Genomic DNA, 48,548 nt, shown 5'->3' with positions numbered 1-48,548 from the left:
CCCACGTGTTACTCACCCGTCCGCCGCTAACATCAGGGAGCAAGCTCCCATCTGTCCGCTCGACTTGCATGTATTAGGCACGCCGCCAGCGTTCGTCCTGAGCCAGGATCAAACTCTCCGATAAAGTAGTTTGACTGACTACGCACATCACTGTGCGATTTATTTAAAACTTTGAATTAACAGGTACGTTTTGTCTTGTTTAGTTTTCAAAGATCATTATAATGGAGCGGGTGATGAGAATCGAACTCACGACATCAGCTTGGAAGGCTGAGGTTTTACCACTAAACTACACCCGCGTTTGAATTGGCGCGCCCGAGAGGAGTCGAACCCCTAACCTTTTGATCCGTAGTCAAACGCTCTATCCAATTGAGCTACGGGCGCTTATCAGGCGACTTAACTATCATACTACCAATCAGTTATGATGTCAAGTGTTTTTTTATTTCTTTTAAAATCTTTTTCTCGACCTCATTTATTATACACGCTTTTGAGAATTTGTAAAGTCTTTTTTTAAAAGATCATTTTCTCATTTGTCGTTATCGCTTTGTTCATCAGCGACGTTTAATAATATACCATGCACTTTAAATTAGGTCAACACTTTTACGAAACTTTTTTCTCACTTATTATTCCCTTCTATATAATAAATAAAAAAGCAGGATTCCTAGGAACCCCGCATCTATCCAGATTACCCGCTCACCTTGGCTTCTGCGCTATTACGATCTGTTTTTTCATAAGCACGGAAGTTTTGTTCAAGCTGTTCGAGCGACAGACCTTTCGTTTCCGGAAGGAACCTTTTCACAAATATAACGGACGCTATCCCTAACAGGACAAAAATGAAGAAGGTTGCAGACAATCCGATGTTTGCGAGCAGGACCGGAAAAGTGAAACCAACAAGGAAGTTCACGATCCAGAGGCAGAAGACAGTGACCCCCATACCAAGTCCCCGCAATCGAAGCGGGAATATCTCCGACAGCATCAGCCAGGTCACCGGAGAGACAGCCCCCTGCTGAAACGCAAGGAAAGTGACTGTTAATGAAAGAACCACATAAGGAAGAGCAGGCGATCCTTTCAGCACGACAGACAGAACTCCGATCAAAAGCAGCACCGCAGTCGTTCCGATCAGCCCCGTCATCAGCATCGGGCGGCGGCCGACTTTGCCGAGAAGCCATATTCCTACAAAAGTCGCGAGCACCGAAATCACACCGTTAGCGATATTGCCGATTAATGCGGCTTTTGTCTCGAAACCAGCATCTTTTAAAATTTGAGTTCCATAATACATAATTGAATTCACGCCGGTGAGCTGCTGCACTACCGCAATTCCGATCCCGATAAACACAATGCGGCGCACCCACGGAACGGCAAGATCCTTAAAGGCGGCCTGCTCCATCTCAGCTTCCTTATGAAAGGCAGATTCAATTTCAGCGAGCTCAGACTTCGCTTTCTCTTCACTCCTTATTCGCCGGAGAACGTGCAGAGCATCTTCTTTTCTTCCTTTAGAAACCAGCCAGCGCGGACTTTCAGGAACTTTCAGCATACCGAAAAACAAGAATACCGCCGGAAGGGCCGCGATAACGAGCATATAGCGCCAGGCGTGAGAGGTATCACCAAGCACATTGCCGATGATAGCATTACACGTGAAGGCAAGCAGCTGGCCTGTTACAATCATCAATTCATTTTGGGTAACCATTCTCCCTCGGCTTTCCGCCGGCGACATTTCAGCCAAATACGCCGGAACGGTTACGGATGCTCCCCCGACGGCAAGCCCCAGCAGAAAACGGGAGATGATCATAACAGATACGTTAGGCGCCAGTGTACATCCAAGCGTCGCTGCAAAGAACAAAACGGCAAGGATAAGGATATTTTTACGTCTGCCGTTATAGTCCGACAATCTCCCTCCGAAAACTGCTCCGATCGCAGCCCCCAAGAGCAGGGAGCTCGCCACCATCCCTTCAGTCAAAGCGGTAAGATTAAGCTGGTCAGCTTCCGCCATAAACGGCAGCGCCCCATTAATTACACCTGTATCGTAGCCGAAAAGTAGACCCCCGAACGTCGATACTAAAATGATGGTTCTCAAGAATGAATGCTGGCTGCTATTTTTATTCATCTTCAAATCCTCCTAGTTTTTACACAGAGATAATATCGGAATATTCAGTTATCAATATTTGCACCCATAACGTCTGCATACAAGTTCTGACCGTCCAAAACAGTTATATAAGAAGAAAATAATTTGAAAGCGTTATCATTTATAGTGATTATCCACTTTCCCCTCTCGTTAAATTGTTATTTTATAGTTACTTTGTAGTGAAGTTATAATGATATTATTGGCATTTATGTTATTATCATAATTTTAAAAGCGCTTTCAGTCAATAAATATTTCAGAAAATTTTATAAATTACCTTTATATTACCTATATGTAATCAATTTATGTTTTTAATCAACTCATTTTCACTATATGATCAATAGTTAATCTCTTTTAGATAAAAATTGATTATATATTGAAAACCCCCAATCAGCAGTTGGGGGTTTTTGATTTATTCTTCGTTTATTGTAACGATCGTTCTTCCTCTCGCTTCTCCTTTTAAAAGAGCAGGAAGCGTATCCGGCAGCTCTTCAAGTGTAATTTCCTTTTGAATAAAGGCCTCCAGATCTGCAGGCTTGAAGTCATCAGCTAAACGCTGCCATGTTTTCTTTCTTGTCTCCATCGGACAGAATACGGAATCGATTCCCAAGAGACTGACGCCGCGCAATATAAACGGAAAGACTGTAGCCGGGAGTTTCGTTCCCGCTGTCAGTCCGCTCACAGCAACTGATCCGCCGTACTGAATCTGGCTGAGAACTGAAGCAAGCGGCTCACCTCCGACCGGATCGACGGCCGCTGCCCATTTTTGTTTTTGCATTGGTTTTAACGTGCCGTTATACACTTCGTCACGGTGAATGACCGTCTTTGCTCCGAGGCTCTTCAAATAGCCGCTTTCGTTTTCTTTTCCCGTACTGGCCTCGACCTCGTAACCTAAGGTTGAAAGAATGGAGACAGCAAAGCTTCCGACGCCGCCTGTCGCTCCTGTCACCAGCACCTTCCCTTTTTCAGGAGCGGCATGGTTTTCTTCAAGACGCTGGACGGACAATGCGGCAGTGAAGCCGGCGGTTCCGATCGTCATGGCTTCTTTAAGTGTCAGACCTTCAGGCAGCGGCACGATCCAATCTGCCGGAATGCGGGCCATCCCGCTATAACCGCCAAAACGGGAAACACCTATGCCGTAGCTTGTCGCAATGACTTTATCCCCCTCTTTGAAACGGGCGTCATCTGAGGAAACGACAATTCCCGCTAAATCAATTCCCGGCACGAAAGGATACGACGTTACGATCTTGCCGTCAGGAATGGCAGCCAAGCTGTCTTTATAATTCACCCCTGAGTAGCAAACCTTAATCAGCACTTCACCCTCGGGAAGGTCCTGAACCGCCAGCTCCCGTACGCTGACTGAAAACCGGTCTTCACGTTGATCGACTACTAACGCTTTAAATTGATCTGTCATCACTACGTCTCCTTAAAATGAATTAAATGGCTTTGGAAAAGCATAAAATAAGTTTGATTTGTTTTCAAATGTCCTGCCTCGTGTAGTATGATCAAAAGTAAAAACAGCGAAAGAGTGGTTACGCATCATGTCTGATAAACAAAACAAAGATAACAAAAACAACAGCAGCAGCAATCAGCCATTACCGGACATTATTCATACCGCCGTTTTCAATGCGCCGATACAAGTTGTCTGGGATACGGTCTCCACTGCGGACGGCCTGTCTCTCTGGTTTATGCCGAATGATTTCACACCTCAAGAAGACAGTGAGTTTCAGCTGGAATCTCCGTTCGGTCCGTCTCCGTGCAAGCTGCTGGATATTGAAGCGCCGTACCGCCTTTCTTTTTCGTGGGATACGGAAGGCTGGATCGTTTCTTTTGTCTTAAAGGAAACAGAAAGCGGAGATACGGAATTCACTCTCATTCACGGCGGATGGAAAGAGCCGGAATCCGTCATCAATAAAGTCAATCGGAAAAGCTCCGAGATTCACAGTACGATGGATCAAGGATGGAACGGGCTTGTCAACACGAAACTTCGCGGGGCTGTTGAGGCTTAACACAGAAGGACGGACACGCTTTCCGTCCTTTTTTTGATGCCGATACATAAAAACTGACTTTGCAAAGACACTAACAGAAGAACCGAAAACTTCTTTCAGGGGGCGCTGTTTATGTATTATTACAAAGAAGAGCTGATCAATATCATTAAACCGGACAAGCCGGACCCGGCCGCGGCCAAGGTGCTTCAGGAAATTTTAGGCGGGCACTACGGAGAAATGCGGACGATGATGCAATACTTTTTCCAAAGCTCTAATTTCAGAGGAAAAGAAAAACAGTTCCGTGACCTGCTTCGCGGTGTATTTTTAGAAGAGATCGCACACGTTGAGCTTGTCCAGCATACGATTAATGCGCTGCTCGACGAAAGCGGCGCTGAGGGCCCCGGAAATCAGGCAGCAGATCAGGCGCCGCTTGACGAAGCAGTTAAACACGCCAATCCGCACCATTTTATCATCGGAGCGCAAAGTTCTCTTCCTGTAGACGCCGGCGGCAATCCATGGAACGGGTCTTGGGTATACAACCACGGGAATCTGATTTCCGATTTATTGGACAATGTCGTGCTGGAATCAACCGGCGTGCTGCAAAAGACGCGCATTTATGAAATGAGTTCAAATCAGACGTTCAGAGAAACACTCGGTTTTCTGATCGTCCGTGACAACGCCCATCAAAATGCATTTACAAAAGCGTTGGAAACACTGGGTGTCGAATGGGGCAAATTATTTCCCGTGCCGAATTATGATATTGAAAAATACCCGGAATGCCGGAAATTCGTTGAGATGGGTTATCATAATACTCAATTTAATTTCAGACTGGATCCGACACGGATCGGAGAAATTCTGCAGGGAACGACGCCGAGCCGAAACGGCGGCGAATTAAGTGTGTCCGAGCCTCCTAAAGGTTTCCCCGTGCCGGAACTTCCTGAGCTTCCGAATGAGCACAGCCCCGGACTGAAAGATATGAACTTGTAACAAAAAAACGCCTGTTTCGGGCGTTTTTTGTTTTTCTGAATATGAGGTTTGAATGTGTTTAAAACGGGGAATATAAGCCGGGAGATCTTGCCATACGGCCGTTATTATAATGTGAGCACATTGCTGTACATACTTCGTTTCGAAAGTTGTCCTAATTTTCCAGCCGGCCGGCTGGGTATGTTTGAATGATAATGGGAATTATGTAAAGAGAACAATGTCTTTTCTAAGGAGGCAGCGAATGTCTAAGCAAGGAAACTTCCAGAAAACTATGTCACTTTTTGATCTTATTTTAATCGGCATGGGAGCCATATTCGGTTCGGCATGGCTGTTTGCCGTCAGTAACGTCGCCTCTAAAGCGGGTCCATCAGGCGTTTTTTCCTGGCTGATCGGCGGGGGAATCATCTTATTGATCGGCTTGGTTTATGCGGAACTGGGCGCCGCGCTGCCGCGGACCGGGGGAATTATCCGGTATCCCGTATATTCACACGGACACCTCGTCGGATATTTAATTTCCTTTGTCACCATTGTGGCATACACGAGCCTTATTTCTATAGAAGTCACGGCAGTCCGCCAATACGTGGCGTATTGGTTTCCCGGTTTGACCGTAAAAGGCTCTGATTCTCCGACAATTGCCGGGTGGATATTGCAATTTGCGCTGCTCTGCCTGTTCTTCCTCCTCAATTACTGGAGTGTCAAAACCTTTGCGAAAGCAAACTTCATTATTTCGATTTTTAAATATGTCGTACCGATTACGGTAATTGTGGTACTGATTTTTCATTTTCACCCGGGCAATATGACCGTTCACGGATTCGCGCCTTTTGGCTTCACCGGAATTCAGGCCGCGATTTCCACAGGCGGCGTCATGTTTGCATACCTTGGGCTGCATCCGATTGTGGCTGTCGCGAGTGAAGTGCAGAATCCGAAGCGGAACATTCCGATCGCATTGATTGTCTGTATTATCGTTTCTACTATTATTTACACCGTGCTGCAGCTCACTTTTATCGGGGCGATCCCGGCGGATACCCTGAAGCACGGATGGCCGGCTATCGGGACTGAATTCTCCCTTCCGTTCAAAGATATCGCCGTTTTGCTCGGTTTGGGGTGGCTGGCGACATTGGTCATTTTAGATGCGATTTTATCACCGGGCGGTAACGGAAATATCTTTATGAATACGACTTCACGTCTCGTCTATGCCTGGGCCAGAAACGGAACATTATTCAGCATTTTTTCTAAAGTCAATAAAGAAACCGGGACACCGCGTGCCTCCCTTTGGCTTTCGTTCGGTCTGGCTGTTTTTTGGACGCTTCCGTTCCCTTCTTGGAACGCTCTTGTCAACGTATGCTCCGTCGCATTGATTCTGTCTTATGCGATTGCGCCGATTTCTTCTGCGGCGCTGAGAGTCAACGCGAAGAATATTAACAGACCGTTTTATTTAAAAGGGATGAGCATCATCGGGCCGCTGTCGTTTATTTTTACCTCTTATATTGTATATTGGTCCGGATGGCGCACCGTATCCTGGCTTCTCGGTTCTCAAATTGTCATGTTTCTGATCTATCTCTGTTTCAGTAAATATGCTCCCAAAGATGATGTCAGCATACGGCAGCAGCTGAAATCAGCATGGTGGATCGTCGGCTTTTATGTCATGATGCTGATTTTCTCCTATCTCGGCTCGTTCGGCCACGGATTGGGCATTATCAGCAATCCGCTTGACCTGATTCTGATCGCCATCGGTTCGCTCGGTATTTATTACTGGGCAAAATATACGGGACTGCCGAAGGCTATGATCGACAGTGATAAATGACGAATGCCGGAAAGAAGTATGGTCTTCTTTCCGGTATTTTTATTTTAAGGGATGACAAAAAAGAGAACATGCGATAAAATGAATGACAGTCATTCATAAAAGGAGGAACCCCTCTATTGGCAAAACAAAGCTCGGGAAAATACGAAAAGATCCTGCAAGCCGCGATTGAAGTCATTTCTGAAAAAGGATTAGACAAAGCATCCATTTCAGAAATCGTCAAAAAAGCCGGAACGGCCCAAGGTACGTTTTATTTATATTTTTCTTCTAAAAACGCACTGATATCCGCGATTGCAGAAAACCTGCTCGACACTACGCTGGACAGAATAAAAGGGAAAACGGACGGTTCTGAAGATTTTTGGACGTTGCTGGACATTTTGGTAGATGAGACATTTCACATCACCCGGCTTCATAAAGATATTATCGTTCTCTGTTATTCCGGTCTTGCCATCGATCATTCAATGGAGAAATGGGAAGCCATTTATCAGCCTTATTATTCCTGGCTGGAAGGCGTGATCAATACGGCCATTGAACAGGGTGAGGTCCACAGCGGCATTCATGTCAGATGGACGGCCAGAACGATTATCAACGTTGTCGAGAACGCGGCTGAACGGTTTTATATCGGCTGTGAACAGGATGTCGATCTCGAAGTATATAAAAAAGAAATATTCAGCTTTCTCAAAAGAAGCTTGCAGAAATGATTGGCAGAGACCGATCATTTTTGACCGCCCTAAAAATGACTGACATTCATTCATAACTGAGGTGACTGTATCATGTATTGGCTGCTTGTATTGATAGCCGGACTGTTAGAAGTAGTTTGGGCGTCCGCCCTGAAGCATGCGGATTCGCTCTTTGATTGGATTGGTATTTTCCTTCTGATTGCCGTCAGCTTTCTGATGCTGATCCGCTCTTATAAAAAAATTCCGATGGCTGCCGCATATACCGTTTTTGTCGGAATAGGCACCGTCGGCACATATGTAACGGGCGTCATTTTAGGCGAATCGTTTTCAATCGGGCAAATATTCTTTTTGGCTTTGCTGTTGTCCGGCATTTTAGGAATGAAGGTATTTACGAAAGAAACTGAAACAAGGGGTGAACATTAATGGCATGGCTGCTGTTATTTATTGCCGGAGCGGAGGAAGTTGTAGCGGCCGTTGCCATGAAACATATTGACGGTTTTAAAAAAAAGTGGCCGCTGATTGTCATGGTAACAGGCTTTATACTTTCATTCTTTTGTCTTTCCGGAGCGATGCAGGTTCTTCCCACAGGTGTCGCGTATGCGGCTTGGACCGGCATGGGAAGCATCGGCGTTTCGGCCGTGGGCATACTTTGGTTTAAAGAAAAATTCAATCTGTCACAATTGGTGTCTCTGGGGCTTATCCTCATCGGTGTCATCGGCTTAAAACTGACAACGTAACGGCCTGAGACAGCTTTTTAAATAAAAAACAAAGGACCCTAAGCGGGCCCTTTGTTTTTTATGCTGTTTTGATCTGTTCCGCTTTTCCCGCTCCGACTCCGAAAATGAAGATCAGAACGGAGACTGCGATCAGCATGAATAACGGAACCGTCCAGCCGTGCGTGATGTCATGCAGCAAACCGAATACGAGCGGCCCGAACGCGGCAAGCAGGTATCCGAATGACTGGGCCATGCCGGAAAGCGCCGCGGCTTCATGAACATGCCGGGTCCGCAGGCTGAAGAACATCATCGCCAAGCTGAACGCACAGCCTCCCGCAATTCCGATTAAAATGACCCATAGCGGAGTGAGAGCCGGGCTTCCGAAAAGAACGCCGGCAATGCCGATAAGGAAAAATAAAGCCGTCAGTCCGGCGAGTGCGCGCTGATTTTTCATTTTAGCGGCAGCGATCGGCACGATAAAAGTAATCGGCAGGACTGAGAATTGCATTAATGAAAGCATCCATCCCGCCTTACTTGAGCTGAGTCCATTCTGCTGAAGAATTTCCGGCAGCCAAGCGATGACGGTGTAAAAAATAAGGGATTGCAGCCCCATGAACATCGTCACCTTCCAAGCAAGCGGAGACCGCAGCAGACTGCTTTTCTTCTCTCCGTTTGTCCCAGTCGTGCGGACGGGCAGTTCGCGTCCTCGCATTTGCGGAATCCACATGACAAACGCAATGAAAGAAAGGATAGCCCAGCAGCCGAGCGCGCCTTTCCAGCCTAACCCCGCTGAAGAGGCGATCGGCACGCTGATGCCGGATGCAATCGCGCCGCACAGATTCATAGAAACCGAGTAGACGCCGGTCATGATGCCTAAATTTCCGGGAAACTTATGTTTAATGAGACTCGGCAGCAGGACGTTGCATACGGCGATCGACAATCCCAACAGGATCGTTCCGAAAAAGAGAGTGCCGATTCCGGCGATGGAGCGCAGCAGAGTTCCGGCTGTCAGGACAATTAATGATGACAGTAACACAATCTCGGTCCCGAAGCGCCGGGACAATAAAGGAACAAACGGCGACAGACATGCAAAGGCCAAAAGCGGCACTGTCGTAATGGTGCCGGCAGCCGCATTGGTCATGCCGAGGCTGTCCCGAATTGAGGAAACGAGCGGCCCGACCGATGTCAGAGGCGCTCTGAGGTTGGCCCCTATCAATATGACTCCGATGACCAGCAATATCAGTTTTTTACGCTGACTTGCTTGCAGAATTTGATGTTCGTCTTTAATTTTCATGTTCATCCTCCATGCGTATTGTATCTTTAAATACTGTGATGTATTGGTTGACGGCCTCCATGGCCTGATCCGGTTTCTGTCCGATAATCGCGGCGGCAAGCTGGGTGTGGATCCGTATAGCAGGGGTGATTTCCAACAGGTTATGGACTGACGCACAAAGCGCCTCCGTCATATGCTCGTAAAGATCAGAAAGCATGTTGTTATGGGCCGCCTGTACAATGGTTTTGTGCAGTTTAATGTCAGCCTCGGCATACCGTTTTCGATCTTCATTTTGCAAGGCCGCTTCACATTCATCCAAGCATGCCTTCAGTGCTTTCAGGTCTTCGTCATTACGCCTTTCCGCCGCCAATCGCGCAGCTTCTCTTTCGAGTGCGTATCTGACTTCTAATGTTTCAAGCAAATTTGATTTTTTAATATGGCGGTAAAATGCCGCGCCGAGAACACTGGATGAGCTGACATACGTACCGCTCCCCTGCCTTGTCTGAAGCAGGCCGGCATGTACGAGCGCCCGAATGGCCTCACGCAATGTGTTTCGGCTCACATCAAATTGCTTCATTAAATCCAGCTCAGGGGGAATGCGCGTCCCGACCGGCCATTTATCCGATTGAATTAACGATTCAATTTGCGTCACCACTTGTTCTACGAGTGACAGTCTGCTTGTTTTGGATATCTCCATCAAAACACCTCTGAAATTTGTAGGATGATTCTATCATTGGGTAATATAACATAAAAAAAGCGAAGATGTAAATCAGCGGCAACAAAAAAAGAGTGAGTTTTTCTCTCACTCTTCGGCGCTTTTATGAACGTTTTATATTGACTGAGGTCACGACAAACTTGTCATGACGGTGGCGGGAAAATGAATATTCAAAGGGAGTGCCGTTGTCCAAAAAGCCTACATGCTCGACTTCAAGTATCGGGTCATCCGGCCGGCAGCCGAGATATTGCTGATCCATATCATCCGACTTGCACGCTCTGATTTTTCTGTGTGAGCCTGCGATTTTGAGCTGGAGTTCCCGCGTAATATGATCGTAGATGGAATGGTTGAGCACCTCGTCATTAATGCCGGGTATAAGGCTCGCCGGCATGTACGTTTTTTCAAGAACGTACGGTTCGCCTTCAACAATTCTGAGCCTCACTACATAATAGACGGGAGTCTTTTCATCAATGGCCAAATGTGCGGCGACATCTTGAGACGGAAACTGCACTTCAAACCGGATGACCTTGCTCTTGATATTTTTTCCTTTTAACAAATTGCTCAGGCCGAGAATTTCGTTGCTGACTACGTGAACGTGCTCATCCTGCATGGCTGATTGAATGATAAACGTGCCGTGCCCTCTTTTTCTGAAAAGCATTCCTTCAGCCGCAAGTGTATCAAGCGCCCGCTTCATCGTCATCCGGCTGCACCCGAACTCCGCAGCGAGCGTCTTTTCATCCGGGATCGGCTGATCTATGTCATATACACTGCTTTTAATCCTCTTTCTCATTTCGTTGGCGATTTTTTCGTACTTATTCATCGGTTTCCTCCGGCTGTATAATGTTTGATCTGTATAGACTCCTTACGGTTATCATAAATTTTTTTCCCTGCTTCATCAATGACGTTACAGCCGCCGATATTGAAATTGAAAGGATTTCCTCGAATTTTCTATGGAATCTCCCTCACTATTATGGTAGAATTTTTTGCAGTAACGGACACAACCGAATATTGCATACATTGTATAACCTCAATGATATGGTTTGAGGGTGTCTACCAGGAACCGTAAAATCCTGATTACAAAAATTGTCCCGTACACTTTTTGTAATCAGGATTTTTTATTTTCTAAAAAATAAAAAAAGGAGTATCTGTACATGAATTTCAAAGTATTTCTGCTTGCAGCATCTACCATCGCAGTCGGATTGGTTGAATTAATTGTGGGCGGTATTCTTCCGCAAATCGCTTCCGACTTAGATATATCCATCGTCAGCGCGGGGCAGCTGATCAGCGTGTTTGCGCTCGGTTACGCGGTATCCGGCCCGCTGCTTTTGGCGGTGACGGCAAAGGCTGAACGAAAGCGGCTTTATTTAATCGCACTGTTTATTTTCTTCCTAAGTAATCTGGTGGCTTATTTCAGTCCCAATTTCGCCGTACTTATGGTGTCACGGGTTCTCGCTTCCATGAGCACAGGGCTGATTGTCGTCCTTTCTTTAACGATTGCTCCTAAAATCGTGGCGCCTGAATACAGAGCGCGGGCGATCGGCATCATTTTCATGGGGTTCAGCTCCGCAATCGCTTTAGGCGTGCCTGTCGGCATTATCATCAGCAATGCCTTCGGATGGCGCGTTCTGTTCTTGGGAATCGGCGTATTATCTCTCGTTTCCATGCTGATTATCAGCGTCTTTTTTGAAAAAATACCTGCTGAAAAAATGATTCCGTTTCGTGAGCAGATCAAGACGATCGGGACCGCCAAAATTGCCAGCGCACATCTTGTCACCTTGTTTACATTGGCGGGGCATTACACACTCTATGCCTACTTTGCGCCTTTTTTGGAAAGAACGCTTCATTTGAGTTCCGTTTGGGTCAGTGTATGCTACTTTTTGTTCGGTCTGTCAGCGGTATGCGGCGGCCCGTTCGGAGGCTGGCTGTATGACCGTTTAGGAGCATTTAAAAGCATCATGCTTGTGACCGTTTCTTTCGCTCTGATCCTGTTTATTCTTCCGCTGACAACGGTTTCTTTAATCATTTTCCTGCCTGCGATGGTGATCTGGGGATTGCTCAGCTGGAGCCTTGCGCCGGCGCAGCAAAGCTATTTAATCAAAATTGCGCCTGAGTCTTCCGATATTCAGCAAAGCTTCAACACGTCCGCTTTGCAGATCGGCATCGCGCTCGGGTCAGCCATCGGCGGCGGCGTGATCGGACAAACCGGTTCTGTCACAGCAACAGCCTGGTGCGGCGGTTTGATTGTCATTATCGCTGTCGCGTTAGCTGTATTCTCTTTAACGAGACCCGCTTTGAAAAGAAAATCCGCATAAATGTGAGACCGCAAAAAAGCCAAAGGAGTTCCTTCGGCTTTTGCGGTCTTTTTATTTTGCGGCAGCAAGCTCGTCTTCTGTCACCCATTTATGATTGGTTACTTTTTGGCCGCCGTCAGTCGGTGTATAGTCGACCATATACACGGTTGTCTTTTTGGCTGAATCAATAACGGCTTCGGCGCCCTTCATGCCTTTCATATGGGATGCCTCGATCACGGCCTTGTCACCCGGTTTTAACGTTTTATCACCGGCGCCCTTCAGCTCTTCCTGAATGACCCATTTATGATCTTCGACGCGCTTTCCTCCCGTTTCCGGAGTGTACGACACACTGTAAACCGTTGTATCATAAGCACCTTTTACGGTTCCTTGCGCATTTTTCATGCCTTTCATATGAGAAGCTAAAATCATGACATCACTGCCGACCTTATAAGTCGGATTTTCTGCCTTCTTTAAACCTTTCGGCACCTCGGATGAACCCGAGTGATTCATGTCTTCGTGAGAGTGCGTTTCTTTGTCTTTCGCTTTTTCGCTTCCTCCTGAAGATTGGCTGTTGCATCCGGCAAGCGCCAGAACGGGGATCAGGAGAAACATGCTGAATAAAAATAGTCTCGCTTTCATTTCAAGAACTCCTTTGCCTTTTTGATTTTTCACTTTCCCTTTCGTTTCTTCAGTAAAACAAAAAGATGGCCTGTCATTTCTCCTAATTCTTCAAATCTCTCTTTATTGCCTTTCATCAGGTGAAATTGTTCACAAAATGTACACATTAATGGAGATGCAGTATAATTCAATTATCAGATAATAGGGGGAACTCATCATGAAAACGAAGGTTTTTGCGGTGGTATTGGGCGCTGTTTTAATGATTGCGGGGTTGGTTTTGGCAGAGGTTTCGCTTTATATGGAATACATCACAATGCTCGGAGCTATGATTTTTTCTTCTATATTTATGTCAGAGCCGAAAAGAAAATTTCGCGTCATCAAAAGGGTTTGACTTTTCTATTACCGCCGTCTTCGCAGGACGGCGGTTTTGTTTTGCATGTCACTCAGTCTATCCGCACAGCCGTTTCTTCTGTGCCGTCCTGATATAAAACGAAATGCGGGGCTGTTTGTGCTTTATCACCTGCAAATTCAATTTCAAGCGGCAGCGCCCTGACAAAATAACGGGTTTCCGTCATTGGGAATAATTCGAATGGAGTCTGCCCGTCTATTGTAAGATACAATCGGTTTTCTTTTACCGCCACCGATGCATGTGTGTCATCCTGAAATGAGTAATTGCCGGTAAATCTGCTGTAAATCGCAGGATCGATATCTGCTTTTTTCTGATCTGCCGGACGTTTCGGAATCACGTATGGCTGATCAAATAAGATGTTTACAGCCGCGGCAATTACAGCTTGTTCAAATTGATACGATTGTTCCATATTGCTGAGATAAATCAATGTTTTATTCTGGTCAATATATCGGATCATCAGAGTTGAATAGCCCGGCCAGCCTCCGTCGTGACTGATAACCTTCCCTTTTTGGGGGCTGTTTTGAATCATCCAGCCAAATCCGTATCCGAATTGCTCTTCTTCATTCCAATAGCCCGGTGTAAACGCTTGATCTTTAGACTCTTTGCCGATGATTTCTTCCGTATAAAGAGCTTGATCAAACAGATATAAATCTCTAATAGCGGAGTTAACGGTTCCGTCACCTTTGATTCCGTCAAGAAAGACGACATAATCAGTTTCCTCAAGTTCATCCGGCAGCACATATTCTCCGGAATGAACATCATACACATAGCCATATGCATAGTTCGGAATGTTTTCTTTACTCAGCCTTCTGTTATAAATCCGCGTATCGTGCATACGAAGCGGATGAAATACGGCTTGTTTCATAAATTCAGCAAAACTCATGCCTGTTACAATTTCTATAATAACCGCTAACACCACATACCCCGTATTACTGTAAAGCCACTCCTTGCCCGGCGGGAAATAAGCATCCGGCTTATGCTGCTTGAGCATATTGATCACATCTTGATTAACGGCAATTCTGTCCCGGTCCCAATGTGTTAAGAACAACTCCATATAGTCCGGCAATCCTGACGTATGATGGAGTAAATGCCGAATGGTAATGCCCGGATAAGGAAAATCAGGAAGCCACCGCTCTATCATATCGTCATAACGCAGCTTCCCTTGCTGCTCTAAAATGATAACGCCCAAAGCTGTAAACGGCTTCGATACTGAGGCCAATTCAAAGACCGATTGGTCATTCAGCATCCTCTTTGTTTTCAGTTCTGCAGCGCCGAATGAACCCTGGTATAAGATGCGGCCGTTTTCCGCTGCCAATACAGCGCCGTTTATTTCATGTCTTTCGTCTAAAGTGCTGAAAAGCTGTTCAAACGCTTGTTTTTTCTTTTCGTTCATTTCACGAACCTCCATATACAAGCTGATTTACCCTTTTATACGAACGGCCGCTTTAGAAGTTTCAATATTTTCCCTTTCCGGAACACCAGTCAGTATACTGCCGTTCAGGCAGCCGCGGAGGTTTGATGAATGTCTTTTATTCACACAATACTGTGCAGGCTTCGAATTCAACATGCTTCTCGTCTTTATTTGCACCGGCAATTTCCATGGTCGAAAACATCGCGCAGACGACGGCTTTGTATTCGTTCATGACGGTTTGAATTTCAATCAGGAACCGTTCAGATGAAGCCGCGTATTCCGTTACGTACTCTTTCATTTTGCCGATAATATCATCTGCCTGACGGCTGAAGCCGGCCGCCTCCAAGTCACTCTCAAACTGGTTTTTGTTGATCATATGAATATGCATTTTTTAAAGGCTCCTTTCAGCAGCATTTTGTGGTTATATCTACTGTAAAGGACAGACTTGGATAAACTTTTAATAAAATATGAACAAAATATGAATTGGCTCATCGGCCTGACCGGCGGGCTTTCGGCTGTGCTCCGTTTCATTTGGACTACATGAAATAATGACTTCTTTACTCTGTTAAAAACAGCTCATATATGATCTAATACCAGTAAAATGTTTAGGAGGCGGCCTATGTCAGCAGCAGGAAATCGGCAAAAATTTTGGGTCATGGCGATGCTTATAGCGGTCTTCACCGTGTTCGTTTTCTCTTTTTCTGAGAATCATTCACAAAAGAACTGGCACACAGCGGTTGACCAGGCGTCAGTGAATGTCTTCGGCCAGCAGATCTTTGAAAAAGACCGTCTGGCAAAAACACTCGACGCACGTGAGGCAGAATCTCTTCTGACTCTTGTGAAACTTGCAAATGCAGAACATCACATCATCTAAAAGCCATTATAAAAAGCCTGTTTCCCTTTGACAGAGGAAACAGGCTTTTTCCATGTATTATTGAGCATGTTTTTGTTCAATAAACCGGTCGATCCGGGCGAGAACATCCTTCATGTCCGTACATTCTTTAAAGCTTTCATTAATGGCTTGAATGCCTTGTTTGTATTTTCCGTTATGCAGCACTTCTTCCGCGGCAAGCTTTACCTTTTCAGCGCTCACTTCATCTTTTTGCACGGTATAGCCTGCATCCAATTCAGTCAGGCGGCGCGCAACCATCGGCTGGTCTTTATCGTGCGGGATGACGACCAGCGGCACTTGATAATGAATGCCTTCATTTACACTGTTCATTCCGCCATGCGTGACAAACACGTCGGCCTGCTCCAGCACTTCAAGCTGCGGCACGTACGGGGCGATGATAAAGTTTTCCGGCGCCTGTTTGATTTTCGACAGATCGGCTTTTTCCCCGGCGGCAATGACTACTTTTCCTTCAAAATCTGAGAACGCGTCTATGCACAGATTGAAAAACGCTTCCGTGTCCCCGAGCACCGTTCCCATTGAGATATAAATGACTTTTTCATTCTTTAATGCGTCAATCGGGAAGTCGACGCGCCCTTTTCTCTTCGGAAAACTCGGACCGATAAATAAATACTCATCTCCGAATGTCTCACTTTCGGGCTGAAAATATCTGCTTGTATAGACGACGTTCAATTCACCTGTGTTGTTCATAAATTGAACCATGCTGTCAGGGGCGACACCGTATTTGTCTTTCATCTCGGCCAACAGCTCTTCACATTCCCTGTCCGGCTGAAACGGCACGCCCGATTCCGGGTGGAGCGGCAGTATTTTCAGACGGTCTTCATTGAACAGGAAGGATGCTGAAGAAGAGATGCCGGGAATGTTGAGATAGTCCCGCACCAGCTCTCCCGCACCGAATTTATCATAATAGACGGCGTCGAATTGAATGTCCTCTGCCAGCCGCTGCACAATATGTAAAATCTCCAGTGACGTTTTGATATGAACCTTTAAAAATGCAAGTATGCCGGACGGACTGCCGGGATCAATGGGTGTCATTCTGAGCAGATCGCTGTGAAGATGAACTTTCGCCCCTACTCCTTCCAGTCTGCTTTTGTATTTTTCCGTTGAGATATAATGAACGTGATCGCCCCGTTCGCTGAAGGCCTTTGTCATACCCAATGTCGGGTTTACGTGTCCTTCTGCGGGAAAATTGATCATCAGAATATGTTTCGCCATTTTTCAATCTCCTTTGCCTTTTTTGCGTCTCTTCCATATCCATCATAAATGACGCGGAAAAAATCATGCAAGGAACATCCGTCAGGTCTTTATGACGGTTCGATGACATCGGCAAAAAAAAGACAAGGCATTTCGCCTTGTCTATCGTGATGATTCGTCTGTTTCTTCCGCTCTCAGCACGCCTTTCAGATGTTCTTCATCATGCTTGAGATGCTCCGTCATATATTGCACGGCTTTTGTTTTGTCGCCCTTTTTTATTTCTTCAAAGACTTTCCGGTGCTCATGCAGAATAACCTCCGCACGTTCATCGCCTTTAAAATTAAGAACTCTGCAAAAATGAATCAGCACATTGACATGCTCAAGCAGCATGGCCAGCCGGCTGTTGCGGCTGAAATCCACAAGGAGCCGATGAAACGACTCGTTTAAGGAAATAATCTCAGTCTCTTTGACGCCTTTATTGATGGCTTCTTCCGTCTCCCGCAGCTGTTTTTCAATGAGGTCAATTTCACTCTCAGCCGCTTCATCAATAACCAGTTCGACCGCCAGTGATTCAAGTGACATTCTGATTTTATAAATCTCTTCAACATCCTTAACGGACAAAGAATAAATGACAAAGCCGTTTCGATCGTCTGCCGTCAGAAGCCCGTCCTTTTCAAGGAGCCGCATGGCTTCTCTGACCGGCGACCGGCTGACTCCGAAATCCTTGGCCAGCTGAGTCTCATTCAGCCGTTCACCCGGTTTAAAAATCCCGTCAAATATCATTTTTTTCAATTGGGAATAAAATTGCAGATAATACGGGATTGGCTTATCTAATTTAAAATTATCCATCTTTCCTACCTCTTCATACAATTTAGGCCTTATTGTTACCAAGATCATATAACAGTTTATCTATGGAAGCAACATTCCCGGGCTTGTCAGCATATCGGAGGTGCCGTAATATGGAAGTATAGTTGGTCGAGGGTATTCCGTAAACCGAAAACAATTCATTCGGAGGTGACGGAAACATGAAAACATACAAGATTGCCAGCATACCGGGGGACGGTGTGGGGAAAGAGGCAGTTCCGCAAGCGGAGCGGGTGTTGAACGCGATCGCCGAATTACATGGAGGCATTGCCTTTGATTTCACTTCTTTTCCGCGGAGCTGCGAGTATTATTTGGAGCACGGGACTATGATACCGGATGATGGATGAGAAAGGTTACAGCACTTTGATGCTTTGTTTTTGGGAGCGGCGGGGAATCAAAAACTCGTCCCCGATCATGTTTCGCTGTGGGGGGCTGCTCATCAAGATACGCCGGGAATTTGAACAGGTGATTAATGTGCGGCCGGCAAAACTCCTGCCGGGAATCACTTCTCCCCTCGTTAACCCGAAGGATTTTGATCTGATAGTCGTCCGCGAAAACAGTGAGGGCGAGTACAGCTCTGTCGGCGGCAGAATCAATCAGGGTGAGGACGAAATCGCCATACAAAACGCGGTCTTTTCCCGACGGGGTACGGACAGAGTGATGCGGTATGCTTTCGAACTGGCGGCAAGTCGGCGGAAACACGTCACAAGCGCGACGAAATCAAACGGTATTGTTCACTCGATGCCGTTCTGGGATGACATCTTTAAAGAGGTCAGCCGTGAGTACGCCGGGATTGAGACGGATTCCCAGCACATCGATGCACTGGCGGCCTTCTTTGTCACGCAGCCGGAACGCTTCGATGTCATTGTCGCTTCAAATCTGTTCGGAGATGTGCTGACAGATATCGGCGCGGCGATTATGGGAAGCATCGGAATCGCTCCCGCAGCCAACATCAATGTAAACGGCAAATATCCTTCCATGTTTGAGCCTGTTCACGGCTCCGCCCCGGATATTGTCGGAAAAGGAATTGCCAATCCTATAGGCCAAATATGGACGGCGAAATTAATGCTCGATTCATTCCGAGAAGAGGAACTGGGCCATCTCCTCTTACAATCTATTGAAACGGTCACAAACAGCGGCATTCTGACTCCTGATGTCGGCGGAAAACATTCAACGGAAGATGTCACTTCCGCTATTATTTCTCAAATCAAGAACAGATAATACGAAAAAAACCGCGGGCAGGAAAACTGCACAGCGGTTTTTTTCGTCTCAGACGGGACGGATCGCGCAGAAACAGGCCGATTCACCTGTGAAGCCCGCAATACGGCCTGATTGATCCTTTTCTACAGAAAAAAACCGCTGTATATCACGAGGAGCATCCAGCATCTGTTTTTCCAGTAATGCGGCTTTCTCTTCAGTCAGGCCTGCCCGTTCACACCAGACGGTAAATTGAAATGGTTTCAAAAAGCAGACAGCGGATTCAATCCGGAAGCCGGCTGTCTCCAGAAAACAGAGCCATTCTGTTTTTTTCCACGCCCGAAAGTGGCTCTGATCCCGTCTCTTCTCAATGTCATTATAAAAATGGTCATATTCATCCTTTTCAGGTGCGGTATTGTCAATGAGAAGCAGTCTGCCGCCCGGTTTGACAACCCGAAACGCTTCATGAACAAAGGCTCTGACATCGGGAAAATGATGCGCCGCGATTCTGCATGTGACGATATCGAAAGCAGCATCGGAAAACGGCATCTTTTCAGCATCGCCTTTTTCGAATGACACGTTCGTCCATCCGTTTCCGGTTATAAATGCTTCAGCGGCTGCTAACATTTCTTCCGTGAGGTCATAGGCGATAACAGAGCGTACGAGAGGAGCGAGAGCGTTAGCCGTATGTCCGCCTCCCGTCGCGATATCCAGCACGTCCATATGCTTTTCGGCACCGGAAGCTGAAACGAGATACGCCAAATCCTCTCCTGCAGTGTGTCCTGGACTAGTCACATATTTCGCGGCGTTTTTGGCAAATTGCCGCTGCGCCTGCTGTTTAATTGAATCCTCCATTATACTCGGGCCCCCTTTTCTTTCTGATTGCTGCCTTAATCAAAATAAACGGGTTCGTCCGGATGTTTGAGATATGCAAACATCTTTTCAATCTGACTTTTTGTATTGCGGGCTTCAGATAGCGGCGGCAGTTCCGTTTCCGCAAAAAAGCCGGCGGCGCTTGTTTCTGTTCCCTCCCTGATCCGGCCGCCGATGATCTCGCATTTGATAAACACTTTGTAAACGTGGGCGGCGGACGGCGGATGGGAATGGCATTTCTTATCCATTACAGCTAACAGTTTAACGGGCTTTACGTCGATTCCCGACTCCTCTTTTACTTCTTTGACAGCGGTCTCGCCCGGTGAAATCCCGATATCAGCCCATCCGCCCGGCAGCGCCCATCTGCCGTCGCTTTTCTCTCTTACCATTAATATGCTCTGATCTTTAAAAACTGCCGCTCTGATATCAACTTTCGGAGTGGGATAGCCCGTGTCACCGGCGAATACGTCTTTGATGACCCTTTTGTCGGTGCCGGTATGATGCGCCATGATATCCACGCTTATTTTTCTTATTTCTTCAAATCTCTCAATATCATATATGTCTTTGGAATAAGCCAGCCCCGCTTGCGCCGCGGATTGAAGCTGTTTTGCCCATTCAAGCCATTTTGGCTCCATTTTTTCACCGCCCGTTATGTTAATTGACGAAACCCTGAGGGTCCGAGTATTGCACCTTGAGAGTACCGGTGCCCATGATCCGTTTCTGCTCCTTGTTTTCTGTGTATGACGGAGCGAATCCTGCCGGAAAAACAGAAAAAAGCCATTCATTTGCTGAATGGCTTTTTTTCATTTTCTATTTTTCTTTCATGACAAGAACGACGCCTGAAACAATAAGAGCCGCCCCGATCCAGAAGGTTCCTCCGATCGTCTCTCCCAGCAGCAGCCAGCCGAGCAAAGTCCCGGAAAGCGGCTGAAAGAAGAAAAACAGACCGCCGCTTGCCGCATTCAGTAATTGCAATCCGCGATTCCAAAGCATGAACGCGCAGGCGGTTGAGATCACACCCAGATATAAAAGTCCGCCCCATATCTCAGGCCGGGCAAGCTGAGACAAAGGAATCTCCCGAAGCGGGCCCGCTGTAAACGGGGTCAGGATGACAAATGCGACGCAAATGGAATACGTTGTGACGACAAGCGGTGAGTAATGGCCGGGAACCCGTTTCATCAGCACGGACATCAAAGCCCATGTCAGCGCCGCAGCCAGAAGCGAGAGACCGCCGAGCTGGCTCGACATATTGAGATCTCCGTTCCCCACAATGAGCAATACTCCGATCGTCGCCAGCCCTGTCGATATTCCTTTTTTCAGCGTTAACCGTTCTTTCAACATCAGCCGGGCAAATACAACCATAAATGCGGGAGTGGATGCCGTAATAATCGCACCCATCTGCGCGGTTGATAATTTCGTGCCGATTTCCTGCGTGACGATCGAAACCGTGTTGCCGATCAATCCGATCGCAGCGATCAGTAATAAATCACGTTTATGAACTTTCCAGGATTGGCGTGTAAATAAACTGAGAATCAAAAGCGAAAGAAGCGCCACCGCATATCTCAGCCATACCAGTTCAAGCGGCGGAATGACCGCTACCACAACTTTTACAACGACATACATACCGCCCCAGATACTGGCGGCCAATGCCAAATAAATCGAACCGAACAATGTATTTTTCAATTTGATGCACCCTCCGTTATCATATTAGGTCACGTCATATGCCCTAACGGAGAGAAGCGCAGTCACTTTCCTCCATTAAGGGCGGAGAAGTGCTGCCGGTACATCATGTTCAAATAAGGGCGCTAGAAACATATCGTTTTTCACCTCAATTGCAAACTGATTTTTCTCATTATACAAGGTTTGTTAAAAGACGTAAATGAACGGCGGCATCGGCTTTATCGATTGCGGACTTGCAGCTGGATTCTTGTGATCTGATTGTCAAACCCGTCCGCCACAACCTCATCAAGCATATATTCTTCATATGCATAATCGCCCATTTCCAGCCCATACTCTTCAATAAACTGCATGATGCTGCGGTAAGCCGCTTCCGCTTCATCCCCTATTTGGTACCCGACGGCATAAAGCCCTTTCGGCTTGATATGGAGGTCTCTATTCTCTATGCCTTCTTCTGTCTTCATATAAAAATGGGTGTAGTTGTAGAATTCTTTTTTCATAATCTGCTCCCGCGCAAACAGTCCGCCGACCGGATGCCCCTGATCGAGCTCATGTACCCGCATATAGCGGATCAATTCTGAAATGGCGGCAGTATATTGCCGTTCTGGCAAATGGAGTACGGGCCGTCCTATCATAAGTGTCTCTTCATCTAATCGCTGCAATGAGACGGAGGAAAAGTCTGTCTCCAAGGCTTGTTCGGTCAGCTTCACCTTTGTCCGAATCATCCTTTGCAGGTGCTCCAGCTTTTTGATTTTGCTTTCGATTTCTGAAGATTTCTCTTTTAAAAGCGTGATGATACCCTCAGGGGTTTTGTCTGTTAAGAGCGGTTTGATCTGCTTCAAGGGCACGCCGACCTCCTTAAACAGACCGATGACCTGAAACAGTTCGAATTGATGATAGGAATAGTATCTGTATCCGTTCGCTTTTTTGATTTCCGGAGAAAGCAGGCCGATCTCGTCATAATGGAACAGGGTTTGTTTTTTTACGTGGCACAGTTTTGCAAATTCACCCGTTGTGAAGTATTTTCTGACGTCTTCGCTCATAATGCCTCCTTGACTATACGGTAACCATATCCTTTATGATGATCATTGTATCCGAGAGAAGGCTGATTCACAAATGGCTTACGTAATGAAAGCTTTACCGTCTCAAAAAAAGCGGAAGAGGAGTATCAAGTATGACGATTGAAATCAGAACAGTCACGGAAGAAAACCGTGCCGATATACTGGCGCTTCATGTAAGGGAAAGCCAGACTTCATTTATTGAAACCGCGGAAGAGTGCTTACAAGATGCTGAGGATTGCCGGCATTATCAGCCGGCCGGTCTTTATGTTAACGGGGAATTGGTCGGCTTTGCCATGTACGGATGGTTTCCGGAATATGATGAGGAAAATGAAAACGGCAGAGTGTGGCTTGACCGTTTTTTTATTGATGAACGCTATCAGGGACGGGGATTGGGCAAGCTGTTGCTTGATGCCCTAATCCGTCATCTCACTCAAATATATGATTGCAGACGGATTTATTTAAGCCTGTTTGAAGATAACGTCCACGCATTGCGGCTTTATCAAAAATTCGGCTTCTTATTCAATGGAGAGCTGGACTTCAATGGTGAAAAAGTGATGGTGAAAGAGCTGTAAACCCTCTGTATAAAAGCAATTCGTCTTCTTGCCAATACCTTAAATTTGAGGTAACATAAAGATATTAGACGACGGTCGACGGACTACGGTCGATTATTAAAACCTGATACAGCGGAGCGGAACATGGTGTTCAGGCATCTAATGGAGGAGAAGATTGTGCTTATTATACTCGTTATGTTTCTTCTCGGGATTATTCTCGGGTTTATCGGCGCCGGGGGAGCCGGTTTTGTCATTGCACTTTTAACTATACTGTTTCACGTACCGATTCATACGGCTTTAGGCACCTCCCTTGCCGGAATGGCTTTCACAAGTTTATCGGGGGCATTCAGCCACTACCGTGAAGGCAATATTCAGATGAAAATCGGTCTCATCGTCGGCGTTTTTGCGGCATTCGGTTCGTTTTTCGGGGCAAGGCTTACTTCCCTTATCCCCGCAGATTTGCTGCATTACTTGACGGCGGGCATGCTGTTTTTATCTGCTCTGCTTATTTTAGTCCGGTTATTTATTGTAAAAGAAACACAAGAAGATTCCGGACAGCAAAGCAATCTGAACATATGGGTGAAAGCTGTTGTACTCGGTGTCATCGCAGGAATCCTGTCCGGAACGTTCGGGATCGGCTCTGCCCCTTTCATCCAAATCGGCTTAATGATTCTTTTGCGCTTATCCATCCGCCAGTCGGTCGGCACCACCATGCTTGTCATTATCCCGCTTGCGGTCGGCGGAGGACTCGGTTATGTGACGGAAGGATTTGTCGATTATATGCTGTTGGTCAAAGTGCTGATCGGAACGATGTGCGGCGCATATGTCGGAGCGAAATTCACCAACCTCGTGCCGAAAGTCATTCTGAAATCAGCCATCTTTTTAACACCGGCCATCGCCGGTCTCATGCTTTTATTTTAAACTGAAACGGGAGGCGGCCGCCTCCCGTTTTGTTCTGTTCTTCATCTGTTTTCGAAGAGCTTTTTCAGCTTTGCTTCCGTTTCGGTATGATCTACCGGCGTATACACACTACAACGCAGATCACTGTTGCCCTGAACCTGAAATGAAGTCAGGTTAAAGACCATTTTTCCCGCCTTCGCGTGGCGGAACTCAATTAATACTTCGGGTGCCGAGCTGACTTCGCTCTCATTCCACAGCGTATGAAATTCCGAATACGTTTTCTCCATTTCTTCTATAAACTGAGAATACCACGTATCCGCTACATACTGGCCGTAATACGTTCTGAAAATGGCGATGAATCCTTTCACAAAGTGCTCCCAGTTCACGGCTAAACTTCTTAATTCTTTTCTGGAAAACAATAGCTCTATGAGATTCCGCTTTTCAGGAGGAATTTGTTCAAAATCTAAAAACACGTGCGCCGCAGCCTGGTTCCACCCTACGATATGACACCGCCTGTCCGAGATAATGGTGGGACAATAACGGAGCTCCTGCAGGATTTTTGAAAGGGACGGGCTGATAACCGCTTCTTCCTCCGCAGCAAACGGCTGCTTCACGCCCTCCTCAATGGCAAGCGCGTATAAATAATTTCTCTCATCTTTGTTCAGCTGCAGCGCATCGGAAACGGCGTCCAATACGGCTACGGACACTTTAATGTCTCTGCCCTGCTCCAGCCACGTATACCACGTGGTGCTTACGCCGGCTAATTGCGCGACCTCTTCTCTTCGGAGTCCGGGCGTTCTTCTCCGTGTGCCCATCGGCAGCCCGGCCATCTGCGGAGAAATTTTGGCCCGCTGCGTTTTTAAAAACTCTGAGAGCGCCTGCAATCTTCCTTCTGGTATCATACCGAATCTCTCCTCTCTTACCCTGGTATTCATTATACTAGGATAATCAACAACTTGTAATAGGATAATTGCGAGTTACAATAAATACATACCGAAGGAGGAATGACCATGAAAAGAGTTGTGATCACCGGAATGGGAGTGATTTCACCTCTCGGCAATGATGTGCATACATTTTGGAAACACCTGACGGAAGGAAAATCGGGAATCTCTTTCATCGATTCGTTTGATGTCTCCGGCTCAAAGACAAAAATAGCCGGTACCGTCCGTGATTTTGACGCAGAAGAAAGATGGGGCAGAAAAGAAGCGAGACGGCTTGACCGTTTCAGCCAGTTTGCTTTAGCGGCAGCAGAACAGGCGCTTGAAAGCTCCGGGATTCAGCTCGATCAGATTGACCGTGAACGCCTCGGCGTGTACGTCGGCTCGGGAATCGGCGGCATCACGACTTTGATTGATAACGTTCATACTTTAAATGAACGGGGAGCGCGAAAAGTGAGCCCGAGCCTTGTCCCCATGATGATCTCAAACGCGGCCGCCGCTCAAATCAGCATCAGATTAGGCGCGCTCGGCCCCTCACTTTCTCCCGTCACCGCGTGTTCCATCGGCAATACGTCGATCGGGGAAGCATTCAACGCCATTCGGAATGATGACGCAGATATCATGTTTGCCGGGGGAGCGGAAGCGGCGATTACGAATTTGTCATTAGCCAGCTTCGGCAATGCCCACGCGCTGTCAGCGAGAAACGAAGACCCCGCCGCGGCAAGCCGGCCGTTTGACGCGGATCGCGATGGATTTGTCATGAGTGAAGGCGCGGGCATCTTAGTATTGGAATCATTGGATAGCGCAATCGGCAGAAATGCCCCGATCCTTTGTGAGGTGCTCGGCTACGGTGCGAGCTCTGACGCCTATCATATGGTGGCCTCCCATCCGGAAGGAACGGGCGCATACCTGGCGATGAAAAACGCTTTGAAAAAGGCGAACGTTTCAGCGGAAGACATTGATGTCGTAAGCGCTCATGCGACAAGCACAAAAGCCGGAGATCTTTCTGAAACATTGGCCATCAAGACATTATTCGGGGAGCTTGCGTATGATATTCCGGTTACGGCCAACAAATCAATGCTCGGCCACATGCTTGGCGCGGCAGGCGGCGTTGAAGCCATCGCTCTGACAGAAAGCTTGAGACACGGCATCATCCCGCCGACGATCAATCTGCAGCACCCTGATTCGGCATGTGATTTGGACTATGTAGCAGACGGGCCCCGCCATCAATCGTTAACGATCGGCCTTTCCAACTCATTCGGCTTTGGCGGGCATAATTCGGCAATCGTGCTGAAGAAATATGAATAGCGGGCATCAAAAAAAGGAGTGAATCATTTCACTCCTTTTTTGCTTTCTCCGGTTTTGTTGTTAAGGCGAAAAAAGCGATGGAACCGATAACGGATGTCGTGAACATAATTGCCCCCATCGGCACGGCCGTCGCTTCATTCATCCCCACAAGCGGCGACACGATGGAACCGAGAAGAAGCGGAAGCATGCCGAGCAGTGCGCTTGCGCTTCCCGCGCGGTGTCCCTGCTTTTCCATCGCCAATGTAAAGGTGCTTGTCAGCGTCATGCCGATCGTAATCATATAAATAAAAATTGAAATCACCAGTGCCGCCAGCGGCCCGTGAATGATCGTCATGACGAGCAGAACGGCAGTCGCTGTCATCGCTGTAATCACGCCGATTCTCAGCAGGCTTTTTTCGTGAATGATCCCGCCGAAACGCCCGATGATAAAGCTTCCGGTAATGATCGCCAGACCGTTTATGCCGAATAAAACACTGAATACCTGAGGCGATACTCCGTAAATGTCCTGATACACGAAAGGCGTTCCGGAGACATACGCAAAGCTCCCGCCGTGAATAAAACCGACCGTCAGCGCATAGCCGATAAATGACCGATCCTTCAGCAGGCTTCCCATTGTCCGCACGGAATTTCCGATGGAGCTCGGAATCCGCTTTTCCGGCGGCAGGGTTTCTGTCAGCTTGAGCGCAATGATGAGAACAAGCAAAAACCCGATAAAGGTTAAAAAGAGAAAAATCGTATGCCATGATGCAAACGGAAGCAGTAAAATCGCGCCTCCCGTCATCGGCGCCACCATCGGCGCGACGGCGGTAATGACCATCAGCAGCGAGAAAAATTTAGAAAGCTCTCTTCCCGTAAACACATCTCTGACGATTGCACGGGATAAAACGAGTCCTGCCGAAGCGGTGAATCCTTGAAGAAAACGGGCAATCACTAGTGTCACAATGTTCGGTGCAAGCGCGCAAAACAGAGAAAACAACGCAAATAAAAAAATACATAGTAATAACGGTTTTCTTCTTCCCTTCGCGTCACTTAACGGGCCGACAACAACCTGTCCGATTGTCAGTCCGATCAGACATGCGGTTAAACTGAGCTGGACAAGCGATGCGCGGGCGCTTAAATCTTCAGCGATTTCAGGGAAACTTGGCAGATACATATCTATATTGAGCGGCCCCAGTATCGCAAGCATTCCGAGAAGAAAAGCCAGCGCAAGCCGCTCCTTACCGGTCGGATTATGCAGCATATCGTTCCCACCTTTCCTTTGTCAATCTCTCAAAACATTTGTATATTGTATCATAATTTTTTCTTTATTTTTAAAAGTTTTCAAAGGGCATAAAAAAACCAAGGGCTGTAACAGCCCTTGGGTCCGGGTCACGCGATAAAAGGTTTTACGCGTGTTTTTCTTTAAATGCTTTTGCGTATTGATCAGCCGCTATAATGGCATCCGCCACGTCGTCAGCCGTCACGTCAAAAGCGGCATGAATTGTTTCTTCTTCAATCGTCGCGGCTTCTGCCACTTTCATAATGTCCTCTTTAGATGCGTCTTTCAATTTGATGTCTTCAAGTGTGACAGGCAGCCCCAAGCTAATATAAAACGCGATATACCGCTCAATTTCCTCAAGCGAACGTTTTTCCAGCGCCAATTGAACGAGCGTGCCGAATGCCACTTTTTCACCGTGGGTCAAGTGATGGATTTCTCCTTCAAGCGCGGTAAATCCGTTATGAATGGCATGCGCCGCAGCTAAGCCGCCGCTTTCAAATCCCAGTCCGCTCAGAAGTGTATTGGCTTCAACCACCGCTTCCAATGCGGGCGTAACGGCTTTCGCTTTCACAGACTCATAAGCGAGATGGCCGTATTTGAATAATACCGCTTCACATTTTTCCGCGATAGCCTCTCCGGCGATTGTCGGAATTCCGCCTGCCATCGTTTTACCGCCATTGGCGATGACACTGCGCGCCTCTATCCACGTCGCCATCGCATCGGCAATCCCTGATGCTAAAAAGCGCGGCGGAGCTTCCGCGACGATTTTCGTATCGACCAGAACCAGGTCAGGATTCTTATGATAGAAACGATAGTTTTCGAACGCGCCTTGTTCAGAATACACGACAGACAGCCCGCTTGTCGGAGCATCCGTTGAAGCGGCCGTCGGCACGATAACGGTATAGCCGTTTATTTCATCTGATACGGCTTTGGCCGTATCAAGCGTTTTACCGCCGCCGACTCCGATGACAATAGTCGCGCCTGCTTTTTCTGCGATGCCGGCAATTCTTTTCATTTCTTCCTGGGAGGCTTCGCCGTTGAAAACCGCCTCTTCAGAAGAGATATTGCTTTTCTTTAATTCAGCCGTCACCTTGTGGCCCGCGATATCCCATACGGTTTTGTCCGCGATGACGACGGCTTTTTCACCAACGCCCTCCAGATGTCCGCCGATCGTTTCAATGGCGTTTTTTCCCTGCACGTATTTGGCCGGACTGATAAAAATTCGTTCCAATGTCATCATCCCTTCTTCGTTGTCTCTCATTACATTTCTCTTATTGATAGAGCAGAAATGAAAACTCTTCTGATATAATTCCTCGTTTTAAATTGATTTAAACCTCATATACACTGCAGAAAAATCAATTTTCACGGCATTGACAAGATGTGAAGGTGTCTATATAATCTTCGATATTGAAGCTGATCATTCTTTACTGAATGAACAAACGAGATTGTGAATGATTCGTCTTAAAAATTATTTAGTTCTGCTGGATAATTTTTGAGGCGTTTTTGTTTTTTATATATTTTTGACTGCGGAGGAGGTTTGCACATGAAGAACATTTGCAAGGATATACTGATGATTATGGCCGGAGCCTTTCTTATTGCGGCGTCCGTGGAATTTTTCGTCATCCCGAATCATTTAGGGGACGGCAGCACCGTGGGAATCGCTCTCGTGTTATATTATCTTTTCCATATACCTGCAAGTATTACGACTCTGGTTGTAAATTTGATTTTTATCGGGCTGGCTTATAAATTTTTAACGAAAAAAACGATTTTATACACGATACTCGGTACGGGAATGACTTCTGTTTTTCTCAGCATCGTCAGCTTTATTCCGTTCGGCGTGCACGATATGGTGCTCGGGATTGTATTCGGCGCTCTGCTGATGGGAGCGGGGCTGGCATTGATCTTTATTGCTGACGGATCTACCGGCGGGACCACGCTTTTGGCGTATTTATTAAATTACACAAAGGGCTTTAACATCTCCAAAAGCATGTTTTATATGGATTGTGTCATCATTTTCGCATCCGTTTTAGCGATCGGCATCAATCATATGCTGTATACGTTTATATTCGTATATCTGTGCGCCAAAATCGTCGATATTGTCATTGAGGGTTTCCATAATAAAAAAGCCCTCACCATTATGTCTGACCAATACGAAGAAATCGCCAAAGCCATCACCTCCGAGTACGGCAATGCGGCGACGATTTTTTACGGATACGGGTATTACGGCAGCAAAGACAAGCGCATTATCTATGTTGTCATTAAAAAGAACGAATTGCTGAAAATCAAAAAACATGTTCAAAAAATTGATCCGAAATCATTTATCGTTATTCATGAAGTAAAAGAAGCTGTCGGAGGGCAATTCGGGTTTACAAACCTGCCCGCCGCCGCAAATGAAAAATAACCGCCTGCAGTGTATAGCTGCAGGCTTTTTTTATTCGGCTCTTCCCCGCTCAAAGGTTTTTACATTTTTCAATCGAAGTAGTAGAAAAAATCTTTTTGATGGAGGAACATAAAAAATGAATATCAAAACTGACAGGCTCGTCATTCGCACATTTGAACCGGAAGATTGGCAGGATGTCTATGCGTACGCCTCAAATCCGAATGTCATGAAATATATACCAGAGGGTGTCTTTACTGAAGAAGATGCCAGGAAATTCGTTACTGAAAACAGCGGTGAACATGCCGGGAAGTTTCCCGTTTTATTGAAGGATGAAAAAACGGTCATTGGCCACATTGCTTTTTTTCAGTATTTTGGCGATCATACGTATGAAATCGGCTGGGTGTTTCACCCGGAATACCAGGGCAAAGGATATGCTTCAGAGGCGGCGCGCGCCGTGCTGGCATTCGGGTTTAACAAGATGAAATTACACCGGATCATTGCGACATGTCAGCCGGAAAACATGGCTTCGCACCGGGTGATGGAAAAGATCGGGATGAGGCGGGAAGGCTTTTTTAAAAAATGCATCCCCCATGATAATGAATGGTGGGATGAATATTATTATGCCGTTTTAGAAGAAGAGTGGGAAGTCTCCAATCTGGAATAAAAAGGCTTATACCCTTTGCTTTTACAGATAAGTGTGTGCTACACTGTTTGTAACAAATACGAAGGGATGATGGGTGGACAATGATTAACTAATCTTATTTTGACCGTTTGAAATCAAATATTTCAAATCAGAAAAAATAGGATTAGTCTGCCCATTTTCTATACGATACGAAAGCTATGTAAAAATAGCTTATTTGATCATGCACAGGTACGGCTAATCCTTCCAAATCAATTTGGGAGGATTTTTTTTGGTCCTCCCTTTAAAGCGAGGGATTGACATATGAAAGAAATGTTAAAAATAAGCGGCATCAGTTATGAAATCAACAGCGTTCCCCTTTTTGAACAGATCAGCGCGAGCGTTCAGCAAGGTGACATCATCGGCGTTATCGGTAAAAACGGCGCCGGCAAATCGTTATTGCTGCAATTGATCTGCAATCAAAAAACGCCGTCACAAGGACAGATCCAGATGATGCAAGATGTGAACATATATATGGTGGAACAAGAAACAGAAGCTTACGATTCCGGCCATCCGGAGCCTGCGGAGGCCGCCTTGTTAGAAAAGTGGAACGTACCCGCACGCGCCTTTTCGCAATTAAGCGGCGGAGAAAAATTGAAAGCCCGTCTTGCCAAAGGTTTCTCCTCCTCAAGCAGCCTTTTGTTATTAGATGAGCCGACGAACCACCTCGATCAGCACAGTTTAGAAATACTGCTAAATCAGATCAAGAATTACAAAGGCACCATTATTTTTGTTTCGCATGATCGTGCTTTTATAGATGCAGCAGCGACAAAAATCTGGGCCATCGAAGGAAAGAAACTCATTGAACATAAAGGGAATTATTCAAGCTATATGGAGGTCCGCAAACAGAGAAGACTGACACAGCAGCGCGAATATGAGAATCAGCAGAATATGGTCAAAAGGATTGAAGCTCAAATGAACGAGCTGAGCGCCTGGTCAAAAAAAGCCCACGCCCAATCAACGAAAATAGAAGGGTTTAAAGAATACCATCGCGTAAAAGCAAAACGCACGGACGCCCAGATTAAATCAAAGCAGAAGCGTCTTGAAAAAGAGCTTGAAAAAGCGAAAGCAGAACCGGTTGAAGCGGAGTATGAAGTCCGTTTTTCCATTGAGCACCGCAAAAAAGCGGGAAAGCGTTTTTTAGAAGTAAGTGATGTCACAAAGTCATATGACAGACGAACGCTTTTCAAAAACGTGAATTTCACTGTGATGCACGGTGAAAAGATCGCGATTACAGGCCCGAACGGCAGCGGGAAAACAACATTATTGAAGGTCATCCTCGGTCAGGAAAAAGCGCAGGGCGGCAGCATATGGATTTCTCCGTCTGCAAACGTCGGATATTTAACCCAGGAAGTATTCGACCTTCCGCTTGATAAAACCCCCGAACAGCTTTTTTACAAAGAAACGTTCGAAGCAAGGGGAAATGTTCAATCCCTCATGAAGCATTTAGGATTTACCGCAGCGCAATGGACGGAACCCATCGGCAAGATGAGCATGGGAGAGCGGGTCAAATGCAAACTGATGGCGTTTATTCTGGAGGAGAAAGATGTGCTGATTCTGGATGAGCCGACAAACCACCTTGATCTGCCGTCACGCGAGCAGCTTGAAGACACTTTGGCCCGATACGACGGAACGCTCATCATCGTATCTCATGATCGTTACTTTGTCGAAAAGACGACGGACATCCGGCTTGATATCTCAAACGGCAGCGTCCGAAAACAATGGAAAGAATCTCCCTCCGTCAGGGACGATGCTGAAGAACTGCGATTGAAGCTTGAGACCGAACGGCAGGAAGTCCTCGGAAAACTCAGCTTCATGACTCCGGCTGATAAACAATATCGTGAGCTTGATCAAAAATTCAAAGAGCTGACGGAAGAGATCAAGAAATTGAAATGAATGAAAAACCCGTGATTGTCACGGGTTTTGTTTTGGAAAGCTCACGTATCATGAAGAATAATTTCAAACTGATTTGTACAACCTACGTTCAGATTAATTATGAGCATGGTTCAGGGGGGCGAAGAATGGCCAAACGCATTGGAATTACGGGAAACATTATGGCTGATCAATCCGGCCCTTTCCCGGGTTATAATCGGGCATATGTCAATAATGATTATATTCAGTCTGTTTCTGAGGCCGGCGGTGTGCCGTTTATATTGCCGGTGATTCAAGAGACGGCGCTTTTAAAGGAACAGGTCTCTCATGTTGACGGGATCATTCTGTCCGGCGGCCAGGATATAGACCCGCTGTTTTACGGCGAAGAACCTTTACAGGCTTTAAGAAAGACCTTTCCTGATCGGGACGCCTACGAGAAGGAGCTGATTCTCACGGCGGTTGCTTTAGAAAAGCCGATTCTTGCAATCTGCCGGGGGATGCATATGTTAAACGTCACTTACGGGGGAACTTTATATCAAGACCTGACACACGCTTCGTTTGCTGACATTAAGCATGATCAAGAAAAAGATCCGCCGTTAAAAACCCATCATGTTTCTTTTGAAAAAGGGACACGTCTCCATACCTTGTTTGGCGATTCAGCGCGGGTGAATTCATTCCATCACCAGATCATAAAAGAGACGGCGCCTTCGTTTAAAGCCTCGGCTTATGCGAAAGACGGGGCCATTGAAGCAATTGAACGGACGGGTGAATTATTTGTCGTCGGCGTGCAATGGCATCCCGAAATGCTGACAAAAAAACATGAAGACATGAAAAAGCTTTTTTCTCTTTTCATGGATGCGGTCAGCACATAAAAAAAGCAGATCATAACGATCTGCTTTTTCATTTTATTCTTCCGGTTTCTCCGGTGTTTTGCCTTGTGTCAGCTTATGGCCTTCGATATCCACGTTCGGAATGATTTTATCCAGCCACTTCGGCAAGTACCAGGCCGCATGTCCCATCAGCTTCATGACACTCGGAATAATGGTCATTCTTACAATGAACGCATCAAAAAGTACACCGAAAGTCATTGCCAAGCCCATGGATTTGATCGTAGCTTCTCCCGCAAAGATGAATCCCGCAAAGACGAAAATCATGATCAGTCCCGCCGCTGTTACGACAGGTCCGCTATGTTTCAATCCGGCATGAATGGCTTGTACCGGATTTTTTGTTTTGACATATTCTTCTCTCATTCTGCTGACAAGGAATACTTGATAATCCATCGCCAGCCCGAAAAGAATACCGATCGCTAAAATAGGCAGGAAGGCGAGAATCGGGCCTTTTTCCGGAATGCTGAGCAAGCCGGTGAAATTCCCATCCTGAAGGACGAATACCGATAAGCCGAGTGTAGCGGTCATCGTCAGCAAAAAGCCGACGACAGCGGCAAGCGGCACGAGAAGTGAGCGGAAAACAACGGTCAGCAATACAAACGCAAACCCGACAATGAGAATGGCGAATTCCGGAATGGCATCGTTTAATCGGTCTGAAATATCAATGTTCACCGCGGTTGACCCGGTGACGAGCAGGCGGATGCCGTTTTTGTCTGATCGTTTCCGTATATCCTGCACTAACTCTTTCGTTGCCTTATCATTCGGCCCGGTTTCAGGCATTGCCGTAATGATGGCATAGTCCCCTTTTTGATTCGGCATGGCAGGTGTGACGCTCGCCACATTGTGCAAGTCCTTCACTTCTTTCACGGCGTCTTGAAATGCTTCACTTTTGTTCCCCTTGACCCCTTTTGCATCGGCAACAATTGTCAGCTTGCCGTTAAAGCCTTCTCCGAATCCTTTAGACAACAGATCATAGGCGCGGCGATCCGGGCTGTCTTTCGCTTTCATTCCCGCATCAGGCAGCCCCAGCTCTAAATGCATGGCCGGCAGACTGATGACAGATAAAAGAATAATGCTGAAAATGCTTAACAGAATAGGCTTCTTTGTAACGAAGCGCCCCCAGGCATTCGTTTCGGCGCTTTTCTTTTCTTTTTTCCTTTTTGATTTCGGAATCATCCGTTTTCCTGCGACCGATAACACCGCAGGCACCAGCGTAACAGAAGCCAATACAGCCATCAGCACACTGAGTGCCGCAGTCAATCCCATGGCAGACATGAACGGAATGCCGACAACGGTCAATCCGCAAAGCGCGACGATCACGGTCAGTCCCGCAAAAACGACGGCGCTGCCTGCCGTTCCCGCGGCTTTCGCGATCGATTCATTTTTTTGTACACCTTCGCCCAAAAACTGACGATGCTTCGTAAAGATGAACAGCGCATAATCAATCCCGACGGCCAGGCCGATCATTCCGGATAATGAGAGACTGACCGAAGCTATCGTAAAGAACTGTGTCCCAATTAACGTCAGCGCGACGCTTACACCTAACCCAATCAAGGCCGTGACAATCGGCAGCCCCGCGATGACTAATGAACCAAACGTAATAGCCAGTACGACGAATGCCAGCACAACGCCGACAATTTCAGATACACCGCCGATTTCAACACCGGCCCCCGGCACATCGCCGCTGATCTCCGTCTGCAGACCCTTGTCTCCGGCGGCGGACAGACTGTGTTTCATATGTGAAACAGACGCATCCGTAATGTCATCCGCCGCTTTTTTGTACGTAATATCGGCATATGCCACTGATCCGTCTTTAGAAATGGTTCCTGTCTCAAAAGGACTTGCAATTGAAGCGACTGAATGATCGGTTTTGATCTTCTTTAATGTCTCTTCAACCGCTTGTTTTTCCGGTTTTGACGTCAATTTCTTCCCTTCTTCAGCTCCGAAAATAACCCGTATGCTTCCTTTATCGGGACCCTTTGAAAATTCTTTTTGAATGATATCCATCGCCTTTTCAGAAGGTGTGTCGGGAATTGACATATCCTCAGAAAAAGCAGGTTTTAACGAGATGGCGATCACAATCGAAGCGATCAGTATCACGAGCCACGCACTGATCATTTTAAATCGGTTGCGGGCAGACCATCCCCCTAATTTATATAAAAAACCAGACATCGAATACTCCTCTCCAATCATTACTTTCTGCCTAATTGTAGTTCACATTCACATAAAAAAAACGTACATAGGGGCATGTACGTTTGGGCAGTTTTTCATTATATATTCAGTTTCAGAATGCCTTTTTGCATGGCAATGGTGACGGCTTCCGTCCGCGAATCAGCGCCTAATTTGTTATAAATCGATGTTAATCTCGCTTTTACCGTCCGCTCTGAGATTCCTAAATCGAAGGCGATCGCTTTGCTTTTATGTCCTTGCGCAACGGCTTCTAGAACTATGATTTCCTTGTCCGTCAGCTGTGTTTCATTGGCATTTGCCCGTTCCATTTTCATTTCCCGGAAACGCCGCAAGATGTCCGGCTGCAGAAGCACTTCTCCCCTGACCGCCGCATCCATCGTATGAAATAAGGTTTCTGAGCTTGTGTCTTTCAGCAGATAACCGTTCGCGCCTGATTCGATGCCTTCTATCATCAGATGATCTTCATTATAGGTCGTCAAAATAATGATCGGCACATCAGAATGCTCTTTTATCTGTTTAATGGCTTCCAGCCCGCTCATTTTCGGCATGTACAGATCCATGAGAATGACATCGGGCTTTAGTTCCTCTGCGAGGCGGACGGCGGTTTTCCCGTTTTCCGCCTCTCCCGTTATGGTGTAATGGTCATTTGTTTCTATCAAAAGCTTCAGACCTTCTCTGACGACAAGATGGTCATCTGCTATTAACACTTTATACATGTTCCGCCTCTCCTTGAATTGGTATGATGATCTCAATTTGAGTTCCCGCTGATCTGGCGCTTGTTATACGGAAAGTGCCGTTCATCATATTGACGCGTTCTTGTATCCCAAGCAGCCCGTAATGTCCGCTTTTTCTCATTTCTGTTCCGGCATCAAAGCCTTTCCCGTCATCTTTGACGGTTATGCGGATCTGTCCCTCTTCTTCCTGAACGGATACCCAGACATTCTTTGCTTCTGCATGCTTGGCGGCGTTTGTCAGGCCTTCTCCGATCATGTAATGGCAATTCTCCGCCGTATGAACGTCAAGCACATGATGCACGCTGTAATCTAAAAAACAAGACAGCCCGGAGGCTTCTGTAAAATGGTTGATTTGTTCAGTGATGCTTTCTTTTAAGAACCCGATCTTTTCTGATGTGCTGCGAAGGTTGTCAATGGCCGAGCGCGCATCAGCCAATGTGCCTTTCACTCTGTCCATTGACTGGCTGATGATGTCTTTCGCTCTGTCAGTGTTACCCTTTGAAAGATGAACATGCACCGCTTCAAGCTGCATATGCAAGCTGACCAATCCTTGAGCAAGCGTATCGTGCAAGTCTCTCGCCATCCGCTGTCTTTCATTCTGAAGCGTCAGCTGTTTCACTTGCCGGTGAGCGAGCTCTAATTTTTCAAGCGTCATCTGTGTTTTTATTTTTTCATCAACTTGTGCGAAAAATGTGGCCGCATACGTGATAATCACGATCATGATGGGAGCGGCGATAACGATGAAACGCAGCAGATGATGCGGATGCTCCTGGTGCAAAGCTGTTATGGACATTAAAATGAACAGATAGAGTATGAGCAGCGTTTTTCCCTTATCCGCCATTCCGATAATCTGCCCGATTAAAAAGGCATAGAGACCGACGACAACCGCAATATAGCCGCCAGTCATCAAGTTAGCCGATGTATATATGATAAATCCCTGTATGATGAAATAAAGAAACGTTTTTTTCTTCACCCAGCGATGGGAATGCCAGTGCAGCACGGTAAAAATGACGATCAATATTGTGAATAACAGCAGCAAAAAAACCGTCCAGCTTTCATAAATGTACTGCAAAGAGACTGATGCGGCATATACCATTAAAATAAACGCCAGACCGGGCACCCGAAGCGCAAGCATATGCAATGAACGTCTGTCACGGGAGACATAGTCTTCTTGATGTTTTGTACCAAACAATCTCTGTCCACTTCCTTTTAGCTGACCGGCCTCACGAGGTTTTATTCTATTTGTCATCATACCATAAGTGCCTGCTTCTCACCTTCCCCTTCTTTCCTGCATGACTGGTGAAAGGAAAAACAGCCTGCGGGATTGTTCGCAAGCTGCTTTTTTGTTTATATCTTTTTTATGACTTTTCCCGGGTTTCAGCGGGCTCGTCTCCCGCGCGGCAAAACCGCGCGCATCAGAAAAACGTTCATGACACCAACAGCCGTTCCATGTGAACAAGAGGAAGCGATTGTGCCTCCTCTTTTTTTTTGACTCTCCGCTTTTTCTGATAAACAAAATTTGTAAGACTAGACCTCTTTTCTCAGGGGAAATTAACTACGTATTTCTACAAAGGGAGGTTTCAGACGATTATGGATAAGCGTGAATTAGCGGCTCACGAGTCGCTTGACTTACATGAAATCATTAACTTCAAGACGCTTTGTGTAGCGAAATCCAAGCTCATGCAAGGGCTTGTGTTTGATCAGGACCTGAAAACGTTAATGGAGAAAGATGTTCAGCAAGCCTCACAAGACCTGGCTGATCTGCAGACGGTTTATGAACGGGCATCTTTTCAGGCTCCTGTTCCTCAAAACCGGCCGACTTCGATCATCAATTGAAAGGAAGGTAAGCATCGTTGAATCATGACCATTTAGATCCAATCAATTCATTACACGTCCCTGAACTCGCAGATATGACATTCGCAATGGATTTTCTTTTACGGGCAAAAGAAGGCGTCAGAAATACCGCCGTCGCTTTAACAGAAACCGCTTCACCTGATGTAAGAGCTTTGCTGCGCAAACAGCTCATGCAAGGAATCGCGATGCATCAGGAAATTACAGACTTGATGGTCAGCAAAAAGTGGTTTCACCCGCATGATCTGAGCGAACAGTATAAACTGGATCAGCTCTCTGCGAAAAATACCCTCATGGTCGGAAACATGAACCTGTTTCCCGTTGAAACGAACAGAAAAGGGATGTTTGACCGCACACCTGATGAACACTAACACTGGAGGTATTACAGCATGAAGGCCGTAACGTATCAAGGAGTTAAAAACGTCGTCGTCAAAGACGTGCCTGACCCGAAGATTGAAAAACACGATGACATGATTATAAAAGTCACAAGTACGGCAATTTGCGGGTCTGATTTACATTTAATCCACGGACTCATCCCGAACTTGCAGGAAGACTACATCATCGGGCATGAACCGATGGGCATCGTGGAAGAAGTCGGCCCCGGCGTGACGAAAGTCAAAAAAGGGGACCGTGTCATTATTCCTTTTAATATCGCCTGCGGAGAATGCACTTATTGTAAAAATCACCTGGAAAGCCAATGTGATCAATCAAATGAAAACGGCGATATGGGCGCTTATTTCGGCTATTCAGGGAGTACCGGCGGCTATCCGGGCGGCCAGGCCGAATATTTACGCGTCCCTTTTGCGAACTTTACTCATTTTAAAGTTCCCGAAACATGTGAAGAACCGGATGAGAAATTGAGTGTTATTGCCGATGCGATGACAACCGGCTTTTGGAGCGTTGACAATGCCGGCGTAAAAGCAGGCGATACGGTCATCGTTCTCGGCTGCGGGCCTGTGGGTCTGTTCGCTCAAAAATTCTGCTGGTTAAAGGGAGCGAAACGCGTAATAGCCGTAGACTATGTCAACTACCGTCTCCAGCATGCGAAACGGACGAATAAAGTGGAAATCGTGAACTTCGAAGACCACGAAAATACGGGCAGCTACCTGAAGGAAATCACTAAAGGCGGCGCCGACGTGGTTATTGACGCCGTCGGCATGGACGGAAAAATGACGGACCTGGAATTCCTCGCCAGCGGATTAAAACTTCAAGGCGGAGCGATGAGCGCTTTAGTCATTGCCTCCCAAGCGGTGCGCAAAGGCGGAACGATCCAGATTACGGGTGTGTATGGCGGGAGATATAACGGTTTTCCTCTTGGCGATATCATGCAGCGAAACGTCAATATCCGATCAGGCCAAGCTCCGGTTATCCATTATATGCCGTATATGTTTGAACTGGTGTCAACCGGCAAAATTGATCCGGGCGATGTTGTAAGCCATGTCATTCCGCTTAGTGAAGCGAAGCACGGCTATGAGATGTTTGACACGAAAACAGATGATTGCATAAAAGTTGTACTCAAACCTTAAAGAACGGAGGCTACAGAAATGGCCAGCGCCTTACATGAATTACTCGAAATTCAGGAGATGGCTTCTTTTAAGTCACTTTGTCTGACGAAGTCCAAAACCATGAAAGCGCTCGTATCCGATCCGCAGCTGAAAGAAATCATGCAGCAGGATGCGGATACATCAACAAGGCAATTGCAGGAGTTTGCCTCGATTTTATCTGATGCAAAGCATGAATAGGAGATGAATAACGAATGAATCCGATTATGGAATACCTGACGGGGATGGATGCACTGACAGACCAAATTGTCGCTATGGATTTATTGAATTCGGCAAAAAGCGGTGTCAGAAACTATGCGATGGCGGCGACGGAAGCCGGAACGCCTGAAGTGAAAGCGATCCTCACCCGTCACTTAGAAGAAGCCATCGACATGCATGAGCAAATCTCACGCTATATGATGGAAAAAGGCTGGTATCATCCGTGGAACACAGATGAACAAGTCCGGTTTAATTTACAAAATATTGATACGGCGCTCCGCCTGCCCGTCCTATAAACCGTTTTGCTGCTGAGACAGCACCCCTGACTCAAGCTTCAGTATTTCAAACTGTGAGCTGCCTTTTACAGCGCCCAGGCGGCTCTCAGTTTTTTTATGCCTTCTTGTATATCGGTTTCAGAAACCCCCGCGAAACCGAGAGAAACTGTTTTTTCAGGGAGCTGTTTTTGATAGGTGAGAGACACGGGATAGATTTTGACGCCTTGTTCCTCCGCCTTTTCAATCAGCTCTTTTTCACTGAAAGGCAGCTGAATGTCAAGTAAAATCCGCAGTCCGGAATTTTCTCCGCGAATCCTGACGTATTGTCCCAACTCGCGCCGCACGGCCTCTAATAATACCGCTCTTTTTTTCCGGTACAGCTTTCTCATTCTGTTAATATGTTTGTGCCACTCTCCGCTTTTGATAAATTGAGCCAGCGTCAGCTGACTGTGGCAGGAAACGGTCTGTTTATATAAAGAAGCGATTTCCCTGCCTTTTTCGATAAGCGACAAAGGAAGAATCATATAGCTGATGCGCAGCGAAGGAAGCAGAGATTGGGAAAACGTTCCCATATAAATGACACGGTGATGCTGATCAAGCCCCTGCAATGATGGGATCGGCTGGCCGTTGTATCTGAATTCTCCGTCATAATCATCTTCTATAATGAACGATTGATGTTCCTTCGCCCATTTCAGCAGCTGAATCCTTCTGTTTACCGGCATAATCGTTCCTAACGTAAATTGATGAGAAGGTGTGACATATACAAGACGCGGCCGCTCTTCATTCAGCTTTCGGATACAGACTCCTTCATCGTCGACGGGTATCGGAATGATCTTCATGTGATTGGCTTTAAAAATCTCCCTCGCTCTCGGATAACCCGGATCTTCATATCCGATGGATAGATTTGCTTCAAATATTTTGCACAGCATTTGCAAAAGAGCAGGGTTCCCGGCGCCGACTATCACTTGTTCGGGAAGGCAATTCACCCCGCGCGACTGATATAAGTACTCCGAAATGAGCGTTCTCAATTCAAGCTCGCCCAAATCATCCCCGGGCCGATACAGCTCATGCCCGTATTGATCTAAGCTTGCAACCATACTTTTGCGCCATGCCGAAAACGGAAAATGAGCGGCATCCACAGTGCCGTAGTGAAAATCAATCCATTGGCGGTCTTCCTTCGCCTTTGTTTGAACAGGCGAAGCGCCCGGCTTTTTCACATAGACGGCGTCCGAGTCATAATCGGCAAACCATCCGCTTCTCGGCTTACTGACAATATAGCCTTCGGCGGCAAGCTGTTCATAGGCCCGCTCCACAGTCGTCTGACTGATGGAAAGCTGACTTGACAAAAGCCTTTTTGAAGGAAGCTTCAGTCCTTTAGGAAGACGGCCCTGATGCATATTTTCCTTAAAATGCCGATAAAGCTGCTGATAAAGCGGAATATCCAGATCTCTATTTAAAAATGGCGTGATATCCATTTTTGCTCCCTCCAAACTGGCATTCTTCTTTTTATAAAAACTGGCCATTTGTATAAGGCCAATTTCAGTTTATAGTCATTATAAACTTTGAAAATGGGTTTAGAAATATATATTGGAGTGATTGGAATGAATAAAGCCGCAAACGGCTGGATTAACGGATTTATCGGCGTGCTCATTTTCAGCGGCTCGCTTCCGGCGACCCGCTTGGCTGTAGCGGACTTTGACCCGGTATTTCTCACCGTATGCCGCGCCGCGATAGCCGGTATATTGGCAGGCGCTCTGCTCCTCATTTTTCAGGAGAAACGCCCTGCCAAAAGCGACATCATTTCACTAATAACAGTAGCGCTCGGCGTCGTGATCGGTTTCCCGCTGCTTACAGCCTTAGCGCTTCAGCATGTCACATCCGCTCATGCCATTGTCTACATCGGGCTTCTCCCGCTTGCGACGGCGGTCTTCGGCGTACTGCGAGGAGGCGAACGGCCCAGGCCGGTCTTTTGGATTTTCTCGGCTGCCGGCAGCATCCTCGTAGCCGGATATGCTCTGCTGCAAGGAGGAGAATCCTCTCCGCTCGGTGATACGTACATGATCGCTTCGATTATCGTGTGCGGTCTCGGTTATGCCGAAGGCGCCCGCCTCTCCCGGCGGCTTGGCAACTGGCAGGTGATCTCTTGGGCACTCGTTTTATCGCTTCCCCTTATGTTCATCCTGTCTTTCTGCTTCATGCCGGACTCATGGTCAAACATCGGCGCGCCCGCACTGCTCAGTCTTGCATATGTCTCAATATTCAGCATGCTGATCGGCTTCGTATTCTGGTATCGCGGACTCGCCCAGGGAGGCATCGCCGCGGTCGGACAGCTGCAGCTTCTGCAACCTTTCTTCGGACTGTTACTGGCCGCCATGATTCTCCATGAAAAAGCAGGATGGGAACTTGCGGCGGTGAATGCCGGCGTTATCGCTTGCGTGGCGGCCGCCCGGCAGTTCGCGAATCAATCAGAAAAGGCCGAACAATGAACTTGTTCGGCCTTTTCATTATATTCCGCCCGTAGGCAGCAGAAGTCTGTATCTCTTTCACATGATCCGGCTATTTTTCAGGCAGGCTGAACTCCCTTAAACGCACTCATCACCAGATCATGCACATAGGAATCATTCACCTCATCACCTGTAATAAGCAGACGATAGAAAATCGGTCCGTAAATGAGATCGATGCTTACGTCAATATCAAGATTCTCTCTTAATTCACCTTTTTGAATTCCCTTTTCCAGAAGGCCTTTCGCTTGGAGGCGGCGGGGCTGGAAAAATCGAGTGCGATATTCTTCCGCCAATTTTGCATCCAGCTGCCCCGCACCGATTAATTCCTTAATAACGGTTCCTTCCCGGCTCGTCAAAAATCTTGCTAAATTCGTGGCGTGGGTCAATATATCTTGCACTGTTGATCCTGTATCTGGCACAGGCAGTCTGTCCGTAGCGGTCGAAAGAAAGCTGTCCATGATAACGGCAGCCTTGTTTGACCACCATTTATAAATCGTTGCCTTACTTACTTTGGCACGCTCAGCAATTTTATCGACTGTCACCGCGTCAAAGCCATTTTCCAACAATAGATCATAGGCTGCAGAAAGAATCGCCTTATGTGTTCCTTCATCGCGCGGCCGTCCTCGTTTACTCTGCACATGAATCATTCCTTCCCGAATTATAAACGATACGTTCAGTATACTTAACCTGTATAAAAAAAGAAAACAGAAACCTATTTACAAAACTGAACGTTTAGTATATTATTTGCTTATAATAAAACTAAACGTTTAGTTTATAAAATAACTTGAGGGAAGTCTTGATGAAATGCAGACTCCCAAAGCCTCTGCGTAAGGAGATGAATCAGCAAATCATTTATCAAAGCATCATAAAAACCACTTAAAAAGGAGTTCATTCATATGGCTAAAGAAAACAAACAAACAGCAGATCAGGGAATTTCACCTGGTTTAACCCTTCTTCTCGCAACGGCATGCGGTATCATTGTCGCTAATCTTTATTATGCACAGCCCTTGGCAGGATTCATTAGTGCGGCAATCGGGCTTTCTCCAAGCAGCGCAGGATTGATTGTCACACTGACTCAAATCGGATACGTTGCCGGCTTACTGTTTCTCGTCCCTTTGGGAGACATTATCGAAAACAAAAAACTTGTCGTTGTATCGCTCCTTCTAAGCGCAGCCGCTTTGACACTGACAGCATTTGCGAAGCATGGAACACTGTTTTTAGCCGCTGCGTTTTTCATCGGACTGGGATCAATTGCAGCCCAAGTGCTAGTTCCGTTCGCATCATACCTTGCACCGGACGCCGCACGCGGCCGGGTTGTCGGCAATGTGATGAGCGGCCTGCTGCTCGGTATTATGCTTTCCCGTCCGATATCCAGTCTGGTCGCTGATATATGGGGGTGGAATGCCATATTTGCTTTATCCGCCGCGTTAAGTGTTGTCCTGGCAATCGTCTTATCAAAAGTGCTTCCTGCCAGAAAACCAACAGCAACCACAAGCTACACCATCTTACTCGGTTCAATGTGGAAGCTGCTGCGCACGACTCCGGTCTTACGCCGCCGTGCCATTTATCATGCGTTTGTATTTGGAGCTTTCAGCTTGTTCTGGACGACTGTACCTTTATTATTGTCCGGTCCTGCTTTTCATTTTTCTCAAAAGGCAATCGCGCTGTATGCATTAGCGGGCATTGCAGGTGCAGAGGCTGCACCGATAGGCGGCCGTCTGGCTGATCGCGGCCTGACCCGGCTTGCCACCGGAATCGCTCTCGGTGCTGTCATCGTTTCTTTATTACTCCCGCTCATGATTCAAAGCAGCTCCCACGTCGGCATAGCAGTTCTGGTGGCCGCAGCTATCCTGTTGGATATGGGTGTATCTGCCAATCTCGTACTCAGTCAGCGTGCCATTTTTTCGTTGGCACCTGAATTTCGCAGCCGATTAAACGGATTATTTATGGCCATCTTCTTTCTGGGCGGTGCTATAGGATCATCAATCGGAGGATGGGCATACGCCTCAGGCGGGTGGAGTATCACATTATGGATTGGAATCGCTTTTCCGGTCATCGCATTGCTTTATTTCACCACGGAGAAATAAGCCATTCACCAAAAATAAGCCGTCAGGACCAAGCTGACAGCTTTTTTTGATGTATTCTTCTTTACATCCTTCAGAACAAAAAACCCCTGTTTCATGAGTAATTTTGCTTCATACGATTCCATATTCTCACCGTTAAGATCGTAATCAATAGAAACGAAACGATTACTAACACAATACCTGTCATTGACTCACTGAAATTGATAACGACAAAGCTGGTCAATACGATGATAGGAATATTTGAAATCAATACAGTTAACATGTATGCAGAATACTTTAACCCGACTGCAGCGGATAAAAAACAAATCACATCCGTAGGAGCTGCCGGACAAAGCATCCCCACTGCCAAAAACTTATAATTGTACGCTTCCAATAACTCCTTCAAGTCAGGGTATTTATCTTCCAGTAATTGAGTCGTTTTTTCGTTGGCGAATTTTCTTGAAAACAGATAAACCAATGTTTCGCTTATAAACAGGCCGGCCATTGATAATAAAATGCTGACCATCGGATCAAAGCAGATTCCGCCCAAAAACATCAGCGTCATGCCGGGAATAAAAAAGAGAAGCCTGACGACCCACAAAGCCAAAAACAGCAGCATCGCGTATTCCGCATGCCCTGATATAAAGTCCGTTACATCATTCATATCAAATGACAGCAAGTCCAGTTCCTTCAAACAATAAACGCCTAAAAACCATATACATAATAAAATCATTTTATTTTTCAATTTCTCCACTCTCCTCGCTTCCCATCACATCATAAGCAAAGAAAATGAAGAAACAGCCGGTAAAATCCTTAAGGATTCTTAAGTTATTCTAAAAAAAGCTTACGGAACGTTTGTCCCGCAAGCTCTAGTCAATCGGGTGTTCAACAGTAAAACGAAGCCAGCCGCCGCTGTAATCCGCATGGATACGGCCGCTGTGAAGCTCAACAATTCTCTTTGAAATGGCAAGTCCGAGCCCGGTGCCCTGATGACCCGTTCTGGCCTTATCCCCTCTGAAAAACCGTTCAAACAATTGATTGATATCGTCAGCAGGGAGATGTTCGGCCTTGTTTGACACTTGCAAAATTGCTTTTTCATCTTTCAGCTCAAGGTTTATGAACAATTCAGATGGTTTGATGCTGTACTTCAGCGCATTCATAAAAAGATTATCATAAACGCGAACCATCTTTTCTATATCAATACAGACGGGAACATGCTCTTCCGTAATTGATTTTCGGACAGTTAATTGTTCCTTTTCAAACATGGGAATGTACTCTCCGGTGATTTGTTCCAATAGGGCAGACAAGTCTGTTTTGCTGCGGTTCAAAGTAACATCCGGACTCGATAAATGTGTATATTCAAACAGTTCATCTATTAAATATTTCAGCCTTTGCGATTTTGAATAAATCGTTTCAAGGTACTCCTGAAATTGGGCTTTACTGTTGTATTGTTCTTTTTTAAGCAGATCCAAATATCCGATAATTGATGTTAACGGGGTTCTTAAATCGTGCGATACATTTGAGATCAACTCACTTTTCGCTCGTTCTAATTCTCTTTCATGTTCAAATTTACTCTCTAATTCTTCGGACATATAATTGATATGTTGTGCAAGCTGTGTCAATTCATCCCTGCTTTCAGTCCTGATGGTCAAGCCTAAATTTCCATTGGCAATATGGTGAACACTCTCCGTAATGTGTTTCAAATATAATATTTTTTTCCGCACCAATAACAAAAAAACCGCAATAAAGGTCAAAATAGCTGCAGTAAATTGAATCAGTATCCTAAAATTAGCGTTTCCTTGGCTCACATCTGTTAAATAATTTATTTTGTACAGATATGAGATAGATAAAATAACAAGAATCAACACACCAAATGCAACAAGATAACTAATTGCGATCGCGATCAGAAGCCTGACAATCAGCTTATTTCCAAACTTCCTCATATTTTATATCCCGTTCCCCATACCGTTTTGATATAAATCGGATGTTTAGAATCCTCTTCTATCTTGTCTCTGATCTTTGTGATGTGGACCATCACCGTATTGTCCGACTTAAAAAAGTCTTCCTTCCATACCGCCTCATATATTTTTTCAACACTCATGACAATTCCTTTGTTTCTCGAAAGCAGCTCCAGAATATCAAACTCTTTCGGAGTGAGCCTGACTTCTTTCCCCCGCACCCACACCTGCCTTGTATCCGTATTAACGGTCAAATCACCGATTTCAATGACGTTCGCCGTGCTGATCGTATCTGTATTGTATTTTTTATACCTTCTCAGCTGCGATTTCACTCTGGCGATCAATTCCAATGGGTTAAACGGTTTCGTTAAATAATCATCTGCGCCGGAGGCCAGTCCTTGAATTTTATCCATATCCTCCGATTTGGCGGAAAGCATGATGATGGGCAGATTTCGTTCCTGTCTGATCTTCATGCATGCTTCAATCCCATCCATATTGGGCATCATAATATCCAAAATGATCAGGTCAAACTCCTTTTGCTCCAATAATTTTAATGCTTCAGCAGCATCTTCCGCCTTCTGTGTGTCTATTCCTTCATTTTCTAAATAGACAGAGATCAGGTTTCGGATATCTTTGTCATCATCTACGATTAGAATGGTTGTCCCCATATGAATCCTCCCTCTTTTTTTGCGGCAATGAACAGCTGAAAACATAAGCCGGCGGAATATTCCTGAATTCTCTCCTTACTTCTGTTTTCGGAAAGAATTGCTCAATCAATGCCTTCTTATATTGAGTATATTGGAACGTAATGAATTCTCCGTTATCTTTTAAGATTTTAGCCGTATCCGTCAAAATATCAGCAGACACTTTTTTCGGCAGGCTTGCAAAAGGAAGTCCGGAGACGACATAGTCGGCATAAGGAATTCCATGCTCCTTCATATGACTCTCAATATGTTCAGCCGATCCATGTACAATAAATAGGTTCTGTTCCTCTTTATATTTTTCTTGCAGCAAAGCATAAAATTCCTCATTTTGTTCTATCAATAAGATCATCGTCCCGGGCTGCCGTTTTTCAAGCAGCTTTTTTGTAAATACTCCCGTACCCGGCCCGTATTCAACAATGTATTCAGCTTTATGAAAATCAATTTTTCCCATCATCTTCTCAGCAAGAAAACGCGAGCTGGGCAGAACGGCGCCGACAGATCTGGGATTCATAATATATTGAAATAAAAATAACAGACGTTTCAACTTTAATCTCTCCATTTGTTTTGAATTTATAAAACACACTCTACATTCAAAACCTGAAGAAAAAGCGGTGAAAGTTCTTAAGAAATCTTAAGATATAAAAAAGACGGCGGGATTTGCCGTCTTTTTCAGCTGCCGATTCTTTCAGCAGCGGTAAAACCATGTCATAATATGTTAAGAAATAATTGCGCCATAGGCAGGTGAACACATGAAGAAGTATTTATATAAACACCTTTTGTCAGCTCTCGTTTCGTCCGTTTGCTTTTTATTGGTCTTTTATGTGGGTTTAAAAATGACACAGGAAGACACACCGCCGTTGTCTTCTTACCCGTTTTACCTTTTTATTTATCTTTACATAGCAGCCGGATATTTGACGGTCGGCCTTGTTTTAGCTTGTATGACTGATATCTTGAAGAA

Annotated in this window: 50 protein-coding genes, 2 tRNA genes, 1 rRNA gene, 1 pseudogene and 1 riboswitch (1 of these 55 running past the window's edge); of the genes and pseudogenes, 25 read left to right on the top strand and 29 right to left on the bottom strand. The window is 46.2% G+C overall.

From position 1 onward, the window contains the following. From OTK50_RS18095 to OTK50_RS18075, 5 genes are all read right to left on the bottom strand, one after another. Positions 1–124, bottom strand: a 16S ribosomal RNA gene (locus tag OTK50_RS18095); the annotation flags it as partial. A gap of 98 nt (positions 125–222) precedes the next feature. After that, positions 223–296, bottom strand: a tRNA-Gly gene (locus OTK50_RS18090). A gap of 8 nt (positions 297–304) precedes the next feature. After that, positions 305–381, bottom strand: a tRNA-Arg gene (locus tag OTK50_RS18085). A 301-nt stretch (positions 382–682) separates the two neighbouring features. Then, positions 683–2,101 (bottom strand): sugar porter family MFS transporter, encoded by a 1,419-nt coding sequence (locus OTK50_RS18080; protein ID WP_100001262.1) that lies wholly within the window; start codon positions 2,099–2,101, stop codon positions 683–685. A 427-nt stretch (positions 2,102–2,528) separates the two neighbouring features. After that, complete coding sequence (locus tag OTK50_RS18075) at positions 2,529–3,530, bottom strand: NADPH:quinone oxidoreductase family protein (protein ID WP_100001260.1); 1,002 nt, start codon at positions 3,528–3,530, stop codon at positions 2,529–2,531. Between the two features lie 127 nt (positions 3,531–3,657). Between OTK50_RS18075 and OTK50_RS18070 the strand changes: the two genes are divergently transcribed. The 6 genes from OTK50_RS18070 (at position 3,658) to OTK50_RS18045 (ending at position 8,306) form a co-directional block, all read left to right on the top strand. Beyond that, on the top strand, positions 3,658–4,125 hold the full coding sequence (locus OTK50_RS18070; protein WP_015239285.1) for an SRPBCC family protein: 468 nt from the start codon (positions 3,658–3,660) through the stop codon (positions 4,123–4,125). Positions 4,126–4,236: 111 nt separating this feature from the next. Further along, a complete protein-coding gene (locus OTK50_RS18065) occupies positions 4,237–5,091 on the top strand; it encodes a manganese catalase family protein (RefSeq protein WP_007409292.1) in 855 nt (284 codons plus the stop codon). A 238-nt stretch (positions 5,092–5,329) separates the two neighbouring features. Further along, entirely contained in the window at positions 5,330–6,892 is a 1,563-nt protein-coding gene (locus OTK50_RS18060; protein ID WP_007409293.1) for an APC family permease, read from the top strand. Between the two features lie 116 nt (positions 6,893–7,008). Beyond that, on the top strand, positions 7,009–7,590 hold the full coding sequence (locus tag OTK50_RS18055) for a TetR family transcriptional regulator (protein ID WP_007409294.1): 582 nt from the start codon (positions 7,009–7,011) through the stop codon (positions 7,588–7,590). Between the two features lie 72 nt (positions 7,591–7,662). Further along, positions 7,663–7,992, top strand: a complete 330-nt coding sequence (locus tag OTK50_RS18050; protein WP_003156023.1) for a DMT family transporter — start codon at positions 7,663–7,665, stop codon at positions 7,990–7,992. Next, positions 7,992–8,306, top strand: coding sequence for a DMT family transporter (locus OTK50_RS18045; RefSeq protein WP_032866740.1), 315 nt, complete (start codon positions 7,992–7,994; stop codon positions 8,304–8,306). The genes OTK50_RS18050 and OTK50_RS18045 overlap by 1 nt, the downstream gene beginning before the upstream one ends. Before the next feature lie 58 nt (positions 8,307–8,364). On the opposite strand, the gene OTK50_RS18040 is transcribed toward OTK50_RS18045, so the two are convergent. The 3 genes from OTK50_RS18040 to OTK50_RS18030 all read right to left on the bottom strand — a co-directional run bounded on the left by OTK50_RS18040 (position 8,365) and on the right by OTK50_RS18030 (position 11,093). After that, entirely contained in the window at positions 8,365–9,579 is a 1,215-nt protein-coding gene (locus OTK50_RS18040; protein ID WP_012116961.1) for a CynX/NimT family MFS transporter, read from the bottom strand. Further along, positions 9,569–10,255 (bottom strand): FadR/GntR family transcriptional regulator, encoded by a 687-nt coding sequence (locus tag OTK50_RS18035; RefSeq protein ID WP_100001257.1) that lies wholly within the window; start codon positions 10,253–10,255, stop codon positions 9,569–9,571. Before OTK50_RS18035 ends, OTK50_RS18040 begins: the two co-directional genes overlap by 11 nt. A gap of 121 nt (positions 10,256–10,376) precedes the next feature. Then, positions 10,377–11,093 (bottom strand): GntR family transcriptional regulator, encoded by a 717-nt coding sequence (locus OTK50_RS18030; RefSeq protein ID WP_007409298.1) that lies wholly within the window; start codon positions 11,091–11,093, stop codon positions 10,377–10,379. Positions 11,094–11,270: 177 nt separating this feature from the next. Beyond that, positions 11,271–11,370, top strand: a riboswitch (purine riboswitch). A 54-nt stretch (positions 11,371–11,424) separates the two neighbouring features. Here OTK50_RS18030 and OTK50_RS18025 point away from each other — a divergent pair. Next, positions 11,425–12,585, top strand: coding sequence for an MFS transporter (locus tag OTK50_RS18025; protein WP_007409299.1), 1,161 nt, complete (start codon positions 11,425–11,427; stop codon positions 12,583–12,585). Between the two features lie 51 nt (positions 12,586–12,636). Here OTK50_RS18025 and OTK50_RS18020 read toward each other — a convergent pair whose 3' ends face one another. Further along, on the bottom strand, positions 12,637–13,203 hold the full coding sequence (locus OTK50_RS18020) for a YdhK family protein (protein WP_007409300.1): 567 nt from the start codon (positions 13,201–13,203) through the stop codon (positions 12,637–12,639). A 196-nt stretch (positions 13,204–13,399) separates the two neighbouring features. Between OTK50_RS18020 and OTK50_RS18015 the strand changes: the two genes are divergently transcribed. Next, positions 13,400–13,573 (top strand): hypothetical protein, encoded by a 174-nt coding sequence (locus tag OTK50_RS18015; RefSeq protein WP_015239280.1) that lies wholly within the window; start codon positions 13,400–13,402, stop codon positions 13,571–13,573. A 52-nt stretch (positions 13,574–13,625) separates the two neighbouring features. On the opposite strand, the gene OTK50_RS18010 is transcribed toward OTK50_RS18015, so the two are convergent. After that, positions 13,626–14,984 (bottom strand): serine hydrolase, encoded by a 1,359-nt coding sequence (locus OTK50_RS18010; protein ID WP_100001255.1) that lies wholly within the window; start codon positions 14,982–14,984, stop codon positions 13,626–13,628. A 136-nt stretch (positions 14,985–15,120) separates the two neighbouring features. Next, positions 15,121–15,390, bottom strand: a complete 270-nt coding sequence (locus OTK50_RS18005; protein ID WP_007409303.1) for a hypothetical protein — start codon at positions 15,388–15,390, stop codon at positions 15,121–15,123. A gap of 231 nt (positions 15,391–15,621) precedes the next feature. On the opposite strand from OTK50_RS18005, the gene OTK50_RS18000 reads away from it, so the two are divergent. Continuing rightward, positions 15,622–15,876 (top strand): hypothetical protein, encoded by a 255-nt coding sequence (locus OTK50_RS18000; RefSeq protein WP_007409304.1) that lies wholly within the window; start codon positions 15,622–15,624, stop codon positions 15,874–15,876. 57 nt (positions 15,877–15,933) lie between these two features. On the opposite strand, the gene OTK50_RS17995 is transcribed toward OTK50_RS18000, so the two are convergent. Together OTK50_RS17995 and OTK50_RS17990 are read right to left on the bottom strand one after the other, a co-directional pair. Next, entirely contained in the window at positions 15,934–17,127 is a 1,194-nt protein-coding gene (locus OTK50_RS17995) for a macrolide family glycosyltransferase (protein ID WP_007409305.1), read from the bottom strand. A gap of 141 nt (positions 17,128–17,268) precedes the next feature. Beyond that, positions 17,269–17,955, bottom strand: a complete 687-nt coding sequence (locus OTK50_RS17990; protein WP_020955411.1) for a GntR family transcriptional regulator — start codon at positions 17,953–17,955, stop codon at positions 17,269–17,271. Positions 17,956–18,131: 176 nt separating this feature from the next. Between OTK50_RS17990 and OTK50_RS17985 the strand changes: the two are divergent. Continuing rightward, a pseudogene (locus tag OTK50_RS17985) lies at positions 18,132–19,191 on the top strand (tartrate dehydrogenase). Between the two features lie 48 nt (positions 19,192–19,239). Here OTK50_RS17985 and OTK50_RS17980 read toward each other — a convergent pair. From OTK50_RS17980 to OTK50_RS17965, 4 genes are all read right to left on the bottom strand, one after another. After that, positions 19,240–20,022 (bottom strand): class I SAM-dependent methyltransferase, encoded by a 783-nt coding sequence (locus tag OTK50_RS17980; protein ID WP_266121994.1) that lies wholly within the window; start codon positions 20,020–20,022, stop codon positions 19,240–19,242. 35 nt (positions 20,023–20,057) lie between these two features. Beyond that, on the bottom strand, positions 20,058–20,675 hold the full coding sequence (locus OTK50_RS17975; RefSeq protein ID WP_094031548.1) for an NUDIX hydrolase: 618 nt from the start codon (positions 20,673–20,675) through the stop codon (positions 20,058–20,060). Between the two features lie 175 nt (positions 20,676–20,850). Beyond that, positions 20,851–21,723: a DMT family transporter gene (locus tag OTK50_RS17970; protein ID WP_015239274.1), complete on the bottom strand. Its 873-nt coding sequence runs from the start codon at positions 21,721–21,723 to the stop codon at positions 20,851–20,853. Between the two features lie 215 nt (positions 21,724–21,938). Continuing rightward, entirely contained in the window at positions 21,939–22,760 is an 822-nt protein-coding gene (locus OTK50_RS17965) for a MerR family transcriptional regulator (RefSeq protein WP_094031547.1), read from the bottom strand. A gap of 131 nt (positions 22,761–22,891) precedes the next feature. Between OTK50_RS17965 and OTK50_RS17960 the strand changes: the two genes are divergently transcribed. Continuing rightward, complete coding sequence (locus OTK50_RS17960; protein ID WP_032866763.1) at positions 22,892–23,350, top strand: GNAT family N-acetyltransferase; 459 nt, start codon at positions 22,892–22,894, stop codon at positions 23,348–23,350. A gap of 156 nt (positions 23,351–23,506) precedes the next feature. Then, entirely contained in the window at positions 23,507–24,250 is a 744-nt protein-coding gene (locus OTK50_RS17955; protein WP_015416927.1) for a sulfite exporter TauE/SafE family protein, read from the top strand. 41 nt (positions 24,251–24,291) lie between these two features. On the opposite strand, the gene OTK50_RS17950 is transcribed toward OTK50_RS17955, so the two are convergent. Beyond that, positions 24,292–25,131: a helix-turn-helix transcriptional regulator gene (locus OTK50_RS17950; protein ID WP_094031545.1), complete on the bottom strand. Its 840-nt coding sequence runs from the start codon at positions 25,129–25,131 to the stop codon at positions 24,292–24,294. A gap of 108 nt (positions 25,132–25,239) precedes the next feature. Here OTK50_RS17950 and fabF point away from each other — a divergent pair, with 108 nt between their 5' ends. Further along, the gene (fabF, locus tag OTK50_RS17945; protein ID WP_015239270.1) at positions 25,240–26,475 is read left to right on the top strand and encodes a beta-ketoacyl-ACP synthase II; all 1,236 of its coding nucleotides are present in this window, start codon (positions 25,240–25,242) and stop codon (positions 26,473–26,475) included. Between the two features lie 28 nt (positions 26,476–26,503). On the opposite strand, the gene OTK50_RS17940 is transcribed toward fabF, so the two are convergent. Together OTK50_RS17940 and OTK50_RS17935 are read right to left on the bottom strand one after the other, a co-directional pair. After that, positions 26,504–27,715 carry a Bcr/CflA family efflux MFS transporter gene (locus OTK50_RS17940; RefSeq protein ID WP_007609720.1) on the bottom strand — a complete coding sequence of 404 codons (1,212 nt, stop codon included), beginning with the start codon at positions 27,713–27,715 and terminating at the stop codon, positions 26,504–26,506. Between the two features lie 145 nt (positions 27,716–27,860). Continuing rightward, the gene (locus tag OTK50_RS17935) at positions 27,861–28,994 is read right to left on the bottom strand and encodes a glycerol dehydrogenase (protein WP_003156056.1); all 1,134 of its coding nucleotides are present in this window, start codon (positions 28,992–28,994) and stop codon (positions 27,861–27,863) included. A gap of 282 nt (positions 28,995–29,276) precedes the next feature. On the opposite strand from OTK50_RS17935, the gene OTK50_RS17930 reads away from it, so the two are divergent. The 4 genes from OTK50_RS17930 (at position 29,277) to OTK50_RS17915 (ending at position 33,536) form a co-directional block, all read left to right on the top strand. After that, positions 29,277–30,134, top strand: coding sequence for a YitT family protein (locus tag OTK50_RS17930; protein WP_003156057.1), 858 nt, complete (start codon positions 29,277–29,279; stop codon positions 30,132–30,134). Positions 30,135–30,249: 115 nt separating this feature from the next. Then, positions 30,250–30,777 carry a GNAT family N-acetyltransferase gene (locus OTK50_RS17925; RefSeq protein WP_032866771.1) on the top strand — a complete coding sequence of 176 codons (528 nt, stop codon included), beginning with the start codon at positions 30,250–30,252 and terminating at the stop codon, positions 30,775–30,777. 279 nt (positions 30,778–31,056) lie between these two features. Continuing rightward, positions 31,057–32,688, top strand: a complete 1,632-nt coding sequence (gene abc-f / locus OTK50_RS17920; protein ID WP_094031544.1) for a ribosomal protection-like ABC-F family protein — start codon at positions 31,057–31,059, stop codon at positions 32,686–32,688. Positions 32,689–32,813: 125 nt separating this feature from the next. Continuing rightward, entirely contained in the window at positions 32,814–33,536 is a 723-nt protein-coding gene (locus OTK50_RS17915) for a gamma-glutamyl-gamma-aminobutyrate hydrolase family protein (RefSeq protein WP_015239265.1), read from the top strand. A gap of 33 nt (positions 33,537–33,569) precedes the next feature. Here OTK50_RS17915 and OTK50_RS17910 read toward each other — a convergent pair whose 3' ends face one another. The 3 genes from OTK50_RS17910 to OTK50_RS17900 all read right to left on the bottom strand — a co-directional run bounded on the left by OTK50_RS17910 (position 33,570) and on the right by OTK50_RS17900 (position 37,610). After that, on the bottom strand, positions 33,570–35,723 hold the full coding sequence (locus OTK50_RS17910) for an MMPL family transporter (protein ID WP_094031543.1): 2,154 nt from the start codon (positions 35,721–35,723) through the stop codon (positions 33,570–33,572). A 98-nt stretch (positions 35,724–35,821) separates the two neighbouring features. Next, positions 35,822–36,457, bottom strand: a complete 636-nt coding sequence (locus OTK50_RS17905) for a response regulator transcription factor (protein WP_076425605.1) — start codon at positions 36,455–36,457, stop codon at positions 35,822–35,824. Beyond that, complete coding sequence (locus tag OTK50_RS17900) at positions 36,450–37,610, bottom strand: sensor histidine kinase (RefSeq protein ID WP_179946984.1); 1,161 nt, start codon at positions 37,608–37,610, stop codon at positions 36,450–36,452. The genes OTK50_RS17905 and OTK50_RS17900 overlap by 8 nt, the downstream gene beginning before the upstream one ends. 455 nt (positions 37,611–38,065) lie before the next feature. Between OTK50_RS17900 and OTK50_RS17895 the strand changes: the two genes are divergently transcribed. From OTK50_RS17895 to OTK50_RS17875, 5 genes are read left to right on the top strand one after another with little or no spacing between them, the layout of a single operon-like run. Beyond that, positions 38,066–38,311 (top strand): spore gernimation protein GerQ, encoded by a 246-nt coding sequence (locus OTK50_RS17895; RefSeq protein WP_099566448.1) that lies wholly within the window; start codon positions 38,066–38,068, stop codon positions 38,309–38,311. Positions 38,312–38,328: 17 nt separating this feature from the next. After that, a complete protein-coding gene (locus tag OTK50_RS17890) occupies positions 38,329–38,697 on the top strand; it encodes a spore coat protein (protein ID WP_039062697.1) in 369 nt (122 codons plus the stop codon). A gap of 18 nt (positions 38,698–38,715) precedes the next feature. Beyond that, positions 38,716–39,852 carry a zinc-dependent alcohol dehydrogenase gene (locus OTK50_RS17885; RefSeq protein ID WP_039062696.1) on the top strand — a complete coding sequence of 379 codons (1,137 nt, stop codon included), beginning with the start codon at positions 38,716–38,718 and terminating at the stop codon, positions 39,850–39,852. An 18-nt stretch (positions 39,853–39,870) separates the two neighbouring features. Beyond that, the gene (locus tag OTK50_RS17880) at positions 39,871–40,068 is read left to right on the top strand and encodes a hypothetical protein (RefSeq protein WP_003156073.1); all 198 of its coding nucleotides are present in this window, start codon (positions 39,871–39,873) and stop codon (positions 40,066–40,068) included. A 14-nt stretch (positions 40,069–40,082) separates the two neighbouring features. Then, positions 40,083–40,382, top strand: a complete 300-nt coding sequence (locus OTK50_RS17875; RefSeq protein WP_016937108.1) for a spore coat protein — start codon at positions 40,083–40,085, stop codon at positions 40,380–40,382. A 65-nt stretch (positions 40,383–40,447) separates the two neighbouring features. Here the strand turns inward: OTK50_RS17875 and OTK50_RS17870 are convergent, their stop codons facing one another. Beyond that, positions 40,448–41,836 (bottom strand): PLP-dependent aminotransferase family protein, encoded by a 1,389-nt coding sequence (locus OTK50_RS17870; RefSeq protein WP_039062695.1) that lies wholly within the window; start codon positions 41,834–41,836, stop codon positions 40,448–40,450. Between the two features lie 126 nt (positions 41,837–41,962). On the opposite strand from OTK50_RS17870, the gene OTK50_RS17865 reads away from it, so the two are divergent. Further along, entirely contained in the window at positions 41,963–42,847 is an 885-nt protein-coding gene (locus tag OTK50_RS17865; protein WP_039062694.1) for a DMT family transporter, read from the top strand. Between the two features lie 77 nt (positions 42,848–42,924). Here the strand turns inward: OTK50_RS17865 and OTK50_RS17860 are convergent, their stop codons facing one another. Next, positions 42,925–43,503: a TetR/AcrR family transcriptional regulator gene (locus tag OTK50_RS17860; RefSeq protein ID WP_021495037.1), complete on the bottom strand. Its 579-nt coding sequence runs from the start codon at positions 43,501–43,503 to the stop codon at positions 42,925–42,927. Between the two features lie 258 nt (positions 43,504–43,761). Here OTK50_RS17860 and OTK50_RS17855 point away from each other — a divergent pair, with 258 nt between their 5' ends. Further along, positions 43,762–44,952, top strand: a complete 1,191-nt coding sequence (locus OTK50_RS17855; protein WP_167859918.1) for an MFS transporter — start codon at positions 43,762–43,764, stop codon at positions 44,950–44,952. Between the two features lie 91 nt (positions 44,953–45,043). On the opposite strand, the gene OTK50_RS17850 is transcribed toward OTK50_RS17855, so the two are convergent. From OTK50_RS17850 to OTK50_RS17835, 4 genes are all read right to left on the bottom strand, one after another. After that, entirely contained in the window at positions 45,044–45,682 is a 639-nt protein-coding gene (locus OTK50_RS17850; protein WP_223883525.1) for a TVP38/TMEM64 family protein, read from the bottom strand. A 115-nt stretch (positions 45,683–45,797) separates the two neighbouring features. Beyond that, positions 45,798–46,871 (bottom strand): sensor histidine kinase, encoded by a 1,074-nt coding sequence (locus OTK50_RS17845; protein WP_039062691.1) that lies wholly within the window; start codon positions 46,869–46,871, stop codon positions 45,798–45,800. After that, positions 46,868–47,554, bottom strand: a complete 687-nt coding sequence (locus tag OTK50_RS17840; protein WP_039062690.1) for a response regulator transcription factor — start codon at positions 47,552–47,554, stop codon at positions 46,868–46,870. The genes OTK50_RS17845 and OTK50_RS17840 overlap by 4 nt, the downstream gene beginning before the upstream one ends. Then, the gene (locus OTK50_RS17835; protein WP_039062689.1) at positions 47,526–48,134 is read right to left on the bottom strand and encodes a class I SAM-dependent methyltransferase; all 609 of its coding nucleotides are present in this window, start codon (positions 48,132–48,134) and stop codon (positions 47,526–47,528) included. The genes OTK50_RS17840 and OTK50_RS17835 overlap by 29 nt, the downstream gene beginning before the upstream one ends. Before the next feature lie 205 nt (positions 48,135–48,339). Here OTK50_RS17835 and OTK50_RS17830 point away from each other — a divergent pair, with 205 nt between their 5' ends. Then, a protein-coding gene (locus tag OTK50_RS17830; protein ID WP_039062688.1) for a hypothetical protein crosses the window boundary here: on the top strand, positions 48,340–48,548 show its 5' portion. 154 nt of this gene lie beyond the right edge of the window; 209 of the gene's 363 nt are visible here — the first part of the coding sequence; it begins with the start codon at positions 48,340–48,342; its stop codon lies off the right edge, out of view.

Origin of the sequence: Bacillus sp. NEAU-CP5, assembly GCF_026420705.1 — a bacterium.
Taxonomy (GTDB): Bacteria; Bacillota; Bacilli; order Bacillales; family Bacillaceae; genus Bacillus; species Bacillus velezensis.
Note: the sequence above shows the minus strand (reverse complement) of the source record. Positions and strands in the feature narration are given on the sequence as shown.

Bases quoted from the DNA above. Each gene is read 5' to 3' on its own strand.
- OTK50_RS17855 (WP_167859918.1), top strand. From the start codon at position 43,762: ATGGCTAAAGAAAACAAACAAACAGCAGATCAGGGAATTTCACCTGGT.
- OTK50_RS17965 (WP_094031547.1), bottom strand. From the start codon at position 22,760: ATGAGCGAAGACGTCAGAAAATACTTCACAACGGGTGAATTTGCAAAA.
- OTK50_RS17915 (WP_015239265.1), top strand. From the start codon at position 32,814: ATGGCCAAACGCATTGGAATTACGGGAAACATTATGGCTGATCAATCC.
- OTK50_RS17980 (WP_266121994.1), bottom strand. From the start codon at position 20,022: ATGGAGGATTCAATTAAACAGCAGGCGCAGCGGCAATTTGCCAAAAAC.
- OTK50_RS18080 (WP_100001262.1), bottom strand. From the start codon at position 2,101: ATGAATAAAAATAGCAGCCAGCATTCATTCTTGAGAACCATCATTTTA.
- OTK50_RS18000 (WP_007409304.1), top strand. From the start codon at position 15,622: ATGTCAGCAGCAGGAAATCGGCAAAAATTTTGGGTCATGGCGATGCTT.
- OTK50_RS17925 (WP_032866771.1), top strand. From the start codon at position 30,250: ATGAATATCAAAACTGACAGGCTCGTCATTCGCACATTTGAACCGGAA.
- OTK50_RS18010 (WP_100001255.1), bottom strand. From the start codon at position 14,984: ATGAACGAAAAGAAAAAACAAGCGTTTGAACAGCTTTTCAGCACTTTA.
- OTK50_RS17905 (WP_076425605.1), bottom strand. From the start codon at position 36,457: ATGTATAAAGTGTTAATAGCAGATGACCATCTTGTCGTCAGAGAAGGT.
- OTK50_RS18030 (WP_007409298.1), bottom strand. From the start codon at position 11,093: ATGAATAAGTACGAAAAAATCGCCAACGAAATGAGAAAGAGGATTAAA.
- fabF (WP_015239270.1), top strand. From the start codon at position 25,240: ATGAAAAGAGTTGTGATCACCGGAATGGGAGTGATTTCACCTCTCGGC.
- OTK50_RS17875 (WP_016937108.1), top strand. From the start codon at position 40,083: ATGAATCCGATTATGGAATACCTGACGGGGATGGATGCACTGACAGAC.
- OTK50_RS17935 (WP_003156056.1), bottom strand. From the start codon at position 28,994: ATGAGAGACAACGAAGAAGGGATGATGACATTGGAACGAATTTTTATC.
- OTK50_RS18050 (WP_003156023.1), top strand. From the start codon at position 7,663: ATGTATTGGCTGCTTGTATTGATAGCCGGACTGTTAGAAGTAGTTTGG.
- OTK50_RS18005 (WP_007409303.1), bottom strand. From the start codon at position 15,390: ATGCATATTCATATGATCAACAAAAACCAGTTTGAGAGTGACTTGGAG.
- OTK50_RS17950 (WP_094031545.1), bottom strand. From the start codon at position 25,131: ATGATACCAGAAGGAAGATTGCAGGCGCTCTCAGAGTTTTTAAAAACG.
- OTK50_RS18060 (WP_007409293.1), top strand. From the start codon at position 5,330: ATGTCTAAGCAAGGAAACTTCCAGAAAACTATGTCACTTTTTGATCTT.
- OTK50_RS18015 (WP_015239280.1), top strand. From the start codon at position 13,400: ATGAAAACGAAGGTTTTTGCGGTGGTATTGGGCGCTGTTTTAATGATT.
- OTK50_RS17995 (WP_007409305.1), bottom strand. From the start codon at position 17,127: ATGGCGAAACATATTCTGATGATCAATTTTCCCGCAGAAGGACACGTA.
- OTK50_RS17940 (WP_007609720.1), bottom strand. From the start codon at position 27,715: ATGCTGCATAATCCGACCGGTAAGGAGCGGCTTGCGCTGGCTTTTCTT.
- OTK50_RS17885 (WP_039062696.1), top strand. From the start codon at position 38,716: ATGAAGGCCGTAACGTATCAAGGAGTTAAAAACGTCGTCGTCAAAGAC.
- OTK50_RS17900 (WP_179946984.1), bottom strand. From the start codon at position 37,610: ATGCTTGCGCTTCGGGTGCCCGGTCTGGCGTTTATTTTAATGGTATAT.
- OTK50_RS18035 (WP_100001257.1), bottom strand. From the start codon at position 10,255: ATGGAGATATCCAAAACAAGCAGACTGTCACTCGTAGAACAAGTGGTG.
- OTK50_RS17895 (WP_099566448.1), top strand. From the start codon at position 38,066: ATGGATAAGCGTGAATTAGCGGCTCACGAGTCGCTTGACTTACATGAA.
- OTK50_RS17870 (WP_039062695.1), bottom strand. From the start codon at position 41,836: ATGGATATCACGCCATTTTTAAATAGAGATCTGGATATTCCGCTTTAT.
- OTK50_RS18075 (WP_100001260.1), bottom strand. From the start codon at position 3,530: ATGACAGATCAATTTAAAGCGTTAGTAGTCGATCAACGTGAAGACCGG.
- OTK50_RS18045 (WP_032866740.1), top strand. From the start codon at position 7,992: ATGGCATGGCTGCTGTTATTTATTGCCGGAGCGGAGGAAGTTGTAGCG.
- OTK50_RS17840 (WP_039062690.1), bottom strand. From the start codon at position 47,554: ATGGGGACAACCATTCTAATCGTAGATGATGACAAAGATATCCGAAAC.
- OTK50_RS17880 (WP_003156073.1), top strand. From the start codon at position 39,871: ATGGCCAGCGCCTTACATGAATTACTCGAAATTCAGGAGATGGCTTCT.
- OTK50_RS17845 (WP_039062691.1), bottom strand. From the start codon at position 46,871: ATGAGGAAGTTTGGAAATAAGCTGATTGTCAGGCTTCTGATCGCGATC.
- OTK50_RS17865 (WP_039062694.1), top strand. From the start codon at position 41,963: ATGAATAAAGCCGCAAACGGCTGGATTAACGGATTTATCGGCGTGCTC.
- OTK50_RS17910 (WP_094031543.1), bottom strand. From the start codon at position 35,723: ATGTCTGGTTTTTTATATAAATTAGGGGGATGGTCTGCCCGCAACCGA.
- OTK50_RS18070 (WP_015239285.1), top strand. From the start codon at position 3,658: ATGTCTGATAAACAAAACAAAGATAACAAAAACAACAGCAGCAGCAAT.
- OTK50_RS18065 (WP_007409292.1), top strand. From the start codon at position 4,237: ATGTATTATTACAAAGAAGAGCTGATCAATATCATTAAACCGGACAAG.
- OTK50_RS17930 (WP_003156057.1), top strand. From the start codon at position 29,277: ATGAAGAACATTTGCAAGGATATACTGATGATTATGGCCGGAGCCTTT.
- OTK50_RS18025 (WP_007409299.1), top strand. From the start codon at position 11,425: ATGAATTTCAAAGTATTTCTGCTTGCAGCATCTACCATCGCAGTCGGA.
- OTK50_RS18020 (WP_007409300.1), bottom strand. From the start codon at position 13,203: ATGAAAGCGAGACTATTTTTATTCAGCATGTTTCTCCTGATCCCCGTT.
- OTK50_RS17960 (WP_032866763.1), top strand. From the start codon at position 22,892: ATGACGATTGAAATCAGAACAGTCACGGAAGAAAACCGTGCCGATATA.
- OTK50_RS17975 (WP_094031548.1), bottom strand. From the start codon at position 20,675: ATGGAGCCAAAATGGCTTGAATGGGCAAAACAGCTTCAATCCGCGGCG.
- OTK50_RS17990 (WP_020955411.1), bottom strand. From the start codon at position 17,955: ATGGATAATTTTAAATTAGATAAGCCAATCCCGTATTATCTGCAATTT.
- OTK50_RS18040 (WP_012116961.1), bottom strand. From the start codon at position 9,579: ATGAAAATTAAAGACGAACATCAAATTCTGCAAGCAAGTCAGCGTAAA.
- abc-f (WP_094031544.1), top strand. From the start codon at position 31,057: ATGAAAGAAATGTTAAAAATAAGCGGCATCAGTTATGAAATCAACAGC.